The following is a 52021-nucleotide window of genomic DNA, read 5'->3' on the forward strand; positions in this document are numbered from 1 at the left end:
CCGGAGCAGCTGACCCACAGTTCAACACCATCGACACTGAAACGGCCGAACTGCATGAAGGTCAACTCGGCGGCCGAGGGACACACACGCCCCATCACGGTACGCGCCTGCGGCCCCTGCAGCGCCAGCAGGGCGCGATCCTCGATCACCTCGAGCTCACCGCCATCGCCCAGGCCGCTGCGCAACAGGGCGATATCGGCCGCCCTGCAGGCCGCGTTGACCACCAGAAAGAGATGGTCGCCGGCGTTGACCGCCATGAAGTCATCATGAATGCCGCCAACACTGCCCGTGAACAGCCCGTAGCGCTGCCGGTCGGTCGCCAGCCCCACCGCATCGATCGGCGAGACCCGCTCCAGCGCCTGCGCCGGTTGGCTGCCGCGAATCAGTAGCTGTCCCATATGCGAGACATCGAACAGCGCACAGCTGGCGCGGGTATGCTCATGCTCGCGCTTGACCCCGGCGGCGAACTGCACCGGCATTTCGTAACCGGCAAAGGGCACGAATTTTGCGCCCTGCTCCTGCCACAGTGAATAGAGCGGCGTGCGGTGAAGTGTCGACATAAAAACTCCCGGATAGTTAGTGGCATATAGGCGACGCATCCGAACCCAATGGAACGGTCAACGCTGGTTGAGGATGAAATATTCACGCGTCAGGCGAAAAATCAGTGGCGACAACAGGGCCAGCGCGATCAGGTTGGGGATTGCCATCAGGGCGTTGAAGGTATCCGCCAACAGCCATATGAAGTCCAGTTGTGACACCGCACCCACCGGGATCATCAACACGAAGACAATACGATAGAAACGCGCCGCACGGGGCCCGAAAAGGTACTGAAAACAGCGCTCGCCGTAATAGGACCAGCCAAGAATGGTGGTGAAAGCAAAGATCGCCAGCGCCAGTGCGACGATGTAATCTCCCGGCCCCGGCAAAGCGGTCCGAAAGGAGAGCGCCGTAAGGGCGGCACCGGATTCGCCTTCGATCCATTGACCGGAAGTAATGATCGCCAGCGCCGCGATGGTGCAGACGATGATGGTGTCGATGAAGGTTCCCAGCATGGCGATCATACCCTGCCGCACCGGACTATCGGTCTGTGCTGCGGCATGAGCAATGGGCGCACTGCCCAGCCCCGCTTCATTCGAGAACACGCCTCGCGCCACGCCAAAACGGATCGCCGCCGCCACCGCGGCACCGGCAAAGCCACCCGCCGCCGACACGGGAGTGAAGGCGTGTACCACGATCAGCCGCAGCGCTTCGGGAATAGCGGCGCTGTTGATGACCAGCACCACAATGCCTGCAAGCAGATAAGCGATCGCCATCAGCGGCACCAGTCGTCCGGCCACGCTGGAGATGCGCTTGATTCCACCGAGAATAACGGCGCCCGCCAGCACCATGATAACCAGCCCGGTCAGCCATGCCGGAATGGAGAAGGAAGTCGCCAGCGCGTCCGCGACCGAGTTGGCCTGCACGGTATTGCCGATACCAAAGGCCGCCAGCGCGCCGAACAGAGCGAAAAGAGCACCCAGCCAGGCAAAGCGTTGCCCCAGGCCGTTGCGGATATAGTACATCGGACCGCCGACGTAGTTACCGCCGTCATCACGCTCACGAAAGCGCACGGCACAGACGGCCTCGGCATATTTGGTCGCCATTCCCACCAGCGCCGTCAGCCACATCCAGAACACGGCACCGGGCCCCCCCAGCGCAATGGCGGTGGCCACTCCGGCAATGTTGCCGGTACCAATGGTGGCCGACAGCGAGGTCATCAGCGCGTTGAAGGAGGAAATTTCGCCGCTGTCGCGTTCACCGCTGCGCCCCTGCCACAGCATGGCGAAAGCACGACCGAGATTGCGAATCGGCATGCCGCGCAGCCCGATCTGCAGATAGAGCCCTGTTCCCAGCAGCAGCACCAGCATAAGAGGTCCCCAGACTACCCCGTTGATGCTCGTTATTATCCCATGCAGGACGTCCATTCAACGCTCCTCTCGATCAGTTTCCGCTGTCATCAGGATGGCAATGTACCGCCTGCAGCAGATGCTGTCATGGCGAGCGGCGCGGCGTTTCAATACCGATGCGGACGGCGCTGATTTGGCCCGTTGCCCTTTTCGCATCGCCCCGTCAGGTTTACGATAAGCAAAAAGTTTCCGATCGGAAACAGGCACTCACTCTGCGATGTCGCTTCGCGGTGGACGCCGTCAATGCTTGCGGCCACGATAATAGGCGAGGACGCCTCGTTGGCGCTTCGCTATCGATACCATTTGGACCCACGACACCCGCAAGCCGGTCTTGAAAGGAAAATCTCATGAGTCAGATTCCCGCCAATCTTCGCTACTCCGACAGCCACGAATGGATCCAGGACAACGGCGATGGCACAGCCACTATCGGCATCACCGACCATGCCCAGCAGGCGCTGGGCGATGTGGTCTTCGTCGAACTGCCCGAGGTAGGCGCCGAACTCGCTACTGGTGAGGAGTTCGGTGTGGTCGAGTCGGTCAAGGCCGCCTCGGACCTTTACGCGCCGCTGGGTGGCGAAGTTGTCGAAGTCAACGCACTGCTCGAAGAGTCACCCGAGAGCGTCAACGAGAGCCCTTACGACGACGCCTGGCTGATCAAGGTACGCCTGACCGAACCCGACGAGCTGGAATCGCTGCTCGATGCCGACGCCTATGGCGAACTGGTCGCCGGCGAGGAAGAGAGCGACTGAGCCGGTACCGGTCGGCCGCCTTTTGATGGCGGCCCCTCCCCTGGCGACACCTCGAACACAGCGAGGCTGCCCCCACCCACACGGATATGATATGGCATTCGACACTCGCCCCCTGACCGAACTGTTCAATCGCGACGCCTTCATCGGCCGTCATATCGGCCCCGATGACCGAGCGCGTGACAGCATGCTGCAACGGCTCGGAGAGGATTCGATGGCGTCCCTGATGCGGCGCACCATTCCCGCCGACATCCGCCTCGACGGCGAGCTGGCACTCCCCGACGCCCTGCCCGAAGAACAGGCGCTGGCACGGCTGCGCGACATCATGGGCCGCAACCGGGTGGCGCGCAGCCACATTGGCGCCGGCTATTACGGCACCCGCATGCCGGCGGTCATCGCCCGCAACGTGCTGGAGAATCCGGGCTGGTACACCGCCTACACCCCCTATCAGCCGGAGATTGCCCAGGGGCGGCTGGAGGGGCTTTTGAACTTCCAGCAGATGGTCATGGACATGACCGGCATGACGCTGGCCAACGCCTCGCTGCTGGACGAAGCGACCGCCGCCGCCGAGGCGATGACGCTGTGCAGACGCGCCAACCGGAAAAACAAAAGCGACGCCTTTTTCGTCGCCGATCACGTCTTTCCGCAGACGCTCGATGTGCTGCGCACCCGCGCCGGCTGGCTGGGCATCGAGCTGATCGTCGACAGCGCCGAGCAACTCGACCAGCACGAGGTCTTCGGCGCCCTGCTGCAGTACCCGGGTGACGACGGCGCGATCGTCGAGCTGGCGCCGCTGATCGAGCGCGCCCATCAGCGCAACGTCATGGTGGCGGTGGCCAGCGATCTGCTGGCGCTGGCAGTGCTGACGCCTCCTGGTGAACTGGGCGCCGATATCGTGCTCGGCTCGGCGCAGCGCTTCGGCGTGCCGATGGGCTTCGGCGGCCCTCACGCTGCCTTCTTCGCGGTCAGCGACGGCCTCAAGCGCTCGATGCCGGGGCGCGTCATCGGCGTCTCGCGGGATCGTCACGGTGCCCCGGCGCTGCGCATGGCGATGCAGACCCGCGAGCAGCATATCCGTCGCGAGAAGGCGACCTCCAATATCTGTACCGCCCAGGCGTTGCTGGCCAATATCGCCGGCTTCTACGCCGTCTATCACGGCGCCGAGGGTATCCGCACCATCGCCCGCCGGGTGCATCGCCTGGCCCGCATTCTGGCCCTGGGGCTTGCGAAATCCGGGCTTGCACCCGACAGCTCGGCCTTTTTCGACACCCTGACACTGAGCGTCGAGGATAACGAGGCACTGCATCAGCGCGCCGAGCAGGCCGGCCACAACCTGCGCCGTCGCCATGACGGCCGAGTTGGCATCAGCTTCGACGAAACGACCGCTATCGAGGATGTGGCGGCGCTGTTCGATCTGCTGCTGGGCGAGGGCCATGGCCTCGACGTTGCCGCCCTCGACGCCGAGGTGATCGCCGCCGGCGAGACACTGCCGGAATTCGCCAGGCGTGACAGTGACTATCTCACCCATCCGACCTTCTCGCGCTATCGCAGCGAGACCGAGATGCTGCGCTATCTCAAGCGGCTGGAAAATCGCGACCTGTCGCTGACCCATGCCATGATCCCGCTCGGTTCCTGCACCATGAAGCTCAACGCCACCAGCGAAATGGTGCCGCTGTCGTGGCGCGAGTGCGCCGACATTCACCCCTTCGCCCCGCGTGATCAGGTACAGGGCTACCACACCCTGATCGACGAGCTGTGTCATCAGCTCATCGAGATCACCGGCTACGACGCCGTCTCCATGCAGCCCAACTCCGGCGCTCAGGGGGAGTACGCCGGCCTGGTGGCGATCCGCCGCTATCAGCAGGCCAGCGGCGAGGGGGAGCGCGATATCTGCCTGATCCCCAGCTCGGCCCACGGCACCAACCCCGCCTCCGCCGCCATGGCGCAGATGAAGGTAGTGGTGGTGGAGTGTGACAGCCGCGGCAATATCGATCTCGAGGATCTGCGCCAAAAGGCCGGGCAGCACAGCGCGCGGCTGTCGGCGATCATGCTCACCTACCCCTCGACTCACGGCGTGTTTGAAGAGGGTATCCGCGAGGCCTGCCGTATCGTCCACGAGCACGGCGGGCAGGTCTATATCGACGGCGCCAACATGAACGCCCAGGTGGGACTGTGCCGCCCCGGCGATTACGGCGGCGACGTCTCGCACCTCAATCTGCACAAGACCTTCTGCATTCCGCACGGCGGCGGCGGCCCGGGCATGGGACCGATCGGCGTGCGCGCCCACCTGGCCGACTACCTGCCGGGCCACGCCGTCACGCAAAGCGGCGAGCCGGGTACCGCGGTCGCGTCGGCCCCCTTCGGCAGCGCGCTGATTCTGCCCATCTCGTGGGCCTACATCCGCATGATGGGGGCACGCGGGCTGCGCGAGGCGAGCGAGGTATCGATTCTCGGCGCCAACTACATCGCACAGCGGCTGGAGGAGCACTTCAACGTCCTCTACCGCGGCGTCAACGGCCGGGTGGCACATGAGTGCATTATCGATATCCGCCCGCTCAAGGCAGCCAGCGGCATCGATGAAGAGGATATCGCCAAGCGCCTGATCGACTTCGGCTTCCACGCCCCCACCATGTCATTCCCGGTCGCAGGCACGCTGATGATCGAACCCACCGAATCGGAGTCGCAGCGCGAACTGGATCGCTTCTGCGACGCCATGATCGCCATTCGCGAAGAGATCGCGGCGGTCGAAAACGGCGAGTGGCCAAAGGATGACAACCCGCTGGTCAACGCACCGCATAGCGAACGCGACCTGGCTTGCGCCGAGTGGCCTCATCCCTACAGCCGCGAGCAGGCCATCTTCCCCACGCCGGCAACGCGCGAGGCGAAGTTCTGGCCATCGGTCAATCGGGTCGACAACGTCTATGGCGATCGTAACCTGATCTGCAGCTGCCCGAGCATCGAGGATTATCGTGACTGAGTGCACCCGGGGGCGACAGTCTTGAGGCTCTTCGTTGCCCTGCTGCCGGATGGCGCCAGCTGCGCATCGCTGATTCGCATGCGGTCACGTTTCGCACATCGGCTGGAGGAGGTGCGCTGGGTGCCGGTCGAAAACTGGCACCTGACGCTGCATTTCATCGGCGAGATCGAGCGCCGCAGCGTTCAGGCCCTGCTGGGCGAAGCGGCGGCACTCGACAGGGCATTCAGCCTTGAGCACCCCACCGGGCTGGAAGCGGCCGCAGTTCGTCTCGGCGGCTTCCCCGATCCGGACACCAACGGCCGGACCTGGGCGCTGCACCTGATGGACAGTGCGATAATCGATGAGTGGCGTTGCCGCTGGCGGGAAGCGCTGACACGCTGTGGATTGGGCACGGCGCCTACCGCGACTTTTCTGCCCCATTTAACCATGGCACGCGCGCCGCGGCAGCGCTCGTGGCCGACTCAAAACCTGCCCCTGGGGCTGCGTTTTAATCGCCTGGCGTTAATCGACAGCAGGCCAGCGCAGAACGGCGCCATGCCCTGCTATGTACCACTCTCTTCCGAGAGCGTCTCCTCCGGCACATCGTAGCCATAAAGCGCATTGCGCCGCTGCTGGCGAAATTCATCGATCAACTGGCGGTAGCGCCCGGGCAGTTCATTGCCGCGACGGATCACCACGTAGAGCGGCTCGTAAACCGGGGTGGTCAGCGACATCTCCAGTACCTGACGCTGCCAGGGCGAGCTTTCCAGTACCGGTCGCGGCACCACAGTAAAGCCCAGCCCACGCGCGACGGCATCAAGCACTACCCCCACATCGTTGGTGAAGCCGCGCTGCGGGAAATGGCTGATCGAGCGAAACTCACCGGCGAAATTCTCGCGCAGCACCTGGCTTGCATTGTTGACGCCATCAAAATAGTTGACGAAACCCAGCGCCAGCAGCTCATTGAGAGAACTGCCACGAAAGTCACCCGGCACCACCAGGCACAGCGGCTCGTGATGCCACAGTTCATACTCGAGATCGGGATGGCGCGTCATGTCGGTCAGGATGCCCATGTCGTGGCGCCCGGCCAGCACGTCCTGCACAATTTCGTTGTTGAAGGCGAAATTGTAGCTGATCGTCAAACCCGAATAGAGCTGCTGATAACCCAGCGCAAAGGGATAGAACATCAGGCCGACACTGGCCGGGCTGGCGATACGGCAGTCGCCGCTGTCCAGCGACTCATCATCCAGCGAATGGCGAAACTGCTCGTGTTCGGCAAAGAGCCTTACCGAGTAGTCGTAGGCGCGCCGCCCCGCCTCCGTCAGCGTAAAACGGCGCCCGTGCCGATGCAGCAGGGTGCGATCGAGATACTGTTCGAGCTTGCGAATATGCTGACTGACACCGGGCTGGGTCATCGCCAGCTTGCGTGCGGTATGGGTGAAGCTCCCCGTCTCCACCAGGGTGATGAAGGTTCTGAAATACTGGGCGTTGAACATGTAGAATCTTCAGTTCGTATGGGGACCGCCGACAAAAGAATATCAAACGCCCTGGCAGCGTTTGGCAATGCGCTCGACAGGGATGCAATTGTATCATCAAACACTGTTCTTCGCAGACGCGGTTCCCGCTTTCCGGCGGCCACGCCGCATGCCGTGTTAGCATCGTGGAATTGCGTCATACACGCCACACAGGGCCAACCGATATGCAGGATCCCTTTCAGCAAAGAGCGGAGCGCATCCGCACCACCCTACTGGCCATGGAAGGCGAAGCACCCGATGACGATCTTTTCGCCCTTGGCTACATGATCCCTCAGGTGGAACTGGTACTCGAGATGGCCGAGTACGACCCGCAGCAGGTCGACGCCGACACTTTCGACGCCACCTACCGCGACTGGCTCGAGCACACCTTTAGTGAAGACGGCATGTCCTGCGAAGATCGCCAGCGCATCGAAGCGCTGTGGCAGCAGGCACGCTCACGCCTTGACGGCTGAACATCCCGCCTGGTCCCCACTGTTTTCAAAGGCAAGGAATTTTCTTTTCAATGACCGCAACCAACCGCATCTCGGCCACCATTTCCCCGGAAGGCAGCCTCGAGGTGCTGTCGCAGCAGGAGGTCAACCGCCTGCGCGACAGCTCATCCAAAGGCGTGCACGAGGTGCTGCGCCAGTGCGCTCTGGCGATTCTCAATTACGGCCCCCTGATCGACGACAGCCGCAGCGTGATGGAGACCTGGCAGGATTTCGATATCGAGGTCGTCCAGCAGGATCGCGGCGTGCGCTTGAAACTCAGCAATGCGCCGGCCCACGCCTTCGTCGACGGCCAGATGATTCGCGGCATCCGCGAGCTGCTGTCGTCGGTGCTGCGCGATATCGTCTACGTCTCCAACGAGATTGAACATCACCCCCGCTTTGACCTCGACACCTCTGAAGGCATCACCAACGCCGTCTTCCACATTCTGCGCAACGCCGGGGTGATGAAACCCTCTCGCGATCCCAGCCTGGTGGTGTGCTGGGGCGGCCACTCGATCTCCCGCGAAGAGTATGACTACAGCAAGGGAGTGGGCTACCAGCTGGGCCTGCGCGAGCTGGATATCTGCACCGGCTGCGGCCCCGGGGCCATGAAGGGGCCGATGAAGGGCGCCAATGTCGCCCATACCAAGCAGCGCCGGCGCAATAGCCGCTATCTGGGCATTTCGGAGCCGGGCATCATCGCCGCCGAGTCGCCCAATCCGATCGTCAATGAACTGGTCATCATGCCGGATATCGAGAAACGCCTGGAGGCGTTTATTCGGCTGGGGCACGGCATCATCATCTTCCCCGGCGGCGTGGGCACCGCCGAGGAAATTCTCTATCTGCTGGGCGTGCTGCTGCATCCGGATAACGTCGACATTCCCTTTCCGATCATCTTTACAGGCCCGCGCAGCAGCGCCGACTACTTCCGCCGTATCGATGAGTTCATCGCTTTCACGCTCGGTGAGCAGGCGCGCGAGCGCTACCGAATCATCATCGACGACCCGATCGAAGTGGCTTGCAGCATGAAACAGGGCATCGAGGAGGTAACAGGCTTTCGCCGCGAGCATCAGGATGCCTTCTACTTCAACTGGCGCCTGAGTATTCCGGAAGATTTTCAGCAGCCCTTCGTGCCCGATCACCGCAGTATGGCGTCGCTGGCGCTGCACCGTGACCAGCGCGTTCACGACCTGGCGGCCAACCTGCGTCGCGCTTTCTCGGGCATCGTGGCGGGTAATGTCAAGGAGCATGGCGTGCGCGCTATAGAACGGCAAGGACCTTTCCGCCTCAACGCCGAGAGCGAGCTGATGGCACCGCTGGATGAACTGCTGACCTCTTTTGTCGCCCAGGGTCGCATGAAGCTGCCGGGCAGCAAATATGTGCCCTGCTACACCCTGAACAATCAATAGTTCGCAACGGCCCCGGTATCAGCCTCGGTGACGGCCAGGGGAGAGAGAGGCAGGACAGCAGAATGCCCTGCCCTTTCTATCGGGCTATTGTACCGTTAGCGGTCGCCACCAGCACCACAGTGCCTGCAGGACCACACCTGTGGTCATGCCCCAGGGCAGCCAGCGGTACCAGCCGCCGGTCAGGGTGCCGGCATTGCCCATGATGTGGCCCAGCAACGCCACGGCCAGCCCCAGCACCATAGCAATCGGCAGCCTCGATAGCGCGCGATAAAAGCGCCGCCGCTCGGCTTCGCTACTGTGACGCCACATCATCAGCGTCGCCATCGCGACCGCCACGGCGCCGGCACCGATCAACAAAAGCCGTTCGCGGTCTCCGATCAGATAGTAGCCCGGCACGGCAGCGAGCATTGCCAGCACCAGGCCAACCAGCACCGCAAGGCGCTCGCCGTTGACCGCTTTCATGCCTGCTCGGCCAGCCACTGCTCTACCCATGGAAGCGCTGCGTCATCGGCCATCGGGGTCTCATCGGCGTCTACCTCGAGACGCTCACCGAGGCGCTGTGCGCCAAGAGTCTCCAGCAGCGCGTCGAGCTTGCGACCGGCACCGCAGAAGCTCTCCTCGTAGTTGCTGTCGCCCATGGCGATCAGACCGTAGCGCAGCGGTTGCAGATCGGGGCGCTGCGCTTCGAGAGCGTCGCTCAATGCGCTGAAATTGCCGGGAATATCGCCGCGACCGGTGGTCGAGATACAAAACAGTACCAGCTCCGGCATGGGGTCGGTCAGATGGGCAAGATGGGGTTCCTCGTAAATCTCGACGCTATAACCGGCCGACTCGAACAGCGGCGCGACCTGCTCGGCGACATCGAGGGCACCACCGTAAACGGTGGCAACATAAATTCCGACTCTGGGCATGGAAGCAGCGGTCTCCCGGATGGTTGAAAGAAATCCTGCACGGCAGGCGGGGTGGCGCAGCGCCACAGGCGGCATCGGCCCAACATGAAAACCCCGCCGGATGGCGGGATCGGGATCGGCATGTCGTCACGACAGCGCTCAGAGGTCGTCGTTATCCTCGACAAGCGACTTGAGTTTCTGTCCGGGGCGAAAGGTCACCACTCGGCGCGCGGAGATAGGAATCTCCTCGCCGGTTTTGGGATTACGACCCGGCCTTTCACGTTTATCGCGCAGGTCGAAGTTGCCAAAACCGGAAAGCTTGACCTGCTCGTTTTCACGCAGACAGCCACGAATTTCTTCGAAGAACTGCTCGACCAGCATCTTCGCCTCTCGCTTGGAAAAACCCAGCGACAGGTGTAGATGTTCGGCCAGATCCGCTTTGGTTAACGCACTCATTTCATACCCCGGAAGACAGTTCCGCGACTGCGGTCAACCGCGCAGCACGGCCCCAAAACGCTCCGCCGTGACCGCCACGATATTATCGATGATCTGGTTGATTTCACCGTCTGTCAGCGTGCGCGAAGGATGCTGCCAGGTCAACCCCAGCGCCAGACTCTTGTACCCCTCGGCAACGCCTGCGCCGCGGTAGATGTCAAAAAGTCGCAGCGACACCAGGCTATCGCCGGCCTCGGTACGAATCACATCCAGCAGCGACTGTACCGTCAACGACTCCTCGACGATCAGCGCCAGGTCACGACGCACTTCGGGGTAGCGCGACAGCGGCGTAAAGCGCGGAACCCGTCCCCGCGTCAGCGCCTCCAGCTCGATCTGAAACGCATAGATATCGGTCTTGATGCCAAGGCTTTCAAGCACCCGGGGATGCAGCGCCCCCAGCCAGCCCACGCAGCGACCGTCACGCACCAGGCGCGCGCTCTGTCCGGGATGCAGCGCAGGGTGTTCGGCCGTTTCAAAACGCCACGCCTCGCCGCTACCGCCGGCCTCGATGAGACGCTCAACGTCGCCCTTGAGATCGAAAAAGTCCACTGTATCGCGACGCGCCGACCAGCCCTCGGCATCGCGGCCGCCGCAGAGCATACCGGCCATCATGGGGGTCTGCGTCAGCTCACCCGCTTCATCTGCAAAGCCGCCTTCGAAAATCCGCCCGGTCTCGAACAGCCGTATGCGCTGCTGCTGGCGATTGAGGTTATACATGACAGCGCGCACCAGCCCTGCCCACAGGCTCGAACGCATCACCGACATGTCGCTGGAGATAGGGTTGGCAAGCACCGGCGCTGTACTCTGCGGCGCAAAGGCGTGCTGCAGCGCCTCCGAGACAAAGCTATAGGTAATGGCCTCCTGATAGCCCGCCGCAACCAGCAGATGGCGAAGCCGATCGAGCGGCACCCGGTCACCGGCAACTCTCTTCGGCGCCAGCTCGGCACGCGGGTAGCGTACCGGCAGACGGTTGTAGCCGTGGATGCGTGCCAGCTCTTCGATCAGGTCCTCTTCCCGCTCGATATCGAAGCGCCACGGCGGTATGCCGACCTGCCAGCGACCGTCACCACTCGGCTCGAGCGTCATTCCCAGCCGAGTGAGAATGTCGACGATATCATCATGCGCCAGCGCCATCCCCAGAATCCGCGCCACGCGCGTAGCGTCAAGAAAAACCCGGCGATGCACCGGCAGTTGCTGGTGATCGCAGACCTCCACCGTCGGTCCCGGCGTACCGCCCGCGATATCGAGCAACAGTCGAGTGGCGCGTTCGATGGCACGCACCTGCTGGCTCGGGTCGACGCCACGCTCAAAGCGATGCGAGGCGTCGGTGTGCAGGCCGTAGCGGCGCGCCCGGCCGGCTACCGCCAGCGGCGCGAAAAAGGCCGATTCAAGCAGCACATGACGGGTCTGCGAATTGACACCGGAACGCGCCCCGCCCATCACACCGGCAATCGCCAACGGGCCCTCGGCGTCAGCAATCAGCAGGGTGTCGCCATCCAGCGCCACCTGCTGGCCGTCGAGCAGTTCGAGCTTCTCGCCTTCGCCGGCGTAACGCACCTCGATATGCCGGCCAAGCCGCTCGAGGTCGAAAGCGTGCATCGGCTGGCCCAGCTCCAGCATGACGTAGTTGGTGACATCCACCACCACATCGATCGAACGTATGCCACTGCGCCGCAGACGCTCCGCCATCCACAGCGGGGTAGGCGCGCTGATATCGACATCGCGCAGAATGCGCGAGGCGTAGCGCGGGCAGGCGGCGGCATCCGCCACGCGAATGTCGAACTGCTCATCGCCCACCGGTATGACCGCTTCGACGGGCGGCACCTGCACTGCGAGGCGGTTGAGTACGCCCAGCTCACGTGCCAGACCGGCCAGGCTCAGGCAGTCACCGCGGTTGGGAGTCAGGTCCACCTCGATGGTGTGGTCATCGAGCGTCAACCAGCGGCGCAGGTCCTCACCTGGCGGGGCTTCGTCGGGCAGCACCCAGATGCCGGGAGACTTCTCCTCCACCAGCCCCAGCTCGGATTCGGCGCAGATCATGCCACTTGACGCGACACCGCGCAGTGTCGTCTCGGCGATCTGCATGTCACCCGGCAGTACCGCGCCGGGCAGCGCCAGCGCCACCTTCTGGCCGGCTGCAACGTTGGGCGCGCCACACACCACCTGGCGTGGCGCCCCACTGCCGTCATCGAGCTGGCAGACGCGCAGTCGATCGGCGTCGGGATGCGGCGCCAACTCGGTCACCCGGGCGACCACCACCGCGCTGAAATCGGCGGCCACCGGCGTCACTGCATCAACTTCCAGCCCCGCCATGGTGATCTGATCGGCGATGGCCTGAACATCCTGCGTAACCGCCACCCACTGACGCAGCCAATTGTCGGAAACTTTCATCATGCCTCGCTATGCCGAAATCGAATGTCAAAGGGGGAATCGGTTACTGAAACTGGCGCAGAAAGCGCAAATCGTTGTCGAAGAAAAGACGCAGGTCATTGACGCCGTAGCGCAGCATGGCCAGTCGCTCGGCGCCCATGCCGAAGGCAAAGCCGCTGTAACGCTGCGCATCGATCCCCACATGGCCGAATACCTCGGGATGTACCATGCCGCAGCCCATCACCTCCAGCCAGCCGGTGTGCGAACAGACCCGGCAACCCTGCCCCCCACAGATGACACACTGAATATCGACTTCGGCCGACGGCTCGGTAAAGGGGAAATAGGAAGGCCGAAACCGTACGTCGAGTTGATCGCGCTCGAAAAAGGCCCTCAGAAAGGCCTCGATAGTGCCCTTGAGGTCAGCGAAGCTGACACCCTCATCGACCAGCAACCCTTCGACCTGATGGAACATCGGGCTATGGGTCAGATCCGAATCATTACGGTAAACGCGCCCGGTGGAAATCAGTCGCAGCGGCGGCGCCTGCTCCTCCATGGTGCGCACCTGAACCGGCGAAGTATGGGTACGCAGCACGTGGCTGGCATCGAAGTAGAAGGTGTCGTGCATGGCGCGAGCGGGATGATGCGCCGGAATATTGAGCGCCTCGAAGTTATGATAGTCATCCTCGATCTCGGGGCCGTCGACGATGTCGTACCCGATGGCGCCGAAGCACTGCTCGATACGACGCAGTGTACTGGTGATCGGGTGCAGCCCGCCGCTCTCCTCGCGCCGACCCGGCAGGGTCACATCGACTCGCTCGGCGGCCAGCTTCTCCGCCAGAGCGGCCTGCTCCAGCAGCTGTCGTCGCGTTTCGAGTTTCTCCTCGAGCTGACGACGCGCATGGTTAATATGCTCCCCGGCCGCCGGACGCTCCTGCGCCGGCAGTTTGCCCAGCCCCTTGAGCAGCGCCGTGACCTCGCCCTTCTTGCCCAGATAGCGCACTCGAATCTCTTCGAGCGTGCGGATATCCTCGGCAGCCTCGATGGCGTCACTCGCCGTGGCTACCAGTGAAGAGAGATGCTCCATCCGTCCTGCTCCATGACTGACCCAAGCGGTTCACGACCGCGATGTATAAAAAACGCTCAAAAATCGCCGGGACCGATTTTTGACGCCGCGAGGCGGCCCCGGGTACCCGGCCCGGGATGGCGGACACAAAAAACAGGGGAAGAGCCAAGGCTCTTCCCCTGCGACGTCAACGCGGGCGAGGCAGGCTCACCCGGTTGGATATCGTCATCAGGCCGCCCTGGCTTTCTCGACGATAGCGCCAAAGGCCTGCTTTTCGTGTACCGCGAGATCGGCGAGAATCTTGCGATCGATCTCTATCCCGGCCTTTTTCAGGCCGCTGATGAAGCGGCTATAGGACATACCGTGGGTGCGGGCCGCAGCATTGATACGTGCGATCCACAGCGCGCGGAACTGACGCTTGCGCTGGCGGCGGTCACGGTAGGCATACTGCCCGGCCTTGATAACCGCCTGCTTGGCAACACGGAAAGTGCGCGAACGAGCACCATAGTACCCTTTCGCCTGCTTGAGAATCTTCTTGTGACGGCGACGGGCGACGACACCACGCTTGACGCGAGCCATGGGAACCTCCTGACTTCAGTGTATTGATCGACTCAGATGTAGGGCAGCATGCGGTTGATAAGCGCACGATCCGCATCGTGGATCTGCTTCATCCCGCGTAGATGACGCTTACGCTTGGTCGACTTCTTGGTCAGGATGTGGCTACGAAAGGACTGCTTGTGCTTGAAGCCCTTGGCGGTACGCTTGAAGCGTTTGGCGGCACCGCTGTTGCTCTTGATCTTCGGCATGGGAAGTTACTCCACTCACTTCGAAAAGCGCTTCAACAAACGGGCGACGCGATCGTCACGGCCGTTTGTACCCTGCGCTCTCTTTTTCAGGAAACCCGAGGCCAACACGCCATCTCGCGACCCGGAAGCCTCAGGATGGCGTGCTCGTTAAACTGCCCGCGGATCACTTTTTACGAGGGGCGAGCATCATGATCATCTGACGCCCCTCCATCCTCGGACGGGACTCTACCACGGCAAGCTCCCCCAGGTCACTCTCGACGCGCTCCATCAGCTTGCGGCCGATCTCCTGGTGGGCCATCTCACGCCCGCGAAAGCGCAGCGTCACCTTGCCCTTGTCACCGTCCTCCAGAAAGCGGGTCAGGTTCTTGAGTTTGACCTGATAATCGCCTTCATCAGTGGCAGGCCGGAATTTGACTTCCTTGACCTGGATCTGTTTCTGCTTCTTTTTCTGAGCAGACTTCTGCTTTTTCTGCTCAAACAGATACTTGCCGTAGTCCATGATCTTGCAGACGATGGGGTCGGCGTTGGATATCTGTACAAGATCAAGCCCGGCCTCTTCGGCTCGGGCAAGCGCCTCGCTCATGGGAACCACGCCCAGCTGCTCACCTTCATTGTCGATAAGCCTGACCTCATCCGCGCGAATGCGGTCATTAATGGGGGCTCTTTTATCCTGAGGGCGTCCGCGTTGATTATTGCGCTTGATCGTTAAGTCTCCCTGCACAAGAAAGAGAAGGGGAAAGAGAAGTCACTGTCGGCGCTCTGATGCGATACGGGACAGAAACTCCGAGACCGGCATGGTGCCGATGTCTTCTCCCGTGCGCGTTCTGACAGCAACGCTATCCGATTCGATCTCCTTATCGCCGACAACCAGCAGATAAGGCACCTTTTGCAACGTATGCTCGCGAATTTTAAAACCGATCTTCTCATTCCTCAAGTCCGACGATGCTCTAATGCCGGCCTGCTGGAGGCGTTCGGTCAGCGCGCTGGCATAGTTCGCCTGGGCATCGGTGATATTGAGCACCACCGCCTGCTCGGGTGCCAGCCACAGCGGCAGCGCACCGGCATGATGCTCCAGCAGGATGCCGATGAAGCGCTCGAATGAACCAATGATAGCGCGGTGCAGCATTACCGGTGTGTGGCGGTTGCCATCCTCGCCAACGTACTGCGCGCCGAGTCGACCGGGCATCATGAAATCGACCTGCATGGTACCCACCTGCCACTCGCGGCCCAGGCAGTCGCGCATGTGGTACTCGATCTTGGGCCCGTAGAAGGCACCCTCGCCCGGCAGCTCCTGCCACTCCACGTTGCACGCCTCAAGAGCAGCACGCAGCGCCGCTTCGGCCTTGTCCCAATCCTCGTCACTGCCGATACGCTTGTCGGGGCGCAGCGCAATCTTGACGTCGATATCGTCAAAACCGAAGTCACCATAGACCTTCAGTGCCTGGCGATGAAAATCGGTTACCTCCGGCTCGATCTGTCGCTCGGTGCAGAAGACGTGGCCGTCATCCTGGGTAAAGGCGCGCACCCGCATGATGCCGTGCAGGGCACCCGAAGGTTCGTTGCGGTGGCAGCCACCGAACTCGCCATAGCGAATCGGCAGCTCTCTGTAGCTGTGAAGCCCCGAATTGAACACCTGGACGTGGCCGGGGCAGTTCATCGGCTTGAGCGCGAACTGGCGCTTTTCCGACTCGGTGAAGAACATGTTCTCGGCGTAATTGTCCCAGTGGCCGGAACGCTGCCAGAGACTGACGTCCATGACCTGCGGGCAGCGGATCTCCTGGTAGCCGCTGTCACGATAAACGCCACGCATATACTGCTCGACCGCCTGCCAGATCGCCCAGCCGCGCGGGTGCCAGAACACCATGCCGGGAGACTCCTCCTGCTGATGGAAGAGATTGAGCTGGCGCGCCAGCTTGCGATGGTCGCGCTTCTCGGCCTCCTCGAGACGCTTGAGATAGGCGTTGAGCTGCTTTTTATCGCCCCAGGCAGTGCCGTAGATACGGGTCAGCATGGTATTGGACGAATCACCGCGCCAGTAGGCACCGGCCAGCTTGAGAAGCCGAAATGCCTTCAGATGGCGGGTGTTGGGCACGTGCGGCCCGCGACACATGTCGGTGTATTCGAGGTGATGATAGAGACGCACCGTCTCGCCCGCGGGAATACCGGCGACGATCTCCTGCTTGTAGGGCTCGTCACGCTCGAAAAAGGTGCGCATGGCATCGTCGCGATCAACGTACTCGCGCACGACATCATAATGTTCATCGATCAGCTCGCGCATGCGATTTTCGATGCTTTCAAGATCTTCACTGGAGACCGAACGACCGAAATCGATGTCGTAATAAAAGCCGTCATCGATAACCGGACCGATCGCCATTTTCGCATCGGGATAGAGCTGTTTGACGGCGTGACCGATCAAATGGGCACAGGAGTGACGAATAATTTCCAGTCCGGCCTCATCGCGCGCGGTGACAATCTCGATGCGAGCGTCCTGATCGATCGTGTCGGCGGTATCGACCAGCCGGCCCTCGATCCTGCCTGCCACAGCGGCTTTGGCAAGACCGCTGCCGATCGACTCGGCGACCTGCATAATAGAGACGGGAGACTCGAACTGACGCTGACTGCCATCCGGCAGAGTTACGACGGGCATGAAAAATCCTTTCCGGGTTCAGTGGTGACCGCTACCAAAAGTCACTTGAGATATTGCCCGGACGGGGCAATAGGCGTTATCTGCCGCAACGAAGCGAACAGCACGCAGGGCAAGTAGCAACAAGGGTTGGAAAATTAACAGATGCTCACTATAGCCGTCCAGTCGCAGCGTAAAACGCCATCGACGACTGCACTCCGAAACGGGTCAGGGTAAAACCGAGAATAAAAAAAAGGAGCGCCGTAGCGGCGCTCCCCTTTTATTACAGCCGGTAAGCGATTGGCTTACATGCTGCCACTGCTGGAACGGTCCATGACCTGACCGTTGTCACCCAGCGGATGAACTTCGGTACGACGGTTCTGAGCACGACCGGCAGCGGTTTCGTTGGTGGCGACCGGGTTGTTCTCGCCATGGCCGACAGCGCTCATGCGACCAGCGCTAACACCCTGCGAGACCAGGTACTGCATGACGGACTCGGCACGACGCTGCGACAGGCCCTGGTTGTACTGGGCACTACCGATGGAGTCGGTGTAGCCTTCCAGACGAACGTCGACGCTCTGATTGGCGTTGAGCTTCTCGGCAACAGTGTTCAGGATGCTTTCGGCATTGTCGGTCAGACGTGCAGAGTCGAACGCGAAGGTAACGTCATTGAGAACCAGCGCGGCTTCACAGCCCAGTGCGTTGACCTGAGCACCGGCCGGGGTGTCCGGGCACTGATCCTGGTAGTCGGGCACGCCGTCACCGTCGGAATCGAGCGGGCAGCCGCGCGAATCGACTTCAACGCCGGCCGGCGTACCGGGGCACTGGTCCATGTAGTCGGGCACGCCATCACCGTCGGTGTCGATCGGGCAGCCATTGGCATCAACGGCAACGCCGGCCGGGGTGTTGGGGCACTGATCACGGGAGTCCGGCACGCCATCGTTGTCGGAATCCATTTCGCGCTCTTCACCACCGGAGCACAGCAGAGCGGCTGCAGTCGCACCCGCAGTAGCACCAACGGCAGCGCCGGTGTCTTCGTCGCTGTCACTGCTGACGCCGTAACCGATGCCGCCGCCGATCAGGCCGCCGGCCAGACCGCAGACGAACGGAGAAGAATACCAGGGATCGCCAGCCGAGGCAGAGGTAGAGCTGGTGGACTGGGTACCGGAGCTGGCACAGCCGGCAAGACCCATGACCAGAGCGGACCCCAGCAGCAGGCCTGTAGTTGATTTATTCATGCAAGACTCCTTCTTTTTGCAACGCTAAGGCAACGATGTGTTGTGTACCGGGCGGTTCCGAGTATAGGCAACGTCAACGAGAGCCGAAAGTTTTTCTTTGCGATGACAAAAAAAGAGCTTCCTGCTCTGCCGATCGCCGTGGCGAAGCGCCGGTCACATTCTACTGTCACCACGGGAATAGCATACCGCAGCAATCCTGCATACGGTGTATTCGAACACTGTTTTCGCACTGCGAGGTGCGAAAGTCAAACGCTGTTTTTACAGCCAGCTGCATTTCAACCTATTTGTGGCTTTTTTTCAAAATCAGCGTGCCCGGAGCCCGAGCTCGAGTGCCGGATCGCTCGCCTGTAGCTGGCGATCAGCCATCGTCTGCGCAGCTCGCATGATCCGATCGCGGTAGCGATCGGCCAGCTCGATACGTTCACCATCCTCACGCATGCGCTGTGCAGGGCTCAACCGAGCGCGCGCCTGGTGAGTATGCAGGTGATCGGCCTCCTCGCTGACGCGGGCGATAACTTCAAAAGGTTCTTCACGCAGCAGCTCGGGGTTCAGGTGATCAACAATGACCCGCGAGCGCAGACACCCCTCCACCAGATCCATCTGCTCGGCCAGCATGGCACGCCCGATCACTTCGAGGCTGTCGATACAGTGCTGCTGCCGCTTGAGTACTTCATGACGACTGGCGTCATGACGACGGCGAAGCTCACGGTATTGACGCCATGCGACCCCGGTGAGCGCTGCGACAATGACGATGCCGACCACCAACAGGATCAGCGCCAGAACTTCGGGCATGGGACCTCTCTTTCGATTGGAAATGGCAGGTAACGCATGAGACGCATCTCGTCAGCTCGATTCTTTCGACGCCTGCAGGGATTCAAAGGAAGCCATCAGCCTGTTGCGCTGACGTTCGTGGGACCAGTCCGTAACGCGATGCGCCAGCGCCATGCCGATCTCTTCTCGCCGTGGCGCATCGCCAAGCAACTCAACGATACGCTCGACCCAGCCGGCGTCATCGTCGGCTTTCAGTATCAGTTCGGCATGACGGCCTTCGAGAACTTCGGCACTTCCCACGCTCGAGGACAACAGCACCGGTGTTGCGCAGGCCATCGCTTCCAGTGCGACGCGACCAAACTCTTCGATATGGGCCGGCAGCACAAACAGATCCAGCGCGCCATAAAGGCTTTCGACATCGTCGATCGTAGAGCGCCAGATGAAACGCTCTGCGACATTCAGTGAGACAGCCTGGCGCTGGTAGGGAGCAGGATCATCCCGCCCCACTACCAGAAAACGACACCGCCCCGGCAGTCGGTGCTCAATGCCGGCAGCCATCCTGACAAGGCCTGCCACGTTACGCTTGCGAAAATTGCCCGAGGTGACCAGCCCGATCAACCACTCATCGTCGCCTACGCCAAGCGCAAGGCGCTGCTGCTCGCGCCTCGGGCGGGCGCGCTGCGGATTGAACTGTGCGGGGTCGTAACCGGGGTAGCTGATTTCGATTGCGGATTCATCGATACCGTAGCGTGATGCCAGATCATGCGCCATTAACCGCGAATTGACCGCCACGCGACGAAAACGCCGACCGCCCAGAACATGGTCGTGGATGGCGGCCACCTCATGGCCCGTCGGCAGCGGACGGCCATATATCGCCTGGTTTGCCAGATGCACACAGTTGTGTAGATAGACAACATCAGGCGTCTCCACGTCGCCATGACTGACCAGCAGTGCCGGGCGGTGACGACGCGCCCATGCCTGCACGCGACGATTGAACCAGAAGCGTCGAAAAGGGCCCTTGAAGGGCCAACGCCGCGTCAACACCAGCTGCGCACCCGCTCGCTCGACCAGATCAGCACGGCCACGCTCGGCAATAATCACAACCCTGTAGCCCAGCGCTATCAGTGCCGAGGTCTGCTCAAGTGCATTGCGACTGGCGCCGGTACTTTTTTCGACCTGACGAATCGCGATCAGTGCAAGCGAGGGGGGGCTTTCGCTCATTGACCTGTTACCAAGGCTGACACCTTCGAAATAAATGGGCTGAGGTTTGCACCCACTCTAACATGAAGGCCATGGATGCCGGTGATAGCCGCTATGCGGCCAAAACAGAACAAATGATAACTGATGTGACGAAAGTGACAGAGCCGACGCGGAACGGCTAATTTTAAGCCACCCGAGAGCCCTTTCAGGCCCGCAAGCACAAAGGCCGTCCACCACAAGGAGAGCACATGTCCAATCCCGATAGCGCCCCCCGCAACGATAACCACAGCGCCCTCGCACCTGTCATCGGCCTGTGGCTGGGCCTGGCCTGGGTCGCCATGGTGATGCTGCTGCCCGCACCCGGCGGCATGTCGCCAGGCGCCTGGCACTGCATCGGCCTTGCACTTCTTATGGCGACCTGGTGGTCAACCGAGGCGATTCCCATCCCGGCCACATCGCTGCTGCCGATCATCCTCGCCCCGGCAATGAACATCGGCACCCTGCGTGAAGTGACTGCTGCCTACGCCGACCCGATCATTTTCCTTTTCCTCGGCGGTTTCCTGCTCGGTCTTGCCATGCAGCGCTGGAACCTTCACCGGCGTATCGCACTGCGTCTTCTGCTCACGGTCGGCAATAGTCCCGAGCGCCAGATCGCCGGTTTCATGATCGCCACCGGCTTTATCAGCATGTGGGTCTCCAATACCGCCACCGCCATCATGATGCTGCCGATCGGCACCTCGGTCATTGCTCTGGTTGCCAGCAAGGCTGACGAAGAGATCGAGCGCTACGCCACCAACCTGCTGCTGGCCATCGCCTACGCCGCCAGCATCGGCGGCATCGCCACCCTGATCGGCACGCCGCCCAACGCCCTGCTGGCCGGCTATCTCGCCAACAACCAGGGCGTCGACATCGGTTTCGCCCAGTGGATGGTGGTCGGCCTGCCCGTCTCGGTGGCGATGATGGTGATCGCCTGGTGGTGGCTGACCCGCGGCGGCTTCAAACTGGAAGCCAGCGACGCCGGTGCACAAATGCTGCGCGACGAACTGAAATCGCTGGGCCGCATGAGCAGTGCCGAAAAACGGGTCGGCGCCGCCTTCCTGATCGCCGCCATCGCCTGGGTCACCCGGCCGCTGCTCAATAACATGGGCGTCGGCTGGCTCAGCGACACCACCATCGCCATGATCGTCGGTATAGGTCTTTTCCTCGTGCCCTCGGGTAATGAGAAAAAGGAGAAGCTGATGGACTGGGAGAGCTCCTCCTCGCTGCCCTGGGGCGTCCTGCTGCTGTTCGGTGGCGGTCTGGCGCTGGCCGGCATTATCCAGAGTTCGGGGCTTGCCGAATGGATCGCCAATCAGCTGGCCATCTTCTCGATCTTCCCGCTGATCCTGCTGATCGCGGTCGTGGTGCTGGTCATCATCTTTCTTACCGAAGTGACCTCCAACACCGCCACCGCCGCCGCCTTTTTACCGCTGCTGGGCGCGCTGGCAGTATCGCTGGGGCTATCGCCGCTGCTGATCACCGTGCCTGCCGCTATCGCCGCCAGCTGCGCCTTCATGATGCCGGTCGCCACGCCACCCAACGCTATCGTCTTCGCCACCGCACGACTGCCGATCAAGTCGATGATTCAGGCCGGTTTTTTCCTCAACCTTAGCGGAACCCTGGTGGTCACCGGACTGGTCTATCTGCTGATAAACCTGTTCTGGTAGCCTTTATCCCCTTTGTCGCCCGTGACGCAAAAGCGGGCGGCACAGGGTTTCTGCAGCGCCTTTTCATATCTCGACCGGCAACACCAGCGCCGCAGAGAGCCGCCGCATGCTCACCGAGGAGGAGGATAAACCGGGCGCCATGAGCAGCGCCGAAAAGCGCGTGGTCGCCATCGTCTTTGCCTCGGGTCAGCTCGCCATCGGCGACATGATCCGCAAGGGCGTTGTACTCAATCTCGTCAGCACCGTGGTGATTACCCTGCTGTGTTATTCGATCGTCGCCTTTCTGTGGTAGCTGAACTACCACCGGAACACACCCGACAGCACTGAAAAAGCCGGCCCCGGGCGGCCGGCTGATGGACTCGACACCCCGCCGAGACGGGGTTGGTGCGGGTACTCAGAACGTCTCCCACTCATCGGTGTCGCTGCTTTTGGCCCTGCTGCCGCTGGTGTAACTGCCGGTGTTCTCCTGTGAAGCGCCACGCCGTGCGCTCGTGTGGGAGTCGTGCTGGCTCGATTGCTCACTACGCCCACCGGAGGACTGACCCTTTTGCGTCTGGCGGGCACCGTCGCCCTGCGATGACGCAGCGCCGGAACCCTGCCATTGCGACGACTGACTGCTGTGCTGCTGCCCGCTATAACCGTGGCCCTGATCACTACCCAGCCGCGGAGGCGCGCTGTGCGGTGTCGCCGCGGCGTTGTCGGCAACCCTGAAAAAGGCCATCTGCTCGCGCAGGCGTTCGGCGCTGTCGGCCATCGAACGGCTCGCCGCCGCCGACTCCTCGACCAGTGCCGCATTATGCTGTGTAGAGCTGTCCATTTCGGAGACCGCCTGATTGACCTGATCGATACCGCTGGACTGTTCGCGGCTCGCTTCGGCAATCTCGGCGACCAGATCGTTCATGCGCGTAACGCCCTCGGCGATCTCGTTGAGCGTCTCACGCGAGCGCGTCACCAGTGCCGAGCCATCGCTGACCCGTTCCAGATTGTCGTCGACCAGCTGACGAATATCCTTCGCCGCATTGGCGCTGCGCTGGGCCAGGGTGCGCACCTCGCCGGCCACTACCGCAAAGCCGCGCCCCTGCTCACCGGCGCGCGCCGCCTCGACCGAGGCGTTGAGCGCCAGCAGATTGGTCTGGAAGGCGATCGAGTCGATCAGGCCGACAATCTCGGCGACCTTTTTACTCGAACTGCTGATCTGCTCCATGGCGCCGGAGGTCTGCTCGACCACGTCGCGGCCGCTGGACGTCTGATTGCGCAGCTCCCCGGCAACCCGATTGGCCTGGGCGGCGTTGTCGGCGTTCTGACGCACGGTGGAGGTCATCTGCTCCATCGAGGCGGCGGTCTCTTCAAGGCTTGCCGCCTGCGACTGGGTGCGCCGCGACAGCTCGTCGTTACCGGCGGCAATCTGACCCGCGGCCGAGCCCACCGTTTCGGCATTGAGACGCACGTCACCGACCACCCGAATCAGCTGCTGCTGCATCTCGCGCAGACGCCGCAGTAGCGCCGCAAACTCGTCGCGACCGATGATCTCGATATGGCCATCGAGATTGCCATCGCTGATCTCGTCGGCCACGCGACCAGCCTCGTTGAGCGGGCGCATGATACTACGGGTCAGCCACCAGCCTGCCGCCGCCATCAGCAGCAACGCCACAACCAGAAGGGTACCCAATTGCCACATTTGCTGACGGGCAGCGCCACTGGTATTGGCGTACTTGTTTGCTACCTGAGTGATGTTGAGATTAACTGCCTCGTTAATCCCCGCGACAATGGTGCCAAAAGGAACCCGAAGCTGATTACCGTCTGTCGTGGCCGAGAAATCTCCGCCGACCATATCATTCAGGTGGCGCTCGTAACGCTGCCAGTACTCCTGCAGCGCCGGCGCGATCCGCGCGGCAATCGCCTCCTCCTCGGCACTGGTGACGTTGTGCTCCTGGTAGTCCCGCCAGTTGGCGGAGGTGCTCGCGCGCAGCTCCGCAACATGCTGCGTCAGCTCACGCGCCTCGCTGATCGACTGATCACTGCGCACGCGCAGAATGTCGACTTGTGATTCGTAGATCCCTTCATCGACAGCATTGAGCAGCTTGAGCGGCAGCACATCGCGTTCGTAGGCGTTGAGGAAGTTGTTGTTGGCCTGGCGGGTGCCATAGAAACCCGCCAGGGCCGTAACAATCAGCAGGACGGCCAATCCTGCCATGGTGATCGTCAGTTTATATTTGACGCTTCTATCGAGACCGAGCATGAGGCATTACCTTGAGTAGTTCGTTTCGGTGACGCGCCAGCCATCATGGCGACTTCACGCATTAACGACGCTTATACGGCAACGCTTTAGTAGCCTGAGTCATGAAAAAGACATCTTTCAGACTCCAATTTTTGATTTTTTTGCTGTACAAGAAGTGAAAGCCTATAAAATCAAAGAGATAGCGCAGTAATTGTCTCTCACACGAGGCATGGCTCCGCGACGTTTTGCCTCACAGCGCCGACAGTAGAAGGCGCCTGTCCTGCCCCGGTGCCGCCAGCAGCGACATGCCCCAGGGCAGCGCCTCGTCGCGCATCAGCGGCATCGAAAGCTGTGGCGCCTGCCACAGGCCCGCCAGTGCGGTCAGTCCCATCAGCGTCTCACGATAGCCCGCCAGCGCCTCGGCAGGCGTGTTGCGACCCGGCGCCGCTCCCGGCGTAGTGGGCAACACCAACGGGTATTCGCCGCCCGCGGCGACGCGCTCGAGATATTCGATCAGCGCCTCGCGCTCGCGCATGGCGCTGCGCTCTTCGTCGGCATCGAGCCCGGCACACCAGCGAAAGCGCGCGGCGATATCATCGGCAAAGCGCGGCTGGCGTTTTGTAATCCAGTCACCGTGAGTGCGCCAGATATCCCGCCCCTGCAGCGTGCGGAAGGCACGGCTGGCGCGCTCCAGCAGCTCCCTGTCGAGAGGCTCATGACGTGCCGGCTCGAACCCGCTGTCCGCCAGCGCCTGTTCAAGGACACGCTGCTGCCCGGCCTCCAAACCCACCGGCATCAGGCTGACGACCGCTGTGGCGGCCTCCTCGCTGCCCGCGGGCAGTAACTGCTGACCGACCTCGTAAAGGGTGCCGGCATCGCGGCACATCCAGCCGGCGGTATCGAAGGAGGGCGCCAGCGGCACGCAGCCCTCCAGCGAGATAACACCGTGACTGGGCCGCAACCCGTAAAGCCCGTTGTAACTGGCCGGCACGCGGATCGAACCGCCGGTATCGGTGCCCAGACCAATATCGGCCTGATCGATCGCCACCGCGATGGCAGAGCCGGACGACGAGCCGCCCGGCAGGCGGTCGGGCTGGGCGGGGTTGACCGGCGTACCGTAGTGTACATTGGCGCCGTTGAGGCTATAGGCCAGCTCGTCGGTCTGCGTTTTGCCGGCCAGTTCGGCGCCTGCCGACAGAAGCCGCTCCACCACCGGCGCGGTACGCCCCGCCGGGCGCTGGTCGGCGCGCCAGTCGGGATTGCCGGCACCGGTGACCATGCCCTCGATGTCGAACAGATCCTTGACCGCCAACCGCAGCCCGGCCAGTGGTCCGTCCCGATGTTCGTGGGCCGCCGTGTCGGCCGCCTCTTCATTAACCCAGATCGCCCTGTCCCTTGCCGTCATGATGATTCCCCTGGCTTGTGGTCCGTAATGGTCGTTGTCGGCATGATGGCCCCCGGTTCGATTTCATCGAGAGCCCCATAGAGTTCGTTGAGCTGCTGGATACGCGCGCGCCCCTCGGCGAGACGCTGATGCAGCAGCGCATTGGCGATCAGATTGACCAGGCTCATGGCGCTGGCGTAGCTGTCGAAGGCGGAAACGCTCTCCAGCGGACATTCGATAAACCAGCGCACTTGTTCGCGATAGCGACCGGCGCCGGGATCGGCGATCAGCAGGCTGGCGGCGCTGCCCGCCGCCAGCATCTCGATCAACGCGGCGAAATGGCGCGGCCGGCGGCGAAAGCCCATCACAATCACCAGATCGCGCTCATCGAGCGCCGCAATCTCCTCGCCCAGCGACTGCCCCGGCTGCGGCGCCAGCGCCACCCCCTCGCGGGCCTGAATCAGCTGCTGACGCAGATGCAGCGCCACCGGATAGGCATTGCGGTAGCCGATCACCACCACCCGCCGCGCGCGGTCCAGGGCGTCGACCAGCGCGTCGAAGGTCCGGGCGCCGAGCGCTTCCAGGCAACGGTGCAGGTTATGGCGCTCACGCTCGAAATGGCGGGTGAAGCGCTCCAACCCCTGGCCCATGGCAGCGGCATCGGTCACCAGCGGCACACCGTGGTTACGCAGGGTGCGGGCGTGCTCACGCACGTCGCGAAAGCTTTCAAACCCCAGCCGCTTGAACAGCCGCGTGACCGTCGCCTTGGAGACGCCGGAAAGGCGCGCCAGTTCGGCGGCGTTGTAGACCGCGAAGTCGTCGAAGTGATCGAGAATAAAGGTCGCGACGCGGCGCTCATGAGGGGTCAGCGTCTCGAAGCGTTGGCGGATAAGCTGGCCGATGTGCTGCGAAGCAGGGCTTTCGGGGGTTGCTGACATGCTGTCCTGCGCAAAGTGGTTGGAATCGAGCGCTGTCTGACGCCCCGATGACAGCTTACCGCCTATCGCCGCGCGGCATCACCCCCCTTTTCGGCAGCCAATAGCGCCAAGGCCTGCACGACAGGCCGAAAAATTGCATCATGGAAAGCGTGACCGCCACAGCGAGAGTCAACCGATGCTGAGCTTTACCCTGAACGGCCGCAGCCACTGCTGCCCCGACCCGGCCCCCGGCGTGACGGTGCTGGCGCTGCTGCGCGAGACCCTGCGGGCGTGCGGCAGCAAGGAGGGCTGCGCCTCGGGCGACTGCGGTGCATGCACCGTCGCCATCGGGGTGCAGCACGAAGACGGCGTGCACTACGAGAGTGCCAACGCCTGCATTACGCCCGCCCAGCAGCTCACCGGCTGCCATCTGGTCACCGTCGAGGGGCTCGCCCGTGGTGCGCGGCTGCACCCGGTACAGCAGGCGATGGTCGATCATCACGCCAGCCAGTGCGGCTTCTGCACCCCCGGCATTGTCATGAGTCTTTTCTGTCTTTATCACGACGCGCGCATCCGAAAGATCGACGACCACGCCATCGACACGGCACTGGAGGGCAATCTGTGCCGCTGCACCGGTTACCGCCCGATTCGTGACGCCGCCCGCGCCATGCGCGCCGTGGAATGGCCACTGGAGCCCCCCGAGACACCGCCGGCCGCCCCCCATGACAGCGGCGGCGGATGGCACTGCCCGGCCGATCTCGCGGCACTGCGCGGCGCGCTGGCCGAGCACCCCGAAGCGCGACTGATCGCCGGCGGTACCGACCTGATGCTGGAATCAACGCTCGGGCTGGTCGACTTCGAAACGGTGATCGACCTGTCGCGGATCGCCGAACTGGGGCGCATCGAAGCACAGCCGGACGGCTGGTGGATCGGCGCCGGAGTCCGCTACGCACGGCTGGAACCGCTGTTGGACGAACACTATCCCGATTTCGCGGCACTGCTGGCACGGCTGGGCTCGCGCCAGATTCGCAACCGCGCCACCCTGGCCGGCAATCTCGCCAACGCCTCGCCCATCGGCGACACCCCGCCGGTGCTGCTGGCACTCGACGCCCGGGTGCTGATCGACGGCGCTGATGGCGAGCGTGAAATGGCACTGACGGACTTTTTCATCGACTACCGCCGCACGGCGCTGGCCGCAGGCGAGTTCCTGCGCGCCGTGTGGCTGCCGCGGCCGGCGCCGGGGCAGCACCTCAGGGTGCACAAGCTGTCGCGCCGCCCGGCGGACGATATCACCGCCGTGCTGCTGGCGCTGCGCTACCGCCTCGACGACGCCGGCCATCTCCATGAGGTACGTCTCGCCTGCGGCGGCATGTCGCCGAAACCGCAGCGCGCCCCGACCTGCGAAGCGCTGCTGGAGGGCCAGCGGCTGGCGGCCGAGACGCTGGAAGCGGCCTGCGCGGCGCTGGCCGAGGACTACTCGCCGATCGACGACGTGCGCGGCAGCCGCGACTACCGGCTGAACGCCGCGGCCAACCTGCTGCGCCGCCACGCGCTACAGCTCTATCAACCGCAGGCAACGATCCGCCTCGAGGAGATCGACGCATGCGCCAGCTGATTCAGCCGCCGTCCCGGGATAACTCCTGCGCATCGCAAACCGACCCCGAACGGGCCGCGCCCCACGACAGCGCCAGCGGCCACGTCACCGGCAGCGCCCGCTACATCGATGACCTGATCGAGCCGCAGGGGCTGCTTCACCTCGCGGTGGCGATCAGCCCCCATGCCCACGCCCGGATCACCGCCATGACGCTCGACGCCGCGCGCCACGCCCCCGGCGTAGCGGCGGTGCTGACCGCCGCCGACATCCCCGGCCACAACGAGGTGGGTGCGGTCTATCCCGGCGATCCGCTGCTGGCCGACGGCGAGGTGCGCTACGTGGGCCAGCCGATCGTCGCGGTACTCGCCGACAGCCAGCGCCACGCCCGCCAGGCGGCAGCGCGGGTCGAGATCGAATTCGAAACGCTGCCCGCCTCTCTCGACCCGCTGAAGGCGATTGCCGAAGGGCTGACGGTGCGCCCCGCGCACTCCCAGCGTCGCGCCCATGATGAACCCAGCCTGGAGCGCGGCCGCGCCTTCACGGAGAACGTGCAGGAGAGCGGCGATCTTGACGCCGAGCTGGCCGCAGCGCCCCATCTGCTCGAGGGGCGGCAGTTCATCGGCGGCCAGGAGCACTTCTATCTGGAGGGCCAGATCGCCCTTGCCGAACCCTGGGAGGATGACGGCATTCGCGTGCTGACCTCCTCGCAGCATCCCAGCGAAGTGCAGAAGATTGTCGCCGAAGTGCTGGGCCTGCCGCTGCACGCCATCGTCGCCGAGGTGCGCCGCATGGGCGGCGGTTTCGGCGGCAAGGAGAGTCAGGCAGCGGCGCTGGGCGCGCTGGCGGCACTGGGCGTGCAGGCCACCGGGCGCGCGGTGAAGTACCGCATGCCACGGGCCATCGATATGCAGGGCACCGGCAAGCGCCACCCCTTCCATAACCGCTGGCGCGTCGGCTTCGACGACAGTGGCCTGCTGCGGGGGGGCGATATCGAGCTGATCGGCGACTGCGGCTACTCGCCGGATCTTTCCGAAGGCGTGGTCGACCGCGCCATGTTCCACGCCGACAACGCCTACTACCTGGGCCATGCCCGGGTGACCGGTCACCGCGCCATGACCCATACCGCTTCCAACACCGCCTTTCGCGGCTTTGGCGGCCCGCAGGGCATGATGCCGATCGAGGCGGCGATGGAGGATATCGCCCGCCATCTGGGTATGGACCCGCTGGATGTGCGCAAGCGCAACCTCTACCGGCCGGGGCGCGACACCACCCACTACGGCCAGCGGGTCGCGCCGCCGCTGATCGAGACGATCATCGAACAACTGGAGACGAGCAGCGACTATCGCGCCCGGCGCCGGGCGATCACCGCCTTCAATGCCGAAAGTCCGGTGGTCAAGCGCGGGCTGGCGCTGACGCCGGTCAAGTTCGGTATCTCCTTTACCGCACAGCACCTCAACCAGGCCGGCGCACTGGTGCAGCTCTACACCGACGGCAGCGTGCTGCTCAACCACGGCGGTACCGAGATGGGCCAGGGGCTGCACACCAGGGTGTGCCAGATCGCCGCCCGCGAACTGGGGCTGCCGCTGTCGAGGGTGCGGATCAGCGCCACCCGCACCGACAAGGTACCCAACACCTCGCCCACCGCCGCCTCCTCGGGGGCTGACCTCAACGGTATGGCGGTATTCGAGGCCGTTACCACCCTTGCCACGCGGCTATTCGACTTCGCCGCCGAGCACTACGGCGTCGCCCGTGACAGCCTGACGCTGGCCGACGAAAAACTGCTCGGCAAAGGGCTTGAAATCGGCTGGGACGAGCTGCTGCGGCAGGCCTATCTGGCGCGGGTATCGCTCTCTGCCACCGGTTTTTACGCCACCCCGGAGATTCACTACGACCGCGACAGCGGGCGCGGCCAGCCCTTCTACTACTACGCCTGGGGCGCGGCGGTAAGCGAGGTGGCGCTGGATACCCTGACCGGCGAGCACCGCCTGCTGCGCGTCGATATCCTCCACGACGTGGGCGACTCCCTCAACGAGGCGATCGACCGTGGCCAGATCGAAGGCGGTTTCGTGCAGGGGCTGGGCTGGCTGACCAGCGAGTCGCTGGCGCGCAACGACGCCGGGCGGCTGCTGAGCGACGGCCCGGCGACCTACAAGATTCCCACCTGCAACGATATTCCACAGGACTTTCGCGTCGCCCTGCTGACCGGCCACCCCAACTCGAAGGCAACGATCTACCGCTCCAAAGCGGTCGGGGAACCGCCGCTGATGCTCGCCATCTCGGTATGGGCGGCGCTGCGCGATGCGCTGGCCAGCCTCGGCGACTACCGTTTCAGCGTCGCGCTGGACACCCCGGCCACGCCCGAGCGGCTGCTGACCGCCGCCACAGCGGCGCGCCGGCGCAGGGCCGCAGGCGAAGCAGCGCCACAGACGTCACCCACGGAAGTCTCGAAGTGAGCCGCTGGTACGACGCTCTCGCCGCCTGCCGCCACGCCGCCACGCCCCATGTGCAGGCACAGGTGGTCTCCGCCGCCGGCTCGACCCCGCGCGAGCCCGGCGCGCAGATGGTGATCACCGCAGAGCACCACTTCGATACGCTGGGCGGCGGGCGCTTCGAGCAGCAGGTGATCGACGCCGCCCGCGCCCTGCTGCGCGAGGGGCGCGAAGCGGTACAGCTGGAGCATTTTGCGCTGGGGGTACGCGCCGGCCAGTGCTGCGGCGGGCAGATCAGCGTACTGCTGAGCGCCTGGCCGGGGCCGCGCTGCCATCTGGCGCTGTTCGGCGCCGGTCATGTGGGCCGCGCGGTGGCGCGCCAGGCGGCACTGCTCAACTGGCCGCTGGCGTGGTTCGACTCGCGTCGTGACATCGAGCCGCCGCTGGCCGCGGACAGCGGCTGTCAGCCGGATGTCGACGTCGAGGCGCAGGTCGCGCACCTGCGCCCCGGTGCCCATGTGCTGGTGATGACCCACGACCACGGTGAGGACGAACGGCTGATCGCTGCGCTGCTGCACCGGCAGCAGCGCAGCGACGACATCGCCTCTATCGGTCTGATCGGCTCGGAAACCAAGTGGGCGCGCTTTCGCCACCGCTTGCGCGATGCCGGCTTCGATGACGCAAGCCTGGCGCGGGTACGCTGCCCGGTGGGGCTGGCCGGCGCCCGCGGCAAACGCCCGGAGGAGATCGCGCTGGCGATCGCCGCCGAACTGGCCGGCATGACGCCGGAGGACGACAGAACAGTGCTGCGCGGCCTCGACGCCGAGACAATGGCGGGACTCGAGCAAAAGCCGACGCAGAAAGACGCATCAAAACGCCAGAGCGACCGGAACACGCCATGAACGAACGTCACGCCCTGCGCGGCATGATTTTACATTTCACTGACGATCCGGGCGTCGACGACACGCCGCGCGACGGCAGCTGCCATTTTTACCCCGACGGCCTGGTGGTGATCGAAAACGGCCTGATCGTGCGCTGCGGCAGTGCCGCCGAGCTGCTGACCACGCTGCCGGATGACACAGCCGTCAGCCACTACCCGGGCCAACTGATCATGCCCGGTTTTATCGACCCGCACCTGCACTACAGCCAGCTCGATATCATGGCCTCCTACGGGCGCCAGCTGCTCGACTGGCTGCAGACCTACACCTTCCCCGAGGAGAGCCGCCTCAACCAACGGGCTTACGCCGACGACATCGCCCGCGCTTTTATCGAGCAGATGCTGGCCAACGGCGTGACCAGCGCGCTGGCCTTCTGCACCAGCCACCCGCACTCGGTCGATGCGCTGTTCGAGGCCGCCGCGCCCTTCGACCTGCGCCTGCTGGCGGGCAAGGTGATGATGGACCGCCACGCGCCGCCGGCGCTGTGTGACACCGCCGAGCGCGGCGAGCGCGACAGCCGCGCGCTGATCGAGCGCTGGCACGGCCGCGGCCGCTTTGAAGTCGCGATCACGCCGCGCTTCGCCCCCACCTCCAGCCCCGCGCAGCTCGCCGCCACGCAGCGGCTGGCCGATGACTATCCGGGGCTGGTGATTCAGACCCATCTTGCGGAGAACCGCAACGAAGTGGCCTGGGTCGGCGAGCTGTTTCCCGCCGAGCGCGACTACCTGGCGGTTTACGAGCGCTTCGGGCTGGTGCGCCCACGGGCGATTTTCGCCCACGGCATCCATATCGACGACGAGGTGCGCGCAAGGCTTGCCGACGCCGGCGGCGCCATCGCCTTCTGCCCCTCCTCCAACCTGTTTCTCGGCAGCGGCCTGTTCGACTGGCACGCCGCCCGACGCCGGGGCGTCAGTGTCGCTATCGCCAGCGACATCGGCGGCGGGCCGGGGCTTTCGCCCTTCACCACCCTGGCCGACGCCTATAAGGTAAGCCAATTGACCGACCAGCCGCTGACGCCCTGGCAGGCGTTCTACGCCCATACCCTGGGCAACGCCCGCACCCTGGGCATTGACGGCTTCGTGGGCAGTTTCGAACCGGGCAGGGAGGCCGATATCGTCATCCTCGACCCGGCGGCCACGCCCATGCTGGCGCGCAAGGAGCGCCGCGCGCCGGCGCCCGCAGAGCGGCTTTTCAACCTGATGATGCTGGGCGATGAGCGCTGCGTGACGGCGACCCGAATAAAAGGAAGAAAGGTGTTCGGCTGAACCCGAAGACCTCAAGCCAGAACTCGCAATCCGGTTCAACAACAACACCCCGGCAGGAGACATCATGCACGACAACGAGCTGCTGTTTCGCCACGGCGACCGGCCACCGTTTCATACCTCGGCCCTGGTCGCCTTCCAGCATGTGCTGGCCTGCTTCGTGGCGATCATCGCCCCCACCATCATCATTACCGGCGCCCTGGGGCTGGAGGCCGAGGCGCCGTGGCTGGTCAGCATGGCGCTGCTGATATCGGGCGTCAGCACCATGATCCAGACGCATCGCTTCGGGCCGCTGGGCTCGGGGCTTTTGTGCGTGCAGGGCACCAGCTTTTCATTCGTGGCGGCGCTGATCTCCGCCGGCATGATCGCCCGCCAGGCCGGCGCTTCGGATCGCGAGGTACTGGCGGTGCTGTTCGGTATCTGCATCGCCGGCAGCCTGATCGAGATCGTCCTCGGCGGCTTTCTGCACTATCTGCGCCGGGTGATCACCCCCACCGTGACCGGCGTGGTGGTCACTTTGATCGGCCTGAGCCTGATCAGCGTGGGCGTCACCGACATCGCCGGTGGCCCCGGTGCCGAGAACCCCGGCAACCCGCTTGACCTGCTGATGGCGGCGATCGTGATCGGCGTGGTGCTCGCCTGCCAGCTCAGCCGCCATCCGCTGCTGCGCGTCGGCTCGGTGTTCGTGGGCCTGGTAGCGGGCTGCCTGGCCGCTGCGGTGATGGGACGGCTGAGCCTCGGCGGGCTGGCCGACACGCCGCTCTTCCAGCTGCCGCAGCCGCTGCGCTACGGACTGGGCTTCGATTTTGCCGCCTTCATTCCGGTGGCCTTCATCTATGTGATCACCGCCATCGAAACGGTGGGCGATCTGACCGGCTCATCGCGCGCCTCGCACATGCCCACCAGCGGCGTCGACTATCAGCGCCGCATCCGCGGCGGGGTGCTGGCCGACGGTGTCAACTCGATGCTGGCCGGGCTTTTCAATACCTTCCCCAATACCACCTTCAGCCAGAACACCGGAGTGATTCATCTGACCGGCGTGGCGAGCCGCTATATCGGCCTGTTCGTGGGCGGCATTCTGATCATTCTGGGGCTCTTCCCGGCGCTTGGCGCGGTACTGCAGTCGATCCCGCGGCCGGTGCTGGGGGCCGCCACCACGCTGATGTTCGGGCTGATCGCGGTGTCGGGCATCCGCATGCTGGCGGAGCAGCGCATGACGCGCAAAAGAGTCATGATCATTGCCCTGTCGCTGGGTGCCGGGCTGGGCGTGGAGCTGGTGCCGGCGGTGCTGGCCGGACTGCCGGAAATGGCGCAGCGCATCTTCTCGTCGTCGATCACCACTGGCGGACTGCTGGCGATCCTGATGCATCTGATTCTGCCGGAAAACGAGGTCACCGAAGATGAGAAGAGCGGGACCGAAGCCGAACGGCCGCAGCCCCCGGAAAGCGCCTGAAACCGCAGGCGCCACTCTCAGCTGCCGCGGTAGACGCTGTACGCCCAGGGGGTCACCAGCAGCGGTACGTGGTAGCGCTGGCCGCGCTCCAGTACCACCTCTACCGGCACGCGGTCGAGAAAGGGGCTTTCGACGCCGGCGGCGAGAAAGTAGTCGCGGACGTGAAACACCAGCCGGTAGTGGCCGCCGTCGCCGCCGCCGTTGAGCAGCGGCGCGTCCAGCCGGCCATCGGCGTTGGTCTGTACGGTCAGATTCGGCTCGCTGTCGCCGTGGGCAACCAGCGATACCGTCATGCCCGCTGCCGGGCGACCGTGGCACTGATCGAGAACATGGGTGGTAAGCGTGGGCATGTGTCGCTTCCTTCTTTACATTTATTATCAGGCAGAGAAACACGTACTCATTAAGAATAACAGGCCACCAACCTGTAACCCTTGTCTCAACGGCCATTGACCTACAATCGGAGCCTGCCAATGAGCCCTACCCTCGAGCAACTCAACAGTCTGCCTGCCGACGAGTTCGTCGACGCCCTGAAAGGCGTCTACGAATACTCGCCCTGGGTGGCGCAAGCCGTCGAACCGTTACGCCCCTTCGAGAGCGAGCGTACGCTTCATGCCGCCATGCAGAACGCCGTCGACAACGCCACGCCGGAGACACAATTGGCGCTGATCCGCGCCCATCCGGAACTCGGCCAGCGTCAGCGCGATAATCTCACCGCGGCCTCGCGCCGCGAGCAACAGAGCGCCGGACTGGACGGCGAGGACCAGCGCGTCGCCACTCTGATCACCCTCAACCAGCGCTATCACGAGCGCCACGGCTTTCCCTTCGTTATCGCCGTGCGCGGACTGACGCTGGAAGCGGTGCTGGAAGCGCTGGAGACACGTCTACCCCGCGACAGCGACACCGAGATGAGCGAGGCTATCGCACAGATCGGCCTTATCGCGCGGGGGCGACTGAATGAAATGCTCGGCTGAAGCCGCCCCTCAGCCTTCGGCGATCGAGCGCACCGCCAGACCCATGGCATCCAGCGCGGCGGCCACATCATCCTCGCGCACCGACTCGTCCGGGTGATGGCTGAGCCCGCCGCGACAGCGCACGAACAGCATGGCGATATCGCACAGCCCGGCAACCGCCATGCCGTCATGACCGGCGCCGCTGGCAAGACGCAGCGAACTGCCGGCGGCCTGTTCGACGGCGCTGTCGAGGCGCTCGCACAGCCAGCCGGCGCACTGTACCGCCGGCGCACTGTGGGTCTCGCGCCACGCCACGCTCAGGCCGCGCTGGTCGGCGATATTACCGATCGTCTCCTCGATCGCCTCGATCACCCGGTCACGGCTGGTGTCCCTGTCGCTGCGAATATCGAGGCTCATGGTCACCCCGGCGGGAATCACGTTGACCGCGCCGGGGGTGACCGACAGCTGCCCGACGGTGGCCACCACGTCGTCGGCGGCGCGCGCCAGCGCCTCAATGGCGATGACGGCCTCGGAGGCGCCGCACAGCGCATCGTGGCGCAGCGCGAAGGGCGTGGTACCGGCGTGGCCGGCGCGCCCGCCGAGGCTGATTTCGAAGCGCCGTGCGCCGGCAATTGACGTCACCACCCCCAGCGGCAGGTCGCGATCTTCCAACTGCGGACCCTGCTCGATGTGGGCTTCCAGATAGGCCATGACGGAACCCGGCGGCCGCGCCGCCTCGGCTACCCGCGCGCGGTCGAGGCCGAACTGTTCAAACGCCTCGCCCAGGCTGGCGCCCTCGCGCCCCACCAGCTGCCACCAGCGCTGCTGCCAGCCGCCGGCAATCGCCAGGCTACCGAACAGCGCGGTGCCGTAGCGGGTGCCCTCCTCGTCGGCGAAGGCGATCACCTCGACGGCATGACGCAGCCGCTCGCCGCGAGCGTGCAGGCGCGCCACCACGCCGATCGCCAGCAGCACGCCGAGAATACCGTCATAGCGCCCGGCGTTGACCACCGTATCCAGATGCGACCCCAGCAGCAGTGCCGGCAGTTCGGGCTCGCGGCCTTCATAGCGCCCGCACAGATTGCCCACCGCGTCCTGCCAGACCGTCATGCCGGCAGCAGCCATCCACTCCCCCGCCAGCCGATTGGCGGCAGCGTGCTCGGCAGAGAGATAGACCCGTTCGATATGATCCTTGCTGGCCGACAGGGCGGCCAAGGCGTCGCAGGCGTCAAGAATGGCGCCGGCATCCATCAGCGGCGGCCTGGCACCGGCGACGGGGTGTGACTCGGTCATGCTCAGCCCTCCTGATAGATCTCGCGAGCGGCACCGGTACCGCCGCCGGCATTGAGCGTCACGCCGGCGTGGCGCAGCACCTGCTCGAGCGCCGCCAGGGTGGTCATGACCGCATCGCGGCGGGCATTGTAACCCATGGTGCCGATACGCCAGATACGCCCGTGCAGCGGCCCGAAGGAGGTACCGATCTCGATGGCGTAGTCCTGAATCAGGGTACGGCGCAGCGCCTCGCCGTCAACGCCGTCGGGAATTTCGATGCCCACCACGTTGTGCATTTTGTTATCGACATCACCGAACGGCCTGAGGCCCAGCCCCTGCACACCGGCCAGCATGGCGCGGCCGTGCAGGCGGTGGCGGGCGATGGCGTTGTCCATGCCCTCCTCGACCAGCAGGCGGGCGCACTCGCGGGCAGCGTAGAGCATGCTGGTCGCCTCGGTGTGATGATTGAGGCGCGCCTCGCTCCAGTAGTCCATGATCATCGCCAGATCGAAGTAGTTGGAGCGGATGCGCAGGCCACGAGCGTCGTCGTCGCCCTCCTTTTTCAGCCCCGCCTCGACGTGGCGGCGGCGGTTGATCACCTCCACCGCGCGCGGCGACAGCGTGATCGGCGCACTGCCGGAGGGGCCGGCGAGACACTTCTGCAGCCCGGCGGTGACGGCATCCAGCCCCCAGTCATCGGCGCGGAACTCGTTCCCCGCCAGCGAGGCGGTCACATCGGTATAGAACAGCACGCCGTGACGGCGGCAGATCTCGCCCAGCGCTTCCAGCGGCTGGCACATGGTGGTCGAGGTATCGCCCTGCACCACGGCCAGCAGTTTGGGCTGTACCTCGCGGATCGCCTGCTCGATCTGCTCGGGACGGAACACCTCGCCCCAGGGCGCCTCGATGACGTGTACTTCGGCGTCACAGCGCTCGGCGATCTCGCGCAGCAGATTGCCAAAGCGGCCGAACACCGGCACCAGCACCCGGTCACCGGGCTCCAGCAGCGACACCAGCGCCGCTTCGATACCGGCCCGCGAGGTGCCATCGATCAGCATGGTGGCCTGGTTGTCGGTGCGAAACACCTCGCGGTAGAGCCCCATGGTCTCGTTCATCCAGCCGGTCATGGCCGGATCGTACTGGCCCACCAGCGCCGCCGACATGGCGCGCAGTACGCGCGGGTCGGCGTCGATCGGGCCGGGGCCCATCAGCATGCGATACGGCGGATGAATCGGATCACTTTTCATGGCTCTCTCCTGACGATTGTTGTGGGCGAAGCGGTCAACCAGTAAGGCCGGGCACCCGTAGTGCGAGGACAGCAATTGTTACTTTAGTTTCTATAACCCCGCTTTGGAAACATATGTTTCAGTTGCAGATAAAAAAAGAGCGCCACCGGGCGCTCTGCGATGCATTGCACTTGTCTTTTCAGAACCCAAGCTGCTGTCGAAGCTGGCGCACCTGTTCGATATCAAGCCCCGCAATATCAGCAATGGCGCGATCATCCATTTCCGTTTTCGCCAACATGTTGCGAGCCGTTTCCAGCAGGGCTTCCTGACGCCCCTCCTGACGCCCCTCCTGACGGCCTTCCTGCAGCCCCTGTTGTTTCCACTGCTCGGGCCATTTCTTTGCGCGTTCAGCCAGCATACTGTGCACCTCGTTCAAGTCGTGAAGAGACTGCCACGGAAGTCGAAACCCGCGAGGCACATCTACCAGGGCGGCATTATCGCGGCATCAAACGGCCGATGACGCCGCGACATATTCACCTTCACCGCTGTGACGCATCGTCGCCAGCGTTGCTGCTGCGGCCACTACCGCTGTTGTCACGGCTACCGCTATCGCCCTGTTCGTCGTCATCATGATGGCGCTTGTGCATGCCCAGCTTGCGTGCCAGCCACTCCGAGCCCTGCATGATGAAGACATAGGTGGCCGGCACGAACATGCTGGCCAGCAGCGTGATCGAGATCATGCCGCCCACCACCGGCGTACCGATGTGGTGGCGGCTGGCAGCACTGGCGCCGGAGGCAAGCGCCAGCGGCAGCGTACCGCCGATGAAGGCCAGTGAGGTCATCACAATGGGACGGAAACGCTGCAGCGCGGCGTGTTTGGCGGCGTCGACGATCGACAGCCCTTCACGACGCTGCTGCTGCGCGAACTCGACGATCAGGATAGCGTTCTTGGCCGCCAGCCCCGCCACCACCAGTAGCCCGATCTGCAGATAGACGCTGGTATCGAATCCTCTCAACCACACCGCCAGTACCGAGCCAAGGAAGGCAAACGGCACCGAGGCCACCACCGCCAGCGGTAGCGTCCAGCTTTCATACTGCGCGGCCAGAATCAGGAATACCATTACAATACCGAACACGATGGCAATGGTGGCAGCGTTACCCACGTTCTGCTGCTGATACGCCTCGCCGGTCCAGCCCATCTCATAGCCGGTGCCCAGCTGCTCGGCGATAATCCGCTCGATCGCCTGCATCGCCTGAACGTTGCTGTAGCCCGGTGCAGCACCGATCTGGAACTGCGACGCGGGATAGACGTTGTAGCGATCCACCGTCGAGGGCGCCTGTTCACGGGTCATGGTGACCAGTGCCGAGAGCGGAATACGCTCGCCGCTGCCGCCGCGCACGAAGACGCGGCTCAGGTCGTCGGGCCCGTCACGGAAGACATCCTCCGACTGCAGATAGACCTGGAAACTGCGGCTCTGGCGCGTGAAGAAATTGACGAACGAGTTGCCGAAGGTGCTCGACAGCGTGGTGTTGAGATCACCCAGATCCACCCCCAGGCTGCGCGCCTTCTGCCGATCGACCTCGATATGATAGATCGGCACGGTGGCATCGAAGGTGGTAAAGGCCTGAGCGATCGCCGGGTCCTGATTGGCCGCCTGCATCAACTTCATGGACGCCTGGTAAAGCTCCTGGGTACTGGCCCCCTGCAGCGACTGCAAATAACCGCTCAACCCGCCGGTAGGCGACAGCCCGATAATCGGCGGCAGATTGAAGGCCATCGCCCGACCGCCGGGAATCTGCGCGCCCGCCTGCATGACCCGGCCAATCAGCTCATTGGCGGTCATCGAGCGCTGCGACCAGGGCTTCATGGAGACGAACATCGTGCCCCTGGCGGTGTTGGCCGACCCCGAGACCAGATCGAAGCCGGGAACCGCAGTGGCATACTCGACGGCATCGATCTGCTCCATCTGCTGCGACAGCTGCTGCATGTACGCATCGGTACGCTCCAGCGAGGCGGCATTGGGCAGCGACACTGCGGCGATCACGATGCCCTGGTCGGTGGTGGGAATCAGCCCCTCCGAAAGCTGCGAGTAGAGCCACCAGGAGGCCACGCAGCAGCCGGCGAACAGCGCCATGGTGATAAAGAAGTGGCGGATCAGAAAGCCCACGCAGGCCATGAACACCGACGCGACCTTGTCAAAACCCTTGTTGAACCACACGAACGGCTTTTTGATGATACGCAGCCAGCGCGGCTGGCTCTCCTCCTTCTGGCGCTTGATGAAAAGCGCCGCGATGGCCGGCGTGAACGACAGCGCGACCAGTGCCGAAATACCCACCGAGATGGCGATGGTAATCGCGAACTGGCGATACATCTGCCCCGAGATGCCCGACAGGAAGGCCACCGGAATGAACACCGCCGCCATGATGAAGGAGGTCGCCAGTACCGGCCCGGTCACCTCCTTCATGGCCTGAAAGGCGGCCTTGAGCGGCGGCGTCTCCGGCTCCTCTTCCAGTATGCGTTCGATGTTCTCGATCACCACGATGGCGTCGTCGACCACGATACCGATCGCCAGTATCAAACCGAACAGCGTCAGCAGGTTGATCGAGAAGCCCAGCAGATACATGCCGGCGAAGGTACCCACCACCGAGATCGGCACCACCGACATCGCCACCAGCGTCGAGCGCCAGTTCTGCAGGAAGATGAAAACGATGGCCACAACCAGCAGCAGCGCCTCGAGGAAGGTGTGCTCCACCGACTGGATCGAAGCGTCGATAAACAGCGTAGTGTCGTAGGGAATGACGTAGTCGATGCCCTCCGGGAAGCGCTGCTTCAGCTCGGCAAGCCGCGCCTTGACCTCGGTGGCCACCTGCAGGGCGTTGGCGCCGGGCTGCTGATAGATCGCGATCGGCGCAATCGGATTGCCGTTGGTGCGACCGATTACCCCATAGGAGGAGGCGCCCAGCTCGACCCGCGCCACATCGGCAAGATGCAGTGACGCCCCGGTATCGTCGGTACGCAGAATGATATTGCGAAAGTCATCCACCGACTGCATGCGCCCCTGGGTGGTCACCGTATAGGTGTAGGCACCCGCGTCACGCTGCGGCTCGGCGCCGAGCTTGCCGGCCGAAACCACCGTGTTCTGCGCCTGAATGGCGGCGGAGACCTCGGCCGGCGTCAGGTCATATTGAGACAGCTTGTCCGGGTCGAGCCATACGCGCATGGCAAACTGCTGGTTGCCCAGTACCTGGGCCCCTCCCACGCCGGGCAGCCGGCGCAGCTCATCGATGATATTGATGTTGGCGTAGTTGTTGAGATAGAGCCGGTCGTACTCGCCGTTGGGCGACAACAGCGCGAGGAACATCAGCACGCTGCTGGACTGCTGCTCGACCGTGACCCCCTGCGCCTGCACCGGTGAAGGCAGCTGCGACAGCGCCCGCTGCACCCGGTTATTGACATCGATGGTCGCCTGGTCCGGGTCGGTACCGATGTTGAAATAGACGCTCATGCTCATCTGACCGCTGTCACTGCTGGTCGCGTTCAGATAGATCATGTCCTGCACGCCGTTGATCTCGGTGGCCAGCGGCGCGGCGACCGTGTTGGAAAGCGTCTCGGCGCTGGCACCGGGGAAGGTGGCCGACACCGATACCGTGGGCGGCACCACCTGCGGGTACTGCTCGACCGCCAGCCCGCGCAGCGACATGACCCCGACCAGGGTGATGATGATCGACAGCACCGTGGCAAAGATCGGCCGCCGTATAAAAAAGCTCGATATGTTCATCGAATCGGCTCGCCCTTACTGGTTCTGGCCGCGGCTGTCGCCACTGCCCTGTCCGCTCGCGCCACCGCTCTGACCGGAAGCACCGCCGCCGCTGCTGCCCTGCTGGCCGGAACCGCCGCCCTGGCCACTGCCGCCGTCCTGACCGGCACTGCTACCGCTTTCGTCCTGCGGCATCTGGTCTTCAAGGCCATTGAAGGGCTGCGGGTCGATCGTGTTACCGGTGGAAATACCGCCGATATTGCTGACTATCACCCGCTCACCGGACTGCAGCCCGTCGGTGATAATCACCCAGCCGCGCGCCTGGGCGCCCAGCGATACAAAACGGTTCTGCGCGGTGTTGTCATCGCTCAGCACCATCACCTGAGGCCCCTTGAGCCCCTCGGTCACGGCGATTTCCGGCACCGCGATCACGTTGAAACGCATCAGGTTGCGCAGCCGCACACGCACGAACTGGCCGGGCAGAAAGAGCTGACCGGGATTGTCGAATACCGCCCGCGCGCTGATCGTGCTGGTCGACTGATCCACCTGCGAGCCGAGGAAGTTGAGATCGCCGGTCAGCGCCGAACGGTCCTTCATGCCACCGGTTTCGAAGGGAAAATCGAGCTCGGGCACGATCTGCGGGGCATCCTGCATACCGCGCTGACGGCGCAGCGCAAAGGCGTCGTCCTGGGGCAGCGCGAAGCGTACCTCCAGCGGGTCCACCGGCGTCACGCTGGCCAGCAGAGTCTGCACCGGTACGTAATTGCCCACGTTGACCTGATTGAGACTGACGTAGCCCTCGGTGGGAGACGTCACTTCGGTATAGCCAAGATCGATCTGCGCGCTCTCCAGCGCCGCCTGCGCCTGGGCAACCGCGGCCCGAGCGGTATTACGGTTGCTGAGCGCCTGATCGAGCTGCTGCTGGCTGATCGAGCCGGTGTTATAAAGACGCTCGTAGCGCTCGTAGTTACGCTGCGCCTCGGTGTTGCTGGCCCGGGCACTCTGTACGTCGGCGCGCGCCTGCGCGACCGCCGCCTCGTAGGGCGCCTGTTCGATCACGAACAGCGTCTGCCCCTGCTCGACCATCTCGCCGGGTTCGAAATTCTGCGACTCAAGGTAGCCATCGACCCGCGCCACCAGATCCACCGAGCGGTCGCTGCGCACCATCGCCGGGTAGCTCTTGTCCAGTTCAAGATCGCGCGGCTCCACGCTCAGCACCTCGGCCTGTTTGGGCGGCTGTTGCTGCTGGCCCTGCTGTTGACCCTGCTGGCCTTCACCACCGCCGCTACAGGCGCTCAGCAGCAGCGCACAGGCTGCTGGCAGCGCCCAGCGTCTCGACCATCCGGCAAGCTTATGATTCATCTCGAAAATCCGTTCTGATTGTTAACAGGCGACAGTGCAGGCGTCGGCTTTTGGCACCCTATCGCCGGAGTGGAGTGAAGATAGCTGCCAGTTTATATGCATTCCTGTATGTATGTAAATTCGGGAACGCCTTTCAAACGCAGCAATGCCCCGTATGACAGGGGCAATAACGGGGCATCAAAAGTTTCACCATACATAATGACAGCAGGATGATCGACTGTAATCACAAGCGGTCAGGGACAAGGCCCGACCGAGACCATAATGCGAGGGCGATACTTAAGCCCTGTAAAAGAAACCGCCGGGAAAAGCCTGCTCTTACTGATCGCTGTTCATCCGCGCACGCAGCCGTGCCACTGCCTGGCCGTGCAGCTGGCACACGCGGGATTCGCTGACCCCCATCACCGCACCGATCTCCTTGAGGTTCAGCTCTTCCTGATAGTAGAGCGCCATCATCAGCTTCTCGCGCTCCGGCAGCGCCTCTACGGCCGCCATCAGCTCGCTGCGCTCGGCATCCGCCATCCATACATCGTGCGGATTGATCGATACCTCGACATCGTCGGAGACCTTCGACGCCTCGGCGTCCTCGCTGCCGGCGTCCTCGTAGGTCATCAGAAAGCCGTTATTGGTATCGCGCAGGATCTGCTGATACTCCTGCAGGCTGATGCCCAGCTCGTCGGCCACCTGGCGTTCGGTGGGCGGCCGGCCGTCGCGCTGCTCCAGCTTCCAGATCGCCCGGTCAATATCGCGGGCGCCGCGCCGCACGCTGCGCGGCAACCAGTCGCGCGAGCGCAGCTCATCGATCATCGCCCCGCGCACGCGCTGCGTGGCGTAGGTGGCAAAGCTCGCGCCCTGGCTGGCATCGAAGCGCTGAAAGGCGTCAAGAAGCCCCAGCATGCCGGACTGAATCAGATCATCCAGCTCCACGCTGGCCGGCAGCCGCACCTGCATGGAGAGTGCCTGACGACGCACCATCGGCATATATTCATCCAGCAGCTCTGCCTGACTGATTTTGCCCTGAGCGGTATACATGCCCATAGTGTGAAAACCCCTGAAAGCGCCGCGGCCCGATTTCTGGTTCAGCCATTATCGGCCCGCTGCCACCGGCACGAACCGACAAGCAACCGTAAAAAGCGCGGCTTTCTTCAGGGATTGGCGATAGAGGCACTCAACTGCACCGGCCAAAAACCCCGACAGCACCCCGCCATCGTGCCGGTAGCCGCGAAAGTGTTGCCTTCAGGGCAACAATGATAGCGGTTATCCGTACTCTTCTGACCGTCACCATTCGACTACCGTGGCTGATTCCGCATCGATTTTAACAACCAAAAGGATCAGCCATGTTTCAGGAGCAGCAGGTGCAGGCCGCCACGGCGCTGCGACGCGACCTGCACCAACACCCGGAGCTCAAATTCGAGGAGCAGCGCACGGCCGCCATTGTGGCCGACAGACTCAGAGAGCTCGGATACAGGGTGACGGACAGCATCGCCGCTACCGGTGTCATGGGGGAACTCGATACCGGCCGCAGCGGCCCTGTTATCGCCTTTCGCGCCGACATGGATGCCCTGCCCATTGCCGAGGCCACAAGCCATGAGTACGGCTCGCTTAACGAAGGGCGGATGCACGCCTGCGGTCACGACGGCCATACCGCCGCGCTACTGCTGGCGGCGGAGGGCATTGCTGCTCAAAAGGATTCTCTTTGCGGCCATCTCAAGCTGATTTTCCAGCCGGGGGAAGAAGGCGGCAATGGCGCGGCGCGCATGATCGAGGAAGGCGTACTCGATAACCCGACCGTCGACGCCATCTTTGGCTATCACAATCGGCCCGGCTTTCCCGAAGGCCAATTGTTCGTCAAGCCCGGCCCGGCCATGGGCGGCAACGACACCTTCCGCCTGACCATCAGGGGAAAGTCCGGCCACGCCGCCATGCCACACCTGGCGGTCGACCCCATATATGTCGGCGCCAGTATCATTCAGCAACTGCAGGGGCTGGCGGGCCGCCACAAGTCGCCACTCGAGGCGGGCGTCGTTACTGTCGCCGCCATCCACGCCGGCGAGGCGGCCAACGTCATTCCGGGCGAGGCCGAACTGGTCATCAACATCCGCAGCGACCGCGACTCCTCTCGTGACGCTCTGGTGGGCAATCTGCAAGCCTTGATCAGCGGCATCTGCAGCGCGCACGGCGCCAGCTTCAGCCTGACCCACGAGCACCGCATTCCTCCTCTGGTCAATGACCCGTCATGGACACAAAAAGTGCTGGAGACTGCCCGCGCCCACGAGGTAAGCGATGACATCCGCCAGCTCGATTACATGCCCACCATGGGCGCCGAGGATTTCGCCTTCTATCTGCAGAAGGTACCGGGGTGTTTCTTCTTTGTCGGCAACGGCGACAGCGCCTACCTGCATAGCGACAGCTACGACTTCAACGACCGCATTCTGCCAGTGGCGGCGGGCGCTTTCGTGGCGCTGGCCCGGGAACTCATGAAGCCGGCCTGACGGCCAACAAAACGGTATGCCGGGTGATGGCGTCAGCTGGCGCCAAAAATCGTATAAAACACAACAAGGTCAAATATCATGCAAGCGATACTCAACGCCATCGAGCGCGCGGGCAACAAACTGCCCCACCCCTTTATTCTGTTTGCCATTCTGGCCGCCCTGATCGTGGTGCTCTCCTCACTGCTGGCGCTGTTTGGCGTCTCCGCGGTCAACCCACAGTCCGGCAACGAGGTGTATGTCCGCAGCCTCATCTCGCCGGAGGGGCTGGAATTCATGCTGACCAGCGTCGTCAGCAACTTCGTCAATTTCCCGCCGCTGGGGCTTATTCTGGTCGTCATGTTCGGTATCGGCCTGGCCGACAGGGTGGGGCTGATCTCGAAGCTGATGCAGGTCAGCGTGGCCAAAGCGCCGGCGCCACTGCTCACCTTCTGCGTTTTCATGGCGGGTATCTGCGGCAGCATCGCTTCCGATGCCAACTACCTGATACTGATTCCGCTGGCCGCCATGGTCTACTACTCGGTGGGCCGCCACCCCATTGCCGGTGCCGCCGCAGCCTACGCCGCAGCCGGTGCGGGCTTTGATGCCAGCCTGTTCATCACCGTCGGCGACGCCCTGTTCGCCGGCATCACTACCGAAGCGGCGCGCATCATCGACCCCGACGCCTATATCTCGCCGGTGGACAACTACTACTTCGTGGCCTGCTCGGTATTCGTGCTCGCCGCAGCGGGGACGCTGGTGATCGACAGGCTTGTCGAGCCGCGCCTGCAGCGCACATTGCCGATGAGCAAGGACTTCACTACCGCCGTCGACAACCAGCAACTGACCACCGATGAAAAGCGCGGCCTCAGAAACGTGGGCCTGGCAAGCCTGGCCTACCTCGCCCTGGTGCTATTGGCTGTACTGCCCGAAGCCTCGCCGCTGCGCAACGACGAAGGCGGCCTGGTGCCGTCGCCCTTTCTGGGTGCTCTGGTGCCGCTCATATTCGGCTACTTCGTGGTAATCGGCCTGGTGTACGGCATCACCACCGGCAAAATACAGAGCAGCAAGGACGTGCCCCGCTATATGTCGGAAGCCGCCAGCGAACTGGCGCCTACCCTGGTACTGTTTTTCGCCATTTCGCAGTTCATTGCCTATTTCCGCTGGTCGGAGCTGGCTCAGTTCATCGCCATAGAGGGCTCGGGAATTCTACAAAGCACCGGCTTCACCGGGCTGCCACTGGTGCTAGCGTTCATCGTCATGACGGCGTTTCTCAACATCTTCATGACCAGCGGCTCGGCGCAGTGGGCGCTCATGGCGCCGGTCTTCGTGCCCATGCTGATGATGATCGACTTCGACCCCGCCTTCGTGCTGGCCATGTTCCGTATCGGTGACTCCAGCACCAACATCATCTCCCCCATGAGCCCCTACTTCTCCGTGGCACTGGTCTATATGCAGCGCTACAAACCGGATATGGGCATCGGCACGCTGATCTCCACCATGCTGCCTATGGCCATCACCTTCCTGGTCACCTGGAGCGCCTTTTTGATGTTCTGGCTCATCATGGGCTGGCAGATCGGTCCGGGGATCAACATGATGGCGAGCTGATTACTGCATCGCCAGCATCACCTTCCATAAATAGCCGGCAGCCGGCGACAGCCGCCTGCCGGCCCGGCGTACCAGGTTCGCCTGGCTCGATGCCGCCATGGGGTGGTCAACGGGAACGGCCCTGAGCTTCCCTGCCGCCACCTCCTCACCGGCGGCAGCCGCCGTCATGAACGCCACTCCTATTCCGGCGCAGGCGATACGACGCGAGATCGAATGCAGGTTGCAGCGATAGGCGGGGGTCACCAGTTGACCCTCGGCACGAAAGACCTCGTTCACAAAGCGCTGCGTTCCCGACACATCCGGCAAAAAAATCAGCTTGTGGCGCGCCAGCTCGGCAAGACTGACCGTCTCCTCCTCGGCGATGGGGTGGCCCGGCGCCACCAGGGCGCAGAGCGGCCCGCGCCGAAAGGAGTGCACCACCAGCCGCGAGTCCGACACCGGGCCGTAGGTCACCGCGATGTCGACTTCATCGTTGGCCACCATCTCATGAGGCTCGTGGGGGTGATAAATCCCCGTGCGGATATCGATCATGACATCGGGATAGCGCTCGGCTACGCGGTGCAGAACGGCATTGATAAAGCTTTCGATGAAACCGTCACCGACCGAGACGACCACCTTGCCAAGCTGCAGATTGCGCAGGCGCGACAGCGTGTCGCCCAACTCGGAATTCAGCCGGCGCTGTGCCAGAAAGCTGTCGTTGACCAGCGCGCCCGCCTCGGTGGGCACGACCTGACGCCCCCGTCTTTCGAGCAAAGCCATGCCCAGCTCGCGCTCCAGGCTGCGCACCTGGCGGCTGATCACCGAAGGGTTGAGATGCAGGTGCTCCGCGGCGGCGCGAATGCCGCCGCAGCTGCACACCTGGTAAAGATAAAACGCCCGCCTGTCGAGTAGCTCCATGCCGGACCCCGGAGTTTTCGTGGCCATAACGCCCGCCGGCTCGCCCTCTTCATAAGCGGCTATCCCGCCTTGTGCCTGTACCCTGATAATGAACCGGCTTTCATGCCATACAGCTGGATTATCCCGAGGCGCTGTCGTCGTACCAATGCAGCCCTGTCCGGCCCGGACGCGCCTGGCAAATGATGGCTACTCGGCCTCACGGCGAATCTGCCGGACCTGTTCGATATCGAGCCCGGCGACACCGGCGATCGTCATGTCATCCATTGAGGTCTGAACAACGAGATGACGGGCCACCTGCTGGGCGCGATGCAGCTCGCCTTCCTGACGGCCTTCCTGACGGCCCTCCTGACGGCCTTCCTGACGTCCTTCCAGGCGCTCTTTTTTCACCAGGTTTTCAAGGTTCTCGGCCAGCATGTTCCTGTCCTCCACCAGACTCTGAAGTCTGTCTATATTGACGCCGGCACCGAGCCGGTGCAGATGGCGCTTGATCCAGCGGGTGACGACCCTGTCGATGCGCTCCCTGTCGGGATCGGCCTGAATGATGGCCACGATGCGATCCACCGCCTGCTGGAGCGCTTCCCAGCTGTCGGCGGCGTTTTCGATGCTGAAAATGCCACTGAGCGGCGTCTCCCGCTCGGCCAGCTCCTCATCAGTATAACGCCTCTCGTCGACCAGGTAGTAGCGCATGTGCGGCTGATACGCCCGCAGAAAATCCGGCGGCTGTGGCTGTATCAGATCGAAGATATCCTCGGGCGCCGACCAGCGCCGCGAGCCGTTGTGGAGCACGATGGGCAGTACCGGCGGCAGGCCGCGCTCCAGAGTGGTCACGCCACTCTTGAGCAGATGGTCGTAGAAGCAGGCCACGTAGTGCAGCAGGCGGATGGGCATGGTGTTGTCCACTGACGACTGGAACTCCAGCAGCAGGTAGAGAAACACCTGCCGGGTGACGCCCTGTTAGGTGACCTCCACCGACCACACCAGATCCTCCCGGCGCTCCTCGAACAGCGGCGTGATGTAGTGGCCGCTGTGATTGGTCAGGGTCGAGAAGTCCATCATGGCGGCGATCTCGGCGGGGGCGAAGCCCTCGATCAACTGGCGAACGAACGCCGGGTGGCTGAACAGCTCCTTGTAGCCGGTATCGTGGTGATGGCTGGGCATGGGGGCTCCTGTCGCGTGACCGGGGAGCCTACCATGACAAGCGCGACCGGTGGGCGCGTCACCCTGTGATCAGACGCTCGCGCTGACCATCTCGGGCTACGCCTTCAAGGTCACCGGCACTGCCCCCCCTGACCTTCCCTCGCGCGCGGCCCTTCTCTATCTACCCTACCCGCCCGCCGCCGCGCCCTTTTCATAACCTGTTATATCTTCGGGGCATTTTATTCGTTTTTTTGACTCTGTGCCCTCAAGCCAAGGGCACAGCCGCCGTTACCCCCATTGCATGACGGAGAACGCGCCCCGCATCCGGTTTAAAACGCAACCCGCATGAAGCGGTTGCAAGGCAGAAAAAGAAAAATTTTCGGGCGCATATTAAAGAACCGCTGTTCGGTTCCGATAACACCATCAAGCGGCAGGCTGTACGCAGTCCCCGAGCAAGAGCCGCTTTCAACCAAGCCATACAATGGGGAAGACTCAACATGTCCATGACCGTTAACACCAACGTCCTGTCGCTTACCGCTCAGCAGAACCTCAACAAATCCCAGGATATGCTGGGCAGCGCCATCGAGCGGCTCTCCTCGGGCAAGCGCATCAACAGCGCCGCCGACGACGCCGCCGGCCAGGCGATCGCCAACCGCATGTCCAGCCAGGTGACCGGCCTCAACCAGGCCAGCCGCAACGCCAACGACGGCATCTCGCTGGCGCAGACCGCCGAGGGCGCGCTGGACCAGGTCAACGAAAACCTGCAGCGCGTTCGCGAGCTGACCGTGCAGTCGCAGAACGACACCAACTCCGCTGAAGATCTGCAGTCCATTCAGGACGAGATCGATGCCCGCATGAGTGAAATCGACCGTGTTGCCAATCAAACCGAGTTCAACGGCCAGAACCTGCTCAACGGCAGCGCCAGCGAGATTAACATCCAGGTCGGTGCCGACGACGGCCAGACTATCTCGCTGAGCATGGAAGGCGTCAGGACCTCCGACCTCAACGTAGAAGGCTTCTCCGTCGCCAGCGATCGCGCCGCAACGGCCAGTGATGTCATGACGCAAGCGACTGCAAGTGACACGGTGCAGATCGGCAGCGGCACCACATACACACGAAATGCTCAGGGTGTCTGGACGGGCGATGATAGTACGACTATCCAGAGCGACGCCGCCATGACGACGGCTATCAACAACGCAACGGCCAACAGTACCGAAAGCACGTTTACGGATGCCGATGCCGCAAATGGCTCTACCGCCTACACGATTGCCGCTGATAGCGGCAATGTCACCACAGGCGGTACGCAGCAGTATGTCGACGTCAGTGCCTCCTCGGCAGGCGAGCCGACGTTCATTGAAGCAGACGCTGACGACTTTCAGCAGGCCACCGCGGATCCGCTGGCCACCCTGGACCAGGCCATCTCCAGCATCGACAACTTCCGTTCCGATCTGGGTGCCTCCCAGAACCGTTTCGACTCGGCGATCAACAACATCGAGTCAACCTCGACCAACCTGCAGTCAGCCCGCTCGCGCATCGAGGACACCGACTACGCCGAAGCCGTATCGGATCAGTCCAAGGCGCAGATTCTGCAGCAGGCCGGCACCTCGGTTCTGGCCCAGGCCAACCAGTCCAGCCAGAGCGTCCTCTCGCTGCTGGGCTAAGCCCGCCGCGAGTAACTCGCTCACCTTTCCGGCCCCTGCCGGACCCCGAAACCCCGCTGCCCGCAGCGGGGTTTTTTGATGCGCACCACGGCGAGGTCATCGCAAGCGCCCACTACTACCGATCGAACCAAAATAAAAGGCAAAAAGCGAAAATATTGGCCGCCAAAAGCTAAAGAAAGCGCCGCTACCACCGATATTCAGGGTACGCGGCGCGAACGCCGCAAAGCGGCCCCTAAAGCCACTCCCAATATAGTTGAATGTGTATGTAAGAAGGAAAACACCACCATGGCAATGACCGTCAACACCAACGTACTCTCGCTGACCGCACAGCAGAACCTCAGCCGCTCCCAGGACCTGCTGGGCAACGCCATCGAGCGCCTCTCCTCCGGCAAGCGCATCAACGGCGCCGCCGACGACGCCGCCGGCCAGGCCATCGCCAACCGCATGTCGAGCCAGATCACCGGCCTCAACCAGGCGAGCCGCAACGCCAACGACGGCATCTCGCTGGCCCAGACCGCCGAGGGCGCCCTCAACCAGGTCAACGACAACCTGCAGCGCATTCGTGAACTGACCGTTCAGTCGCAGAACGACACCAACTCTGCCGATGACCTGCAGTCCATCCAGGAAGAGATCGGTGCACGTCTGCAAGAGATCAACCGGGTCGCCGAGCAGACCGAATTCAACGGCAAAGCCCTGCTTGACGGCAGCGCCGGCACCATCTCCATTCAGGTAGGCGCCGACGATAACCAGACCATCTCCCTGAACATGGAAGACATTCGTCTGGAGCAACTGGGCGTCTCGAACTTCTCGGTCGCCACTGACCGCGCCGCTACCGCTACCGATTTGGTCGCGGCCGCCGCTGGCACCACTGGCTCGTCAATCACTGTGGGTGGCACCACCAATGCCTACTCGCGCCAGGCCGACGGCAGCTGGACAAATGGAACCGCAGACCAAGCCATTGCCAACGATGCCGCCATGGCTGAGGCGCTGAATGCTGCCGGTAGCGACAGCACCGTAACCGTTGGTACCGCCGGCACCGCTTACACTGTGGCGACCGGTAGCGGCGATGTTACAGCAAATATTGATGGCAGTGACCAGGCTGTGTACGTCGATGCCAGCGAGTCCTCCAGTAGCAGCCCGGCTTTCATTGGCGCAGATAACGAGGCTCGCCAGACCGCAACAGCCAACCCGCTGGCCACGCTGGATGCGGCCATCGCCAGAATCGACAACTTCCGCTCCGACCTGGGTGCCTCCCAGAACCGCTTC

General features: G+C 63.4%; 43 protein-coding genes and 1 pseudogene (1 of these 44 running past the window's edge). 17 read left to right on the plus strand and 27 right to left on the minus strand.

All coding sequences use genetic code 11. The annotated features are described in order from the left end of the window. Together gcvT and H146_RS0102770 are read right to left on the minus strand one after the other, a co-directional pair. Window positions 1-560, minus strand: partial view of a glycine cleavage system aminomethyltransferase GcvT gene (gcvT, locus tag H146_RS0102765; protein ID WP_019950320.1) — the 5' portion only. The gene continues 556 nt to the left of window position 1, outside the view; the window shows 560 of its 1116 coding nt (coding positions 1-560); the start codon lies at window positions 558-560; its stop codon lies off the left edge, out of view. A gap of 57 nt (window positions 561-617) precedes the next feature. Further along, entirely contained in the window at window positions 618-1964 is a 1347-nt protein-coding gene (locus tag H146_RS0102770) for an alanine/glycine:cation symporter family protein (RefSeq protein WP_026351709.1), read from the minus strand. 329 nt (window positions 1965-2293) lie between these two features. Between H146_RS0102770 and gcvH the strand changes: the two genes are divergently transcribed. The 3 genes from gcvH (at window position 2294) to H146_RS0102785 (ending at window position 6257) form a co-directional block, all read left to right on the plus strand. Continuing rightward, the gene (gene gcvH, locus H146_RS0102775; protein ID WP_019950322.1) at window positions 2294-2695 is read left to right on the plus strand and encodes a glycine cleavage system protein GcvH; all 402 of its coding nucleotides are present in this window, start codon (window positions 2294-2296) and stop codon (window positions 2693-2695) included. A gap of 91 nt (window positions 2696-2786) precedes the next feature. Next, complete coding sequence (gcvP, locus tag H146_RS0102780; protein WP_019950323.1) at window positions 2787-5669, plus strand: aminomethyl-transferring glycine dehydrogenase; 2883 nt, start codon at window positions 2787-2789, stop codon at window positions 5667-5669. Between the two features lie 21 nt (window positions 5670-5690). Continuing rightward, window positions 5691-6257, plus strand: a complete 567-nt coding sequence (locus H146_RS0102785; protein ID WP_019950324.1) for a 2'-5' RNA ligase family protein — start codon at window positions 5691-5693, stop codon at window positions 6255-6257. Here the strand turns inward: H146_RS0102785 and H146_RS0102790 are convergent. After that, a complete protein-coding gene (locus H146_RS0102790; protein WP_019950325.1) occupies window positions 6212-7144 on the minus strand; it encodes a LysR family transcriptional regulator in 933 nt (310 codons plus the stop codon). The two genes, H146_RS0102785 and H146_RS0102790, sit on opposite strands and share 46 nt — an antisense overlap. A 203-nt stretch (window positions 7145-7347) precedes the next feature. On the opposite strand from H146_RS0102790, the gene H146_RS0102795 reads away from it, so the two are divergent. Both H146_RS0102795 and ppnN read left to right on the plus strand, forming a co-directional pair. After that, window positions 7348-7635, plus strand: a complete 288-nt coding sequence (locus tag H146_RS0102795) for a YfcL family protein (RefSeq protein WP_019950326.1) — start codon at window positions 7348-7350, stop codon at window positions 7633-7635. Between the two features lie 50 nt (window positions 7636-7685). Then, complete coding sequence (gene ppnN, locus H146_RS0102800; RefSeq protein WP_019950327.1) at window positions 7686-9062, plus strand: nucleotide 5'-monophosphate nucleosidase PpnN; 1377 nt, start codon at window positions 7686-7688, stop codon at window positions 9060-9062. 84 nt (window positions 9063-9146) lie between these two features. Here the strand turns inward: ppnN and H146_RS20145 are convergent, their stop codons facing one another. The 12 genes from H146_RS20145 to H146_RS0102860 all read right to left on the minus strand — a co-directional run bounded on the left by H146_RS20145 (window position 9147) and on the right by H146_RS0102860 (window position 20539). Next, window positions 9147-9524, minus strand: a complete 378-nt coding sequence (locus tag H146_RS20145) for a hypothetical protein (RefSeq protein ID WP_019950328.1) — start codon at window positions 9522-9524, stop codon at window positions 9147-9149. Continuing rightward, window positions 9521-9973: a flavodoxin domain-containing protein gene (locus tag H146_RS0102810; protein ID WP_019950329.1), complete on the minus strand. Its 453-nt coding sequence runs from the start codon at window positions 9971-9973 to the stop codon at window positions 9521-9523. The genes H146_RS20145 and H146_RS0102810 overlap by 4 nt, the downstream gene beginning before the upstream one ends. Before the next feature lie 138 nt (window positions 9974-10111). Beyond that, window positions 10112-10408, minus strand: coding sequence for an integration host factor subunit alpha (locus H146_RS0102815; protein WP_019950330.1), 297 nt, complete (start codon window positions 10406-10408; stop codon window positions 10112-10114). Window positions 10409-10441: 33 nt separating this feature from the next. Beyond that, window positions 10442-12838 carry a phenylalanine--tRNA ligase subunit beta gene (gene pheT / locus H146_RS0102820; RefSeq protein WP_019950331.1) on the minus strand — a complete coding sequence of 799 codons (2397 nt, stop codon included), beginning with the start codon at window positions 12836-12838 and terminating at the stop codon, window positions 10442-10444. A 43-nt stretch (window positions 12839-12881) separates the two neighbouring features. Then, window positions 12882-13901: a phenylalanine--tRNA ligase subunit alpha gene (pheS, locus tag H146_RS0102825; protein ID WP_019950332.1), complete on the minus strand. Its 1020-nt coding sequence runs from the start codon at window positions 13899-13901 to the stop codon at window positions 12882-12884. Window positions 13902-14108: 207 nt separating this feature from the next. Continuing rightward, the gene (gene rplT, locus H146_RS0102830; RefSeq protein WP_019950333.1) at window positions 14109-14459 is read right to left on the minus strand and encodes a 50S ribosomal protein L20; all 351 of its coding nucleotides are present in this window, start codon (window positions 14457-14459) and stop codon (window positions 14109-14111) included. A 32-nt stretch (window positions 14460-14491) separates the two neighbouring features. Then, entirely contained in the window at window positions 14492-14686 is a 195-nt protein-coding gene (rpmI, locus tag H146_RS0102835; protein WP_019950334.1) for a 50S ribosomal protein L35, read from the minus strand. A 163-nt stretch (window positions 14687-14849) separates the two neighbouring features. Beyond that, window positions 14850-15407, minus strand: coding sequence for a translation initiation factor IF-3 (infC, locus tag H146_RS0102840; protein WP_019950335.1), 558 nt, complete (start codon window positions 15405-15407; stop codon window positions 14850-14852). Window positions 15408-15431: 24 nt separating this feature from the next. Further along, a complete protein-coding gene (thrS, locus tag H146_RS0102845) occupies window positions 15432-17333 on the minus strand; it encodes a threonine--tRNA ligase (RefSeq protein WP_019950336.1) in 1902 nt (633 codons plus the stop codon). A gap of 281 nt (window positions 17334-17614) precedes the next feature. Then, window positions 17615-18547 (minus strand): OmpA family protein, encoded by a 933-nt coding sequence (locus tag H146_RS0102850; protein ID WP_019950337.1) that lies wholly within the window; start codon window positions 18545-18547, stop codon window positions 17615-17617. Window positions 18548-18850: 303 nt separating this feature from the next. Further along, the gene (locus H146_RS18245; protein ID WP_019950338.1) at window positions 18851-19339 is read right to left on the minus strand and encodes a DUF2489 domain-containing protein; all 489 of its coding nucleotides are present in this window, start codon (window positions 19337-19339) and stop codon (window positions 18851-18853) included. A 51-nt stretch (window positions 19340-19390) separates the two neighbouring features. Further along, window positions 19391-20539 carry a glycosyltransferase family 4 protein gene (locus H146_RS0102860; protein WP_019950339.1) on the minus strand — a complete coding sequence of 383 codons (1149 nt, stop codon included), beginning with the start codon at window positions 20537-20539 and terminating at the stop codon, window positions 19391-19393. A gap of 227 nt (window positions 20540-20766) precedes the next feature. Between H146_RS0102860 and H146_RS0102865 the strand changes: the two genes are divergently transcribed. Together H146_RS0102865 and H146_RS0102870 are read left to right on the plus strand one after the other, a co-directional pair. Beyond that, window positions 20767-22224, plus strand: coding sequence for an SLC13 family permease (locus H146_RS0102865; RefSeq protein WP_019950340.1), 1458 nt, complete (start codon window positions 20767-20769; stop codon window positions 22222-22224). 106 nt (window positions 22225-22330) lie between these two features. After that, window positions 22331-22516, plus strand: coding sequence for a hypothetical protein (locus H146_RS0102870; protein WP_019950341.1), 186 nt, complete (start codon window positions 22331-22333; stop codon window positions 22514-22516). Between the two features lie 102 nt (window positions 22517-22618). On the opposite strand, the gene H146_RS18250 is transcribed toward H146_RS0102870, so the two are convergent. From H146_RS18250 to H146_RS0102885, 3 genes are all read right to left on the minus strand, one after another. Continuing rightward, a complete protein-coding gene (locus tag H146_RS18250) occupies window positions 22619-24463 on the minus strand; it encodes a methyl-accepting chemotaxis protein (protein ID WP_019950342.1) in 1845 nt (614 codons plus the stop codon). 229 nt (window positions 24464-24692) lie between these two features. Next, the gene (locus H146_RS18255) at window positions 24693-25847 is read right to left on the minus strand and encodes an amidase (protein ID WP_019950343.1); all 1155 of its coding nucleotides are present in this window, start codon (window positions 25845-25847) and stop codon (window positions 24693-24695) included. After that, window positions 25844-26764: a MurR/RpiR family transcriptional regulator gene (locus tag H146_RS0102885; RefSeq protein ID WP_019950344.1), complete on the minus strand. Its 921-nt coding sequence runs from the start codon at window positions 26762-26764 to the stop codon at window positions 25844-25846. The genes H146_RS18255 and H146_RS0102885 overlap by 4 nt, the downstream gene beginning before the upstream one ends. Window positions 26765-26939: 175 nt before the next feature. Between H146_RS0102885 and xdhA the strand changes: the two genes are divergently transcribed. From xdhA to H146_RS0102910, 5 genes are all read left to right on the plus strand, one after another. Further along, window positions 26940-28358: a xanthine dehydrogenase small subunit gene (gene xdhA, locus H146_RS0102890; protein WP_019950345.1), complete on the plus strand. Its 1419-nt coding sequence runs from the start codon at window positions 26940-26942 to the stop codon at window positions 28356-28358. Next, entirely contained in the window at window positions 28346-30790 is a 2445-nt protein-coding gene (gene xdhB / locus H146_RS0102895; protein ID WP_019950346.1) for a xanthine dehydrogenase molybdopterin binding subunit, read from the plus strand. Before xdhA ends, xdhB begins: the two co-directional genes overlap by 13 nt. After that, complete coding sequence (gene xdhC / locus H146_RS18260) at window positions 30787-31668, plus strand: xanthine dehydrogenase accessory protein XdhC (RefSeq protein ID WP_019950347.1); 882 nt, start codon at window positions 30787-30789, stop codon at window positions 31666-31668. The genes xdhB and xdhC overlap by 4 nt, the downstream gene beginning before the upstream one ends. Next, the gene (gene guaD, locus H146_RS0102905) at window positions 31665-32969 is read left to right on the plus strand and encodes a guanine deaminase (protein ID WP_019950348.1); all 1305 of its coding nucleotides are present in this window, start codon (window positions 31665-31667) and stop codon (window positions 32967-32969) included. The genes xdhC and guaD overlap by 4 nt, the downstream gene beginning before the upstream one ends. A 64-nt stretch (window positions 32970-33033) precedes the next feature. Beyond that, complete coding sequence (locus H146_RS0102910) at window positions 33034-34419, plus strand: uracil-xanthine permease family protein (protein WP_019950349.1); 1386 nt, start codon at window positions 33034-33036, stop codon at window positions 34417-34419. Between the two features lie 17 nt (window positions 34420-34436). Here the strand turns inward: H146_RS0102910 and uraH are convergent, their stop codons facing one another. After that, window positions 34437-34769, minus strand: coding sequence for a hydroxyisourate hydrolase (gene uraH, locus H146_RS0102915; RefSeq protein ID WP_019950350.1), 333 nt, complete (start codon window positions 34767-34769; stop codon window positions 34437-34439). Between the two features lie 120 nt (window positions 34770-34889). On the opposite strand from uraH, the gene uraD reads away from it, so the two are divergent. Beyond that, complete coding sequence (gene uraD, locus H146_RS0102920) at window positions 34890-35390, plus strand: 2-oxo-4-hydroxy-4-carboxy-5-ureidoimidazoline decarboxylase (protein WP_019950351.1); 501 nt, start codon at window positions 34890-34892, stop codon at window positions 35388-35390. Window positions 35391-35399: 9 nt separating this feature from the next. Here uraD and H146_RS0102925 read toward each other — a convergent pair whose 3' ends face one another. The 6 genes from H146_RS0102925 to H146_RS0102950 all read right to left on the minus strand — a co-directional run bounded on the left by H146_RS0102925 (window position 35400) and on the right by H146_RS0102950 (window position 44016). Further along, entirely contained in the window at window positions 35400-36662 is a 1263-nt protein-coding gene (locus H146_RS0102925) for an allantoate amidohydrolase (RefSeq protein ID WP_019950352.1), read from the minus strand. Between the two features lie 2 nt (window positions 36663-36664). Further along, window positions 36665-37888, minus strand: coding sequence for a pyridoxal-phosphate-dependent aminotransferase family protein (locus H146_RS0102930; RefSeq protein WP_019950353.1), 1224 nt, complete (start codon window positions 37886-37888; stop codon window positions 36665-36667). Window positions 37889-38066: 178 nt separating this feature from the next. Next, a complete protein-coding gene (locus tag H146_RS18265) occupies window positions 38067-38285 on the minus strand; it encodes an RpnC/YadD family protein (protein ID WP_019950354.1) in 219 nt (72 codons plus the stop codon). A gap of 121 nt (window positions 38286-38406) precedes the next feature. Further along, entirely contained in the window at window positions 38407-41646 is a 3240-nt protein-coding gene (locus H146_RS0102940; RefSeq protein ID WP_019950355.1) for an efflux RND transporter permease subunit, read from the minus strand. Window positions 41647-41661: 15 nt separating this feature from the next. After that, on the minus strand, window positions 41662-42987 hold the full coding sequence (locus H146_RS0102945; protein ID WP_019950356.1) for an efflux RND transporter periplasmic adaptor subunit: 1326 nt from the start codon (window positions 42985-42987) through the stop codon (window positions 41662-41664). Between the two features lie 315 nt (window positions 42988-43302). Continuing rightward, window positions 43303-44016, minus strand: coding sequence for an RNA polymerase sigma factor FliA (locus H146_RS0102950; RefSeq protein ID WP_026351713.1), 714 nt, complete (start codon window positions 44014-44016; stop codon window positions 43303-43305). A gap of 305 nt (window positions 44017-44321) precedes the next feature. Between H146_RS0102950 and H146_RS0102955 the strand changes: the two genes are divergently transcribed. Beyond that, window positions 44322-45476: a M20 metallopeptidase family protein gene (locus tag H146_RS0102955; protein WP_019950358.1), complete on the plus strand. Its 1155-nt coding sequence runs from the start codon at window positions 44322-44324 to the stop codon at window positions 45474-45476. A gap of 78 nt (window positions 45477-45554) precedes the next feature. Continuing rightward, window positions 45555-47060, plus strand: coding sequence for an AbgT family transporter (locus H146_RS0102960; RefSeq protein WP_019950359.1), 1506 nt, complete (start codon window positions 45555-45557; stop codon window positions 47058-47060). Here the strand turns inward: H146_RS0102960 and H146_RS0102965 are convergent, their stop codons facing one another. Together H146_RS0102965 and H146_RS19960 are read right to left on the minus strand one after the other, a co-directional pair. After that, complete coding sequence (locus tag H146_RS0102965) at window positions 47061-47984, minus strand: LysR family transcriptional regulator (RefSeq protein ID WP_245558681.1); 924 nt, start codon at window positions 47982-47984, stop codon at window positions 47061-47063. Window positions 47985-48143: 159 nt separating this feature from the next. Continuing rightward, a pseudogene (locus H146_RS19960) lies at window positions 48144-49115 on the minus strand (Rpn family recombination-promoting nuclease/putative transposase). 476 nt (window positions 49116-49591) lie between these two features. Here H146_RS19960 and H146_RS0102975 point away from each other — a divergent pair. Both H146_RS0102975 and H146_RS0102980 read left to right on the plus strand, forming a co-directional pair. Further along, complete coding sequence (locus H146_RS0102975) at window positions 49592-50755, plus strand: FliC/FljB family flagellin (RefSeq protein ID WP_019950363.1); 1164 nt, start codon at window positions 49592-49594, stop codon at window positions 50753-50755. A gap of 285 nt (window positions 50756-51040) precedes the next feature. Then, a partial coding sequence (locus H146_RS0102980) for a flagellin N-terminal helical domain-containing protein (protein ID WP_019950364.1) occupies window positions 51041-52021 on the plus strand: 981 nt, incomplete at its 3' end.

This window comes from Kushneria aurantia DSM 21353, from assembly GCF_000382245.1.
Taxonomy (GTDB): Bacteria; Pseudomonadota; Gammaproteobacteria; order Pseudomonadales; family Halomonadaceae; genus Kushneria; species Kushneria aurantia.

Bases quoted from the DNA above. Each gene is read 5' to 3' on its own strand.
- xdhA (WP_019950345.1), top strand. From the start codon at position 26,940: ATGCTGAGCTTTACCCTGAACGGCCGCAGCCACTGCTGCCCCGACCCG.
- H146_RS0102910 (WP_019950349.1), top strand. From the start codon at position 33,034: ATGCACGACAACGAGCTGCTGTTTCGCCACGGCGACCGGCCACCGTTT.
- H146_RS0102795 (WP_019950326.1), top strand. From the start codon at position 7,348: ATGCAGGATCCCTTTCAGCAAAGAGCGGAGCGCATCCGCACCACCCTA.
- H146_RS0102815 (WP_019950330.1), bottom strand. From the start codon at position 10,408: ATGAGTGCGTTAACCAAAGCGGATCTGGCCGAACATCTACACCTGTCG.
- H146_RS0102790 (WP_019950325.1), bottom strand. From the start codon at position 7,144: ATGTTCAACGCCCAGTATTTCAGAACCTTCATCACCCTGGTGGAGACG.
- H146_RS0102940 (WP_019950355.1), bottom strand. From the start codon at position 41,646: ATGAACATATCGAGCTTTTTTATACGGCGGCCGATCTTTGCCACGGTG.
- H146_RS0102930 (WP_019950353.1), bottom strand. From the start codon at position 37,888: ATGAAAAGTGATCCGATTCATCCGCCGTATCGCATGCTGATGGGCCCC.
- H146_RS0102865 (WP_019950340.1), top strand. From the start codon at position 20,767: ATGTCCAATCCCGATAGCGCCCCCCGCAACGATAACCACAGCGCCCTC.
- rplT (WP_019950333.1), bottom strand. From the start codon at position 14,459: ATGGCTCGCGTCAAGCGTGGTGTCGTCGCCCGTCGCCGTCACAAGAAG.
- H146_RS0102945 (WP_019950356.1), bottom strand. From the start codon at position 42,987: ATGAATCATAAGCTTGCCGGATGGTCGAGACGCTGGGCGCTGCCAGCA.
- uraD (WP_019950351.1), top strand. From the start codon at position 34,890: ATGAGCCCTACCCTCGAGCAACTCAACAGTCTGCCTGCCGACGAGTTC.
- uraH (WP_019950350.1), bottom strand. From the start codon at position 34,769: ATGCCCACGCTTACCACCCATGTTCTCGATCAGTGCCACGGTCGCCCG.
- ppnN (WP_019950327.1), top strand. From the start codon at position 7,686: ATGACCGCAACCAACCGCATCTCGGCCACCATTTCCCCGGAAGGCAGC.
- H146_RS0102960 (WP_019950359.1), top strand. From the start codon at position 45,555: ATGCAAGCGATACTCAACGCCATCGAGCGCGCGGGCAACAAACTGCCC.
- H146_RS0102850 (WP_019950337.1), bottom strand. From the start codon at position 18,547: ATGAATAAATCAACTACAGGCCTGCTGCTGGGGTCCGCTCTGGTCATG.
- H146_RS0102870 (WP_019950341.1), top strand. From the start codon at position 22,331: ATGCTCACCGAGGAGGAGGATAAACCGGGCGCCATGAGCAGCGCCGAA.
- H146_RS0102860 (WP_019950339.1), bottom strand. From the start codon at position 20,539: ATGAGCGAAAGCCCCCCCTCGCTTGCACTGATCGCGATTCGTCAGGTC.
- thrS (WP_019950336.1), bottom strand. From the start codon at position 17,333: ATGCCCGTCGTAACTCTGCCGGATGGCAGTCAGCGTCAGTTCGAGTCT.
- rpmI (WP_019950334.1), bottom strand. From the start codon at position 14,686: ATGCCGAAGATCAAGAGCAACAGCGGTGCCGCCAAACGCTTCAAGCGT.
- gcvP (WP_019950323.1), top strand. From the start codon at position 2,787: ATGGCATTCGACACTCGCCCCCTGACCGAACTGTTCAATCGCGACGCC.
- H146_RS0102770 (WP_026351709.1), bottom strand. From the start codon at position 1,964: ATGGACGTCCTGCATGGGATAATAACGAGCATCAACGGGGTAGTCTGG.
- H146_RS0102810 (WP_019950329.1), bottom strand. From the start codon at position 9,973: ATGCCCAGAGTCGGAATTTATGTTGCCACCGTTTACGGTGGTGCCCTC.
- H146_RS20145 (WP_019950328.1), bottom strand. From the start codon at position 9,524: ATGAAAGCGGTCAACGGCGAGCGCCTTGCGGTGCTGGTTGGCCTGGTG.
- H146_RS0102950 (WP_026351713.1), bottom strand. From the start codon at position 44,016: ATGTATACCGCTCAGGGCAAAATCAGTCAGGCAGAGCTGCTGGATGAA.
- guaD (WP_019950348.1), top strand. From the start codon at position 31,665: ATGAACGAACGTCACGCCCTGCGCGGCATGATTTTACATTTCACTGAC.
- H146_RS0102955 (WP_019950358.1), top strand. From the start codon at position 44,322: ATGTTTCAGGAGCAGCAGGTGCAGGCCGCCACGGCGCTGCGACGCGAC.
- H146_RS0102925 (WP_019950352.1), bottom strand. From the start codon at position 36,662: ATGACCGAGTCACACCCCGTCGCCGGTGCCAGGCCGCCGCTGATGGAT.
- H146_RS0102885 (WP_019950344.1), bottom strand. From the start codon at position 26,764: ATGTCAGCAACCCCCGAAAGCCCTGCTTCGCAGCACATCGGCCAGCTT.
- H146_RS0102975 (WP_019950363.1), top strand. From the start codon at position 49,592: ATGTCCATGACCGTTAACACCAACGTCCTGTCGCTTACCGCTCAGCAG.
- H146_RS18250 (WP_019950342.1), bottom strand. From the start codon at position 24,463: ATGCTCGGTCTCGATAGAAGCGTCAAATATAAACTGACGATCACCATG.
- xdhB (WP_019950346.1), top strand. From the start codon at position 28,346: ATGCGCCAGCTGATTCAGCCGCCGTCCCGGGATAACTCCTGCGCATCG.
- H146_RS18245 (WP_019950338.1), bottom strand. From the start codon at position 19,339: ATGCCCGAAGTTCTGGCGCTGATCCTGTTGGTGGTCGGCATCGTCATT.
- H146_RS18265 (WP_019950354.1), bottom strand. From the start codon at position 38,285: ATGCTGGCTGAACGCGCAAAGAAATGGCCCGAGCAGTGGAAACAACAG.
- gcvH (WP_019950322.1), top strand. From the start codon at position 2,294: ATGAGTCAGATTCCCGCCAATCTTCGCTACTCCGACAGCCACGAATGG.
- pheT (WP_019950331.1), bottom strand. From the start codon at position 12,838: ATGAAAGTTTCCGACAATTGGCTGCGTCAGTGGGTGGCGGTTACGCAG.
- H146_RS0102965 (WP_245558681.1), bottom strand. From the start codon at position 47,984: ATGGCCACGAAAACTCCGGGGTCCGGCATGGAGCTACTCGACAGGCGG.
- pheS (WP_019950332.1), bottom strand. From the start codon at position 13,901: ATGGAGCATCTCTCTTCACTGGTAGCCACGGCGAGTGACGCCATCGAG.
- H146_RS18255 (WP_019950343.1), bottom strand. From the start codon at position 25,847: ATGACGGCAAGGGACAGGGCGATCTGGGTTAATGAAGAGGCGGCCGAC.